The following is a 57,671-nucleotide window of genomic DNA, read 5'->3' as shown; positions in this document are numbered from 1 at the left end:
CTCAGACGTGTCTGTCGGTGACAGTGCACTTTCCCCAGAAGACACGGTGAAATCAATGGCGACGAGACCATCGCCTTCAATGCCATCTTCCGGCACCGTGGTGGTTACCACACCCGTATCGGCATCATATTGCCATTGACCGGGATCAGTACCTTCGTTTTCCACCTCAAATACTGGCGTATCTGCCACACCAGCAATGTTGACGTTAAATGATTGAACAGGAAGTATTCGTTCATCGTCCGGTGAATTAGTCGCGGAATCAACAACAATACCTTCAACCTTCAGCGTGAAGTTTTCATTGCTGTGAAGCGGTGGTATCAATTCTAGTTTTGCTAAGTCATCAATAGCAACGCGATCGGTTTCTGTGACGGGAGTGATCACTCCGCCATCGTTAAGCTGCAATGTCGCACCATCTGGAAGGTCAAAAATCCGCACATAGAAGACTTCCGAACCATCGGTATCGTTACCTAGGCTGGTAATGGATATGGCATTCGCAAGCGAAATAGCATTGCCTTCGGCAATGTCTGAATTTGGGTTCCCCGCGTCTTCATTGCCAACGACAGGGCGAACCACAACCCTTGCCTCATCAGAGACAGGCTCTACACGCAAAATAATGGACGATGTTGTTTCCGCGGTTTTTTCTGCAACTAGGTCAACAGGATCAGATTCCGTTGAAATCGCTTTAATGCCTAACGTGACATCGCCACTAAATCCTTCGTCTGGAATGAAACGTACTTTGTCGAGTCGTGAAGGGTCTTCTAACACCCAAACGCCATTGACCAAGTTGATTCCACCCCCTCTCAACTCACCCATATCTGGGCTTAAAGTAAACTCAAGCTGCAATGTTTCCGAGCCATCAGTATCTTGCAGATCAGAAGAAAGTAGATCGCCTAACGTAAAGTTGAGTGGGTCAGATACATTGATAGCATAAGGGTCAAAATCTTCTTTCATTTCAAACACGCCATCAGCCGCATCGCCAATTAAGGTGATTGTCGGCGTGTCTGCTATGGCCGACACTTTTATTTCAACAGGTGACGATGTCATGACAGGGTCATGACCCGTGACTTCCAGCTCAACATCAAACTGAATCAGATCCGTGTCGTCATAGGAGGAATAGTCGGCATCAGGAATAAAGGTCACGCCTGACAAATCAAAGAGAATTGGCGCTGTTGTTCCTGACGCTTGAAACATGTTACCGGAAAAAACAATGTTTCCATCGCCGTCTGGCAAAATCTCGGTACCGTTGAAATAGAATTTCCCGCCAATATCACCGGAAGGGTCTTTGGTCATGAGCGTGACTTCACCGTCAAGTACCAATATACCGTTGTCTTCGTAGGCTTCACCGACGTCATTGTCTCCAATATTCACACGAACATTGATGGCTATGCCTTCAGAAGCATCGATGCCCGCATTTTCGGTATTGGTATCAATTTGCCCCTGATCTTCTTTACCTTCGATTACGCCGCCTTTGGCTGGCGCGATCGTAATAATTGGCGTCTGGTCGTTAAGCGTCAGGGAAATTTCACCCTCCGCTTTGTCACCATCATTGTCAGTGACTTCATATTGAATGGCTTGGTTGAGTACCGCTGACGGATTAACAACGTTTGCGGCAAATGTGAAGGTAATTTCCCCTACAGGCTCATTTCGTGGGTCAATACGCATTGTGCCAATTTCTCCGTTAGGAGAAACCGCTGAATACAAGGTGATCGTAGACGGCCTTGTTGTGGAAACATCCACCCACTCAACACCGTTGTGAATACGCGTAATATGAGCGCCATCCGCGCCTTGCAAGCTTTCATTATCCGCAGGGTGAGAAGGGTCCGTGATATCAAACACATCCACTGTGACTGTGGTGTCTTCAGTCGATGAGTCATCAACCGCTAACGTAATGCTTCCTTGTGTGGTCGGCACATCATCTTGCACCGTGATCGGAACGCGAATGTTATTCGACTCATCGCCATCAGCATCAACGGTGAACGCATTAATGCTAAACGTCAGAGAGTTTTGTCCATCACCTGGCTCGTGATCTAACGCTGATAACAGTTCGAACGTAAACGTACCATCAGCATTCAGCACCACATGCATTACATCTCGGTTATTGCCAGAGCCATCATCCGCGACACCGTAATAATGTTTTGGGTATGCGGCAGTTTCCGGACGTTGCTCCAAGAACACGTCATAGCCACTCGCCAATACGGGTTGGCCGTTGTCATAAACAACGTAATCACTTTTGAAAAAGAAATTGCTAACATCATCGCCAAGATCGCTATCAGCATCGAGTGTATTAGGATCACCACTGTCGTTGGTCGCATCAATGTTCAACGTACCGCTTGATTTCGAGCCCTGACTAATTCCGGTTCCATCATCTATGCTGCTTTCTTCAACATAGATAGGATCAGTCGTGACCAAACCAAAGGTTGTAGAATCATCATCATTTACCGTAAAGGTCACTAAAAGTGGCGCTTCGACATTGGTATCAGTTGGGTCAACCAATTTGTCTCCATCGGTATCTTCAACTTGAATAGGCAGTTTGATATTGATTTTTTCGCCGTCAGCACTGACAAAACTCCCATCAATCTGATCAGCCGTTTCAGTGGGATGTATCAGCGCTTGGAATTGGGTAAACGCTGCATCGACATCCATGCCTAAGCCATCCGCCGCTTGCTCTGATGTCAGCACGATTCTGATAGCAGGCTCGCCATTAATCGACGCCAAAATGGTCAATACTGCGTTGCCTGCCCCATCAGTACTCGGTGTGATCGTGACGCTATCAACGAATTCATTCTGATTGTTAGAAAGAAGCTTCAGCTCACTGATCAAGGTGGCGTTGTTATTACCATCATCAATTGAGAAGGTATCTGGCACCAAGCGATCAGATGCGGCACCAACGTTAATGGTTCCTGTTTGGGTGTTTTCAGGTGCCGATGCGTCGTACTGATTTTGTGTTTGATTTTCTTCCAGTTCAATCACATCAGTTGGAGCCCCAAAAGCATCTAACCTTTCTCCCCCAAGGGCGGGCGTACCATCAATGATGTTAAACGTGACTGACGAAATATTACTGACGTCTCCATCGGCATCGGTGGCGGTATAGGGAAGTGTGAAGCTAGATTTCTCGTCATCACTATCGCCATCGCTGGCTTGATGTTGGTCTATCGGTTGATATTGGGTAACGGTGAACGTTGGATCGTCAGATGCGCCTGATGGCGAGAACGTAATTTCTAGCACCTTCTCTGGTACACCGTTGTTATCTGAGTAGACGGTGATCACACCCTCGACGGATGTATCAACGGTGGTCGGCATGCCATGGCTAGTTATACCTGCAAAAGCGCTCTCTGCGGCCATCACATCGAATGAGATGCTACCTATCTCATCACTGCCTAAGTCTATACCGTCTGATGTATTGCCAACTTTTGTTTCACTGGGATCCGTTTGAGGCTCAACAACATCAAGGCTGCCTTCTTTCAGTACCGTATCTTGGCCATCATTACTGACCAAGGTAACGACAGCAGGACTCTGCATGAGGTCACCGCCGGTGTCAGCAACTTGCAATGGCATATTAATGGAGATGCTATCACCATTCACTGCCACGTAACTGCCCGTGCTCTCTAAGTGATCAAGCGGACCGGATTGCGTCAGCGTTGCCGTTACAGAAAGCCCATTTCCATCTTGCGTGGCAGTGATCGTCAAGGTCACCACAACGTCACCATTAACCGTTCCCACCAGTGTAAACGTTCCAACACCATTACTATCAACACTGGTTTGGCGAGTAAATGAGACCGCTTCTCCGTTCGATGTCAGTGTGGCTAATTCAGCTTCAAATGCCGCCAAATCACTCGGTGCGATTTGGAGCGAGCCGGGCAATAGACGCTCACTACCTCCTGCAATGGAAAGAGATTCAGTCTGCGACACCCCGTATGTATCAGGATCTAAGTCACCTTCTGTCACCTCAAGAGAGAGACGTTGCCCACCCAACGCATCGACATCAACAACAGGTGGTACTACTGGTGTTGTTCCATCTGTATTTGAACCAGAGTTTTGATCGTTGTCACCGCCAAGAAAATTGACCTCGTCAGTGTCGCTTGCCAATGGACCTGTGGTGTCAAAGCCCGCTTCGGTTAGCGAAGAGGCATACAGATAATCCACAACAACAAAACCCGCATTTGATGAACCAACGCTCTCCCCCGCAGCGGGCTCTTCGAAAAGGTCGGTGGGGTCGACGCCATCTAGGATCAATTGCTGCAAATCAGCGATATCGAGGTTCAGGTTGTCGCCAATGGTCAATTCATCGGGGTTAAAACGTACACCAATTGGAGAAGTTGCAAGTTGTGCATCACTGTCGGAAAGAGGGATGAGGCAAGAAGCACAGCGACTGTCTACATAATATTTCTGCCCATTGAAGCTAGCAACAACACTGCTGCTATCATTGGTCAGTAGAACTTGATTGGGCGCTATGAGCATACCGGGTTGGGCTGGAACGATCCCTGAAGCGTTAGAAACCAAAAATGCTTGCCCTTTGACGCTGTCAATATTTAACGCTGTGTCAAACTCATGACCAATCATACTTTCTTCCCCAACTTATCCATCGCTTTTTTACCTGCGAATCCGCGTGCTTAGAATCTACACACATAGTGTAACCAGCAGCTATATCCAAGTCTTACCCCGTACCTGGCTAGTTTCTCTGCGTACTCAACATTGAGACAATTTGATACAAGTTCGCTCGTGGTTTAACGCTTGTCGCTCCGTTTTTGACACGGTCAACACTTATAAGATTAGGAAAATCAGCGCTACTCGTATCAAAATTTATGCAGTATCGGCTTTTCACGAATGGATTCCACACAGCAGGTACGGATTAAAATCACTAAGTACTTGAATAATCCATATCTAGCCCTGATATTAACTCCAAGAATAAATAAAGATGGGTGAGCAGGTAGTCTGTTCGTATACCCAAACAACATGAAGTTACTCGATTTCATAGGCACCTTCAGGTTGTTTGGGTATATACACCTACACGGAGTAAATATGGCTATTCATGTCGGTATTATTGACCAAGACCCGGTTCGGTTGGTTACTGCTTTGCTGCATCAAGAATTCAAAGCCGAAAAAGTGATTTTCATTGGTGTTGAGTGTCAGCTTCCTCAGTTCGAGCAGCTGAGTAAGGTATTGAACCCAAAGGGCATTGTTACGGAATTCTTCCAGATCCCGTCAGACATCAATATTCCTTTGATCAAAAGTAAAATCGTTGAACTCGCGGAACGATTGAAGCGAGAAGGCGCAGAGGTGTGTTTTAACGCAAGCTGTGGTTTGCGTCACCGCCTATTGACCGCCTACGAAATTTTCCGCACTTATCACTGGCCCATTTATGTTATCGAACCTTTCAGTGATGAGCTGTGTTGGCTCTACCCTTACGGCCTCGAGCAACAGCAGGTCGAAGACCACATCAACATCAGCGACTACCTAACAATTTTTGGTGCGCGTTGTGAACTGCAAGACGAAGACATTCGCAGTGTTCTTGATACCTCAATTAAAACCTTAGGCCATAAGTGGGCAAGCAACGCCTATGAGCTTGGTCCGGGCCTCGCGACCTTGAACTACTTGGCGACCACTTGCCGCAAAGAGCAAAAGCTAAATGTCGAACTAAGTGAAAAGCAGCAAGGCTATCGTGAACTCAGCATGTTGATCGACGATCTCACTGACGCTGGACTGTCGAGTTACGACAAAGGAATACTGACGTTTGAAAACGAAGCCGCTCGACGTTTTGCGAATGGCGAATGGCTAGAATGGTATGTGCACCACATAGTTGAGGAGATTAAGCATGATCTTCTGACTATCCAAGACTTATCACTGGGTGTTCAGGTTTACCGAAAAATCGGCGAAAGAGAAGTACGTAACGAATTGGACGTCGCCACTGTGGTCAACAATAAGCTGCACATCATTGAATGTAAAACCAAAGGCATGTCGAGTGATGGTGATGACACACTTTACAAGCTTGAATCCATTCGCGACTTGCTAGGTGGGTTACAAGCAAGAGCAATGTTAGTGAGCTTCCGCCCATTGAGACACCACGATATTACGCGTGCAACCGACCTGGGACTTGCGCTCATTGGCCCAGACCAACTAGGTGATCTTAAAAAGTATCTCCATGAATGGTTTTTAGCTGCCGGTGGTACGGAAAAATCGTCTTTTGCGTAATTAGTAAAACTGCAGCATATAAAAAGCCGACGTTATATAACGTCGGCTTTTTGTTTTATATCACTTTTCCAGCTTAAGAAATCAACATCTTACGTGCTGATTCAACAACGACTTTTATCGAACGTGCTTCTGTTTCTGCCATGGTCGCTTGATCAGGGATTTCTTTTTGTGTGCGGTTGATGATCACGCCCGCCACACATCCTGCTTTCAATCCAGAGCTTGCACACATGGTCAACAAAGTGGCAGATTCCATCTCAAAGTTCAGTACGCCCATGTCTTGCCATTCTTTCATTGAGCCTTGGAAGCGTTTAACCACGCGCCCACTGAACGTATCGTAACGTTCTTGACCCGGATAGAAGGTATCGCTTGATGCCGTAACGCCCGTATGCACTTCTGCACCAGACGCATCTGCGGCAGACTTCATTGCTGTCGCCACATCAAAATCAGCAACGGCAGGAAATTCTAACGGCGCGAAATGGGTACTTGCGCCATCAAGACGTACTGAACCCGTGGTGACAATCATATCGCCAACGTTAATGTGCGGCTGAATTGCGCCCGTAGTACCGACACGCAAAAATGTACGAACACCCAGTTGAGCGAGTTCTTCAACCGCAATAGACGTCGATGGGCCACCAATACCCGTTGAACAAACCACCACTGACTGGCCTTCAAGTTTTCCCAAGAAAAGCGTGTACTCACGGTGACTTGCCAAAAATTTCGGTGAATCCATTAAAGCAGCAATTTTTTCGACACGCGCCGGATCGCCCGGGATAATAGCCAGAGTTGCGCCTTCAAGATCAGATGCATTGACGCCCAAATGGAATACGGTTTGCTCAGTCATGATGTTCTCCTCACTGTATCGTGTCCCTCAGCGTCATATCATTCGAAAAGTGCTGAGTACGATGACCACGAATTATAGGGTGGTGATGAATTTAGCCATCACCTTACCGTTTAGGACAAAAAATAAAGTGACAAACTTCAACTTTGCATCAATTTCATTTCATTTCATTGCAACTTTGAGTGACATAGATCACTTTAAAGAAGCATCACCCCACATCTAGCACTTGCCTATTTCGAGCTATTTGGCCCGTGTCGTAACAAACGTAAAGCATTGACCGTAACAATGGCTGTCGCACCACTGTCTGCAAGTACCGCCACCCAAAGTCCTGTAAAACCAAGCACGGTGGTGACCAAAAAGATCGCTTTCAAACCAATAGCAAGCGCCACATTTTGTCTGACATTAGCCATCGTAGCGCGGGCCAATGTAATCACGTCCGGAATCGTTTCTATACGGTTATGGCTGAGTGCAATATCCGCGGTTTCAAGGGCGACATCCGTCCCACTCCCCATTGCAATCCCAATCGTCGCGGCTTTCATTGCGGGCGCATCGTTAATGCCATCCCCCACCATAGCGACGCGAGATCGCGTTGCTAGCTCATTGATTGCATTGACTTTCCCTTCAGGCATTAAGCCCGCTTGGTACTCCATGTTCAGTGCGTTCGCTAACCCTGCCGCAGCGTTGGGGTTATCTCCTGTCAACATCAATGACTGGATACCTATCCCGTTCAAGCGGTCAACTGTCATTGCTGCCGTTTGGCGAAGTTCATCACGCCAAGCAACCACGCCTATTGCTTCACTTTCAACAAATATTACCGCCACGGTTTTGCCGCTTTCGGCTAATTGCTGCGCTGACGCCGCGTTGTCAGGTTGGATAAATTGATTGGCATTGAGCTTATCCAAGGCAACAACCGTGATCTCCTCACCATGAACGACACCAGAAACACCTCGTCCTGACTGAGTGTGGACGTTTTGAGCGCTTGGGATAACCACATGCAGGCGCTGCGCCTCTTCAACCAACGCCTTTGCTAGCGGGTGATGCGACCCAATTTCTATTGCCGCGGCTTGAGCAAGCATGTGATGCGTTTCTCCTTGCCAGCAGAGAACATCCGTTACAACGGGTTTACCTTGCGTCAGCGTGCCTGTTTTATCGAATGCTACCCATTCCACTCGGCTTAGTGCCTCAAGCGCAGCACCACCTTTAATTAGTGCGCCATATTTTGCGGCTGCAGCTAGCCCTGATGTCATTGCCGCAGGTGTAGAAATCACTAAGGCACAAGGACAAGCGATAAGAAGCAGCGCTAACCCACGATAAATCCAAACATCCCAGCTTTCGCCAAATAGCAGCGGCGGAATAACCACAATCAGCGCTGCAATCAAAATCATGAGCGGCGTATACCAACGGCTAAATCGATCGATAAATCGCTCCACTGGCGCACGGCGAGATTCCGCATCTTCAATCAGCGTCAAAATACGGTCAATCGCACTTTCACCTTGCTTTGAAAACACAATCAATTCGACACGCTGATCCACCGCAAGCGCCCCTGCCGGTATCTTTTCACCCACCCGTTTTTCTACGGGGATAGATTCACCTGTCAGTGCGCTTAAATCAAAGCTCGCACTTTGTGCAAGCAACGTCGCATCAGCGGGTAGTCTGCCACCTGGAGAGATTTCAATCGTGTCCCCCGGTTGAAGAGAAGATACGGGGACGTCTTCTCTCGTGCCATCAGTGGCAACTTTCACTACAACATCGGGCACTAAAGCCATCAAAGATTTAATTCCCGCACGCGCTTTCGCAGACGCATAACCTTCTAGTCTTTCGCCGATGAGAAACAGAACCAGCACCATGGCAGCTTCTACGGTTTCACCAAGATAGAGAGCACCCAGCGCTGCTATGGACATCAACATCTCAATCGAAAATGGTGAGCCGCTTCGCGCTAATATCACCGCTTTTTTGACGATAGGTATCAAGCCAATCACTGTCGCAGCGCTAAACAACCATGGTGATAGATCTGGTCGCCAGAGAGACAGTAAGCCGGATAGCGCCATAATCGCTATCAATGAAAGGAGAATACCCTCCTCTTTGATGCGCATGGCAACACTTTTGGTTTCTGTTATCGAAGAGGGAGCAGAAAGTTCAACCAGCGGAAAGCCGGTTTTCTTCGCACGATTAGCAACCTGCTCGCGTTGAGCATCAGTCGGCAAGGCATTAAAAATGACGACGAGCTTTTCGGTGGCAAATCGAACGTTTACCTGCGTGACATCATCGAGCCCATTGATTGCGGCTTCGAGTTTTCCCGCACAACTTGGGCAATCCATGTTTGTCACACGCCAGGTGTATGTGTTGCTCTCGTTGACGCTAAGTTCTTGATGATCATTTGAAGCTGTTGGCGCTTGGCTGCTGTGTGAGTGGTCACAACAGCCATGCCCCTCTGGATCGTCACTATCCTCGACGGTGGTCGCGTGACAGCCTTGCGCTGTATCCACGGAAGCATCGCTCTTGGGGTTGCAACATCCACCGCCTGCGCCAGAGCTCGTAACTTCCGCAGTTTGATGTTTCTCGTGATGATGGTTAGCTTGTTGGCAATGTCCCGATTTACATGAATGGCTCATAAGGATTCTCCCTTCTTAAACTTACATTCAGTGTAAACCTTGGAGTCATCTCCAAGGTCAAGCATCTATACCTCAGTAACTTGAAGAAACATCATTTTTTGCCAATGAGTTACTTTAGGCGGTCAAAAATCACCTGAGTATCAAGACATTCTTGATAGTCGCGGTAATCGAGACCTGCATCAAACACAAAATGGGTAACAAGCTTTTTCGCCGCTTCTTGTAGAGACGCAGCTTGCCATGGTTTCTCAAAATAGCGCTCTATACGAGCATTGTTGATCGCTTCAATGGTATCTGCATGGGTGGCTTGACCTGTTAGTAGCACTTTTCTTGTGGCACGAAACCTTGGGTCTAACGACACTTCCGTTAACAACTCAACGCCCGTTTTTTCTGGCATGACATGGTCAGAAATGATCAGCGCAATGTGCTCGCCGTCCGCATCGAGATCATCAATCAAAGCCAATGCTTCGTCCGCAGATTCACAATCTTCGATGTGAAACACCGCGGAAAGAGGAGCAAGATCTTTAAGCACAGCGTCTAACACTTCACGTTGATCATCAACGCAGATGATATTTACTTTTTCCATCTTTATCCCCTTATTAAAGTTACCCACGCCACCAGAGTCACTGTCATGTCTGAAGACGTGGAAACATTGCTATAAAAAGTTAACCAGTCGAAGAATCCATACCATGACAAAACTCAATGCCACGCCCACCACACCAAGTATCACACCCACTTTCGCCATTTGATGGCTGTTCACGTGGCCTGTCGCATGGGCCAAAGCATTTGGAGGTGTACTAATAGGGAGAGACATGCCCAAAGATGCTGCAAAGGTAACTACCAAGATCAGTGTCGTTTCGCCCCCCAGTGAAGAGAGTGACGTCATTGACATACCTAGCGCGGCCATAATTGGCATCAGCAAGTTAGCCGTAGCAGTATGAGACATGAAGTTTGCCATCAACAAACAAAGAGCAGCTGCACCCACCAACACCAATTCTGGCGCAAAGTGTTCAAACGGAATGCTATGCACCACGAGCTGCGCAAGGCCTGTTTTGTCCAATGCCAAACCCAGAGCGAAACCGCCGGAGACTAACCAAAGTACATCCCACGACACTTTCTTTAAATCTTCTTTATTGATGATCCCTGTCATCGAAAATACCGCGACAGGAATCAATGCTACGGTGTAGGAATTCATACCGTGACTAGAGCCCATCAACCACAACAATACGGTGACTGCAAAGGTAACGTAGACAGTGATGGCTTTAGGTGTTTTAAGAAACTTACCCTTAATGCTTAAAGAAATTGACGATTCATCTGATGGAAACAGCTTGCTGAGTAACACCCAAGCCAGCACCAACATGATGATGACAAATGGCACGCCGAATGACATCCATTCACCAAAGGTGATCAAGTTTTCACCCGACAAATACTTCAATGCAATCGCATTGGGCGGTGTGCCAATTGGAGTACCGATTCCACCAATATTCGCCGCCACCGGAATGGACAGGGCAAAGGCAATTTTCCCAGGATCATTCGGCTTAAATAACATCAAAATCGGTGTCAAAATCGCAAGCATCATTGCCGTGGTTGCTGTGTTGGACATAAACATGGAAAACACGGCGGTGATCAGCATCAATCCTGCCATAACCATTTGTGGTTTATGACCAAATGGTTTTAACAACACGCGGGCAAGGTTGATATCTAATCGGTATTTGGTCGCCGCCATTGCCAGAAAGAAACCACCCAGAAAAAGCATAATGATTGGGCTAGCAAAGGTTGCCATGATGTCGCTGTAATGGAGTAACCCACCAAATTCTGGCGTTCCCGCTTCAGTTCGAAACCAGATGAGTCCTTTGTCTGATAAGAAGAGTAATTCGAGAACGATCACCAATACCGAGGTAGCATAAATGGGGATAGGCTCTAACACCCAGCAGAGCGCCGCCAACAGAAACAACGCGATGGCGCGTTGTTGCATCACGGTTAATGTTTCAAAAGGAAACGCGGAAGCCGGTAGTAGCATGACCACCAGCGGAATAAGAATTGGAAGAATGTATTTCGCATGAATGCGCATGATCGCCTGTAATCCCTTAAAGCAAACGCCCACATTCCGTGGGCAACACGCTCATTCTGCGCTACTTGCTTGAAAGGAGTACTGAATTAGATCAATAAATTGGAACGATTTCTGTGCAAAAACACCTAGGGTATGTTGACCTTTGGTGATGATTTTTGCAGCAGTTTGTGGCGGCTTTATACAAGGCAGAGACTTCGATGTGTAGCTGGCCTACATGAGAAGTCGATAACGCAGAAGAAAGGCGGCACACGCCTCTCCTAGAACACTTTTAGCCAGAACAAAATTTAGCCACCAAAGGTAAACAGACCCTAACGAAGAGGGGCATTTTTCTCGGTGGTATTATCAAATGCTTCTTCACTTTCTTCAGCCATCACTTCTCGACAGCTGGTGAACGCTGTGACAGGCACGCTAGGTTCAATCGCGATAACGTCTTCTTCTTTTTCCTCATGGTCTTGCGCAAGTTGGACGATCAGTTTCTTAACCAGTACATAGCCAGCAATACCAAAAATGATCGAACCCACAGCTTGACCAATCAACACGCCTTGCGCTCCGCCCAAATAACCACCCGCGTACACAAACGGAATGGTACCCAGCGTTGCCTTACCTACATTAAGGAGCGTTGACCATGTTGGTCGGTTGAGGTTATTGAAGGCCGCATTGGAAACAAACAATGTGCCATTGAAAAGGAAAGTAATGGCGATATAGGTACAAAACAGCGAAACCATGGAAGACGCGTCACCATCAAGGCTAAACGCATCAATAATGAGCCCTTGAGCAAAGAACAAAATGAGTGCCACACCAACACAATACGCTGTCACAAACTTCACTGAATCGGTCAGTGTCTGCTGTACCCTATCAAACTTTTGAGCACCGTAGTTCTGACCAAGGATTGGCCCAACCGCGCCAGAAAGCGAAAAAATCAATGCGAATGATACAGGTAACAGCCGCCCCATCACGGCATACCCTGCAACAAAATCCGCGCCATATTTTGCAATTTGTGCCGTTACGATAGCATTGCCAATAGGCGTTGCTGTGTTGGTAACGATTGCCGGACCGGCAATATGAAAAATAGCGCGAAAGTGTTGAGATAAATCCGTCAAGCTTGGGCGAGCAACCAGATCATGTTTACGATGAACGGCATGATATGACACACCAAACAGCACAAAGCGCGAGATTAAAGACGCCGTTGCTGCACCTTCAATTCCCATCGACAACGCAAAGATAAAGATGGGATCAAGTACCGCATTCACGGCCCCACTCACCAAAGTTGCTGCCATTGAACGTTTAGCATCACCGACGGCTCGTAATGCTGCCCCGCCTGCCATGCCCATCGCCATCAATGGCGAACCCGGCAAAAGTATCACGAGAAAATCTTTTGCCTTATCAGCGGCTTCACCGTTGGCGCCAATCATCGCTAAGATAGGATCAACAAACAGCAAAATGACACCCACAGTGACCGTACTTACGATGGCAGAGAACACCATAATACTTCCGGTTAGCTTTCTCGCTTCCTCTCGGTCACCCGCCCCTAACGCACGACTCACTAATGCGCCCATCGCAATAGAAGTACCGATCGAGACTGATGTGGAGAAAAACAGGATAGTGCCTGCAAATCCAATGGCGGCCGCTAACTCAACTTGCCCAAGTAGACTGATAAAAAACATATCGGCCAAATCGACCAAAAATAGCGCCATGAGTCCAACCGCACCTGACGTAGACATCACAGTGATATGGCGCATGATTGAGCCGTTAACAAACTTGGCTTGTTGCTGATTAGGCATACTTGGTATCCGTATCGAGTAAAACGAAATTGTCAGCCATCCTAGCTGCTTGAAAAAACGAAGGACTGTCAGAATGACAAGGTGAAGATCCTTGATCATCCTCTTACAAACAATTGGGTATAGATAGATTTAGAAAGTAATATTGTGCCATGAAAAAGAGGTGCTTCAAGCACCTCTTTTGATACGACTTATTCGAATAAATTGTTTAACTACACTGGATGCAGGAAGCAATCATCGATTTGCGCCGCTATTGCCTTCAAAATATCTCTTCGCGAAATAATGCCGATGAGTCGTTCATGCTCGTCGACAACAGGATAAACTTTGGGTTTGGCAGGCAACATCTCTTCTGCCAGCTTAATGATGCTCTCCTCCGGCGATACAGAAGACACTTCTTTGTGCATACAGTCTTCAACCGTATTGGAGTCTTGACAGTAGTAACCCGCTTTGAGCAGTTTGTGAATCATATCCTGTTCAGACAAGAATCCCACAACATGGTTGTGTTCATCCAATACAGGGCCCCCCGTTTGGTGAGCATTCAGCATTTTTTCGAGCGCAACAGACAGAGACATGGAAGCCTTGAAAGTCACGGGTCTTTTGTTCATGTAATCTTTTACTTTTATGGATTCCATGTATTCCCCTTTTAATGATTGGTCTACACGCAGTGATAGGGAAAATCTCTATTCTTATCTAACAGTGTTGACCAACCTGAGGAAATTACTAGCACTCTCGAGACTATTTTTATCCTTTGTCACAAATGAAAGAGATCAATGCGCCAAATTTCTTTTATTTAAGCAAACTTTATTCATAAAAAACCAGCACCTAATAAGGTGCTGGTTTCATTGCATATGAATCGATAACGGTTAAACGACTACATGAAAAGCATCATGAGCAAACCAAGAGGAATTTTCTCCCCATTTGGCGAGACCAGCTGATCGCCTTCAATTTTCGCTGTCAATGTCACGCCGTTTTCAGCTTGAGAAACGAAACCGTAAGATTCAATATTTGCTAATGATGCTTCCACCTCAGGAATACCTTGAACGTAAGCAGTAGGGACATTCACAAAAATGTTGCCCTTGAGCTTAGACATTAACGCACCCATATTTTGCGTTACACTGCCAAGGCCAGGTTCAATAGAAAGATCAAACTTCGCGTTGATGTTCCCCTCAGGGGTATCAAGCTCAAGTGGAGTGATCTCAAACGTCATCCCTTTTTCTACCAAGCCATCAAACACTGTCTGCAACTTCATCATGTCTTCAGGAGCCGGTTCCGCCCCCATAGAATCAGCAGTGTTCGCCAACGCAATCATGGAGTTGTAGTCAAGTGCGTTAAAGTTAACGCCGACTTTAAAATTGTCGATAACTAAAGTATCTGGTACATCAAGTTTATTAAACGAAATGACCGTCGAGTTATCAAAACGAAGCGCATCAGGCAAGGCGGTTTTCACGTCACCATTGTCAATTGCTGACAGTGCATTCGATACGCTTAACCCGAGTTGACTGATTGTCGCAGCCGAACCAAATGCATCATTGAAGGCGCTCGTTCCGATGTTAAGGCTTTGGGCTCCCACCCAAACATCATCAACCAATTCACCATTACCGCTACCGGTAATTTCCGTCAAGTTGAACGTCTCACCTTCTGGGCTAGACAATTCAAGAGAAGGCATTTCCATCTGGAAAAGCATCACACCATTTTTATCCACCGTACCCGAAATGTTAGCCGGTGAACTCGTGATCTTTATTTCTTCATTGCCCCCATTCATAGCGCGAACGGTGACGTCATACTGGGTGTCTCCGAAAACAGAGGTCTCAGTGACAACCGTCACAGGCGATTCCCCTGACGGCCACAGCAAATCGGTAATCACTTTCATGTCAGGTGTCATGTCTAAGGTAGACGTTGTGCTGACCCCCATGAAACCGTGACTGACATGGCTGGTGACCGAGTACGACGTTGGCAAGCCTTCCTCTTCGTAAACCTCTTTCATCCCACCAACAAGAGAGACGCGCGTCACCACCTCTGACGATAGATATCCTCTATCATAAGATTCATTTTCGACTGAAATATAGCGGGATTGAACTTCCTCTATCTCTCTGTCATAGACAGACTGACCGATTTGACCCGTCGCGAAAGGCCACAAAACAGCAACCGCTACAGCGCCTGCAATTGCCGTGTATTTTCCAAATATCATTTTTACTCCATGTACTCCTTCATGAGTTTTACCGAGTGTAAACCATCGCGATCTATAACCCTATGGCCTTTCGAGGTTTTCTTTATCTATGTGTCAGTTTGCTGCGCTCTTCTCAGCTTGAAGACGTTTTAAACGATACACTCACAGAAAATAGTGATATTAGATAACCGTATGAATCTACAAGTCATATTGTGTCTTGATGATGACCCAAACATCTTGACGCAAATCGCATCTGAATTGTCAGCGTTTAGTGGGCTATTCGACATACTCTGTGCCGATAACGTCCACACTGCCGGAAATATTCTTGAAGAGTTGAAGCGTAACGACCAACATGTTGCGTTGTTTATCTGTGATCATACGCTTGGCGAAGATCAGGGTGTGAATCTCCTTATCAACATTGATAATCACCCTGCTTCAAAAGGTGCCAGAACCATATTGCTTAATGATCAGCCCAATCTAGATGTCATTATGCAAGCAGTAAACGAAGGTCGACTCAACTACTGCATGACCAAGCCTTGGGCGCCACAAGAAATGTTTGAGACGGCCCAAAAAGAGTTAACCCAGTATGTGCTTCAGCACAACAGTGACGATTTACTGCGGTACTGCAGCGTTCTCGATCAGAAATGCCTACTAGAAGCGCACATCGACAATAAGCTTGCCTCATACAGAAATGGATTTATTGAGTCGGCGTTAGGCGTCAGCGACGAAGCACTCGCCCAAGAGCTTATTCAAGGGTTGCACGAATACTTTGCACTAAACAGCGAACATAACGTCACACGTATCTACAGTGAAGATCATATTCTCACGCATGAAGACAAACCCAACTCTTTCCTTTGGTTTGTGGAAGAAGGCGAAGTTGCCCTATTAAAAAGAGATGAATCTGGCGCCTCTCATGAAGTCGCACGGCTTGGGCAAGGCAGCTTGATAGGGGGCATGTCATTTGTAACTGGGGATGTCTCATTTTCTACGGGGATAACCTTAAAGCCCACCAAAGTGATCAAGCTCAACCGGACGCTGTTCTCTCAAGTGATGCAGGCGAGAAACGATCTACTTCCCTTGTTCTCCAGCTACCTACTTCGTCACTTTAACCGCAGGCTAAAACGCAGCATTTCTACCGAAGTAAAACTCCAACAAACGCTTCAGTCTCTTGAGTTAGCCCATAAACAGCTTATTGAAAAAGAGAAGATGGCCATGCTAGGCCAGCTTGTTGCGGGCGTTGCGCATGAACTGAACAACCCTGTTTCCGCCATACTCAGAAACAGTGACACACTCAGAGACAATATTGGGCTTCTCATCAATGTAGAGATGAGCGATGTTGCTCGGGACAAAGCCAATCAAATCATGGCAGATGCCCTGCTCTCTCGCCCAATGTCAACGGCGGATGCAAGGAAAAAAGCCAAGGTCATCGAACCCATTATTGGCGATCGCAACCTTGCGCGCAAAGCTGTAAATATGGGGTTAGATGATACAGATGAACTTCAGACTTGGCAGAAAAAACTACACCCCGAATTTGACGAAACGCTTAGCCAATGGGACATGTTTTACCAAGCAGGTAGCTTATTAAGATCAACCAATGTCTGTGCACAGCGTATTGCCGACATGGTGAAAAGCCTAAAAACCTACGCCCGACAAGACGACGAAACCATGCATGAAGTTGATATTCATGAAGGGATTGAAGACACCTTGGTGATGTTTGAAAATCAGCTCAAACGGGTTCAATTGGTGAAAGATTACGGTGAGCTTCGAGCCATTCGTTGCATGCCGATAGCACTTCAGCAAGTTTGGACCAACCTAATATCAAACGCTCTCGACGCGATTAGTACAGACGGTGAAATTCAAGTGACAACCCGCGAGACAGTATTTCGCAGCCGTAAAGCGGTAAAAGTCACGATACGAGACAATGGCATGGGTATTCCTACCCCCATCAAAAACAAAATTTTCGAACTCAACTATACCACCAAACGTGAAGGGCATTTTGGTCTAGGCATTGGCCTGTCTGTGTGTCGCCAAATTGTCGAACATCATGGGGGACTTATTGATGTGCACTCCTCCGCAGGGGAGTTTACCGCAATGATGGTGACCCTTCCCTATTCACCTTTGACTACACCCTCTAAGGAGAATATATGAGTAAGTATCTAATATTGTGTGTTGATGATGAACGTGATGTTCTCGACAGTGTCACGAACGATCTCGCTTCATTAGAAGAGCACTTCATTATTGAAGCGGCTGAATCCGTCGCAGAGGCAAAAGAGATTCTTGCTGACGCGAACGCCGATGATATCCAATTGGCATTAATACTCTGCGATCATATTATGCCCGACGATCTTGGGGTTGATTTCTTGATAGAGCTCAGTCAGTTAGATATGACAGCCAACGCGAAGAAGTTACTCCTAACAGGACAAGCAGGTTTGAATGAGACCGTGCAAGCCGTCAATCACGCTAGTCTTAACTATTTTATTGCCAAACCTTGGCAGGGAAAAACCCTTAAGCAGATCGTTATCGATCAATTAACAAGCTTCATGATCGAGCATGAAGCCAATTTGATGCCATGGATACAAGTGCTAGATGCAGAACGAATCATGGAAGCAATCAGCAATAATCGACTCAATTACTCAGATATGTAGAATTGAATACCCGATCAAACTGAAAATGCGTTGGTATATAAGCGCAAATAGGCAGACGATATCTGGCAAAATAGTCTGTCTACGTCATCTTTTTGATGTTTTTTGGTTAAAAGTCACTCAGCAATCTCTTAAATACGTGCCATGCTGTTGTTTCGCAAAAGCGACTTCTATTAAACTACCCACATACTCATTTTTCATCACGAGACCTTTCATGCGCAAAACCAAGATTGCTAGTATTTTACTGGCTGCTGCTTCTTCAGTTGCATTCTCTGCCGCAAGTGTTGCCAACGACGGCACCATGAGCAACTTTAGCTATGACTACTTTGAAGCACGCGTTGGTATTAGCCCAGTGACATACGGCGTCGGCTTTAGCACGTCAATTCACCCTAATGCTCACATTCGTGCAGAAATCGACAGCGAATTCGAATCTGACTATGACTCAACCGCAGCAATTGGTTTTCATGCGCCAGTGAACAACTGGGCAGATGTATACGGCGAGTTGGGTTTACGTACAATGAAACAACGTGGTCGTTTCAACCATGACACCGAATTTGGCGTTGAAGTTAACCTAGGTATTCGCCAATGGTTAGGCCCACAACTTGAAGTAGGTGGCGAGTTGGGTCACATATCTATCGCTGATGACGACGATATTTTCGGCTCAGTATATGGCCGTTTCCACGCAACAGAACTTTTCTCTTTGGGTGCGCAACTGCGTATCAATGAAGCATACGGTGATCAATTCATGCTCACCACGCGATTTAAGTTCTAAACTGCGTTTAAAATAGAATTCAAAAAAGGCCTCACATTGAGGCCTTTTCTATTCACAAGGAACAATATCGAACTCTTGCTTATCGCCAGTTTCTTGTGTCGAATCAACCAACGAGTAGCCCATCATTTCGGCCAGTCTAATGTCTTTAGCTTCTATCGAATGAATCACGACATCCGATGTTTCAGCACCGCACACACTGATAAACGACACACCAGACAATTGACCACATTGCGACGTTTTTACGCCGACACCCTTTGAAGATAGCTGCTCTCGACTGTCAGCGGCCGTTATCCCTGCACTTTCACACTGAATAACGCCACGAGACTGGTAAACCGTCACGTATTCAGGCGATTTAATGGCACAGCCTGAAATCAGAAGAAACGAGGTAATTGAAAGTGTTAACGCGATAGACTTCAAACGTGGCCTCCTAGCCTTGTATCCCTAAGTGTCATCTAGATGCTCAGTGAATCCGTAACCGTTTAAATGACTGGTTATATACCCAACCCATGAGTGTTACTTTCATTTTAAGCCGACTGGCTCCCATCCCAAACGACATCCACATCAAGTAAGTGCGCAACCGACAACCCTAATAATTCAACAGTAATTTGTTGACCAAGCATATCCATCAACCGCTGCAAACCCAGTGTCGCTTTTTGTTTACCTCCCGAATGCTCGTTAATAGCATTGATAAGGTATTTAATACAATGCACAAACTTCGGCTCGTTCAAGGCGGCTTGCCAACTCAATTTAATGGTGTGGTGAGAGGAATCATCAATCAAACCGACGACGTAGTTAAATACTTGCCCTTGAAATGCATCAGTCATTGCTTCCTTTGTCGGAACAACTCGCTGAATACCACTTCGACTCAACCCTGTGCGTTTTGCGATACTGCCGTATGTCACGGCATCCCAACCTTGCTCCATGAAGATATCGATAATCGTTTGATAGATCATGACTTCCGTTTGTTGCGCACCTTCCCTAGTGTTTTTTGCCATCTGTCCATTGATTCTTAGTTAAGATACTTCGTATCTTATATTTTCTTCACAAAAACTTACAGCTTTACACTAGGTTATTTAACACCCCACACACATTCATGAATTTCCGAGTTGATTGAGGAGCCACTGTCTGAATGCCACAATTTTCGCGTTACCTTGATGCTCCTCTCGATACACCAGAAAAAAGCTATATGGCGACTTAACAGGCTGGTCGATTGGCATTACGAGGCGACCTGAGGCCAGGTGATCTTGAATGTAAGTGACGCGTCCGATTGCGACCCCCATTCCCGATGCCGCCGCCTCAAGTGCAAGATCAGCGCGATCAAAACTGTGGTTTGTTCCATTTAGTTCTATGCCATTGCTGTTCGCCCAATAAAGCCATTCATCACTCAAGCTTGCACTAGCCCAAGGTGCTGCATCGTGTAAAAGTTGGCATTGAGCGAGCTTGTGAGGGTTATCATAAAGCCCATGCAGGATAGCATATTCAGGGCTACAAACTGGCACGATTGCGTCATCCATTAAACGGTGGCTTTCCAAACCACTGTACCGCCCATGACCAAAATAAATAGCACAATCAAATGCTTCAGCCTTGAAGTCCACGAGGTCATTTCGCGTTCTCAAGTGCAACGTCACATCAGGAAAAGTATTAGCAAACTGAGAAAGACGCGGCACTAGCCATCTTTGTGCAAATGTTGGCGGTGCCGATATAATAAAATCACCAAATGGCTTTGCACGATTGAGCTCAAGTAGCTTCACACTGATGGCCGAAAACTGTTCGGTCACAACTTGCTTCAACTGCTCTCCCTCATTCGTTAATGCCAAATGACGGGGGCGTCTTAAGAAAAGAGACACATCTAAACGCTGTTCTAGCTTTTTTATTCGATGACTCACCGCGCTTTGTGTTAGGTGCAACTGTTCAGCCGCACGCGTGAAACTCATGGTTTCTGCAACAATCGAAAAGCAGTGTAACCCTGCAAGTAATGACGCAGACAACTCTGGTAATTTCATAACAATGCTACTGTTTTTGGTACTGAATAGTAGAACTGTAACAATTATGTCTAAACACGTATAGCACGTGTTTTTCTAAGCTTCAGATAGACAAAAAGCCGCACAATGCGGCTTTTGTTGGGTGAGAATGAGATGAGATCACACAGCGCGAAGAAGGTTCTGTTTTGTCTCTTCACTCAGCAATGTGTAGTGAACACCCGTTTGAGCGCCAGCAAACATCCACAATAGTTTAATATCGACATCGTATCCGTGTGCTTCCTGCACTTTTCGGAACAATTCTTCAGGACTCATAGAGAAGAAAGTATCAACATCGGCAATACCCGCTTTCTTCAACATTCTTTCGATAGTCAAGCGTAGGTTTGGCAAATCACGAAGACGCTTGTTTAACTTGGAATCGCGGTATTCCTTCTCGGCGACAGAGTTCACTACGGACTTTTTTACCATCGCATCTAAACCTTCGTCCTCTGCATCATAGAGATCGGTGATATCGTAGTAATTTACAATCGCAGTGGAGCTCTTCTTAACATGAACGAACTTTTTGCATTCTTTCGCAAGCAGTGCATCGGTTAAATCTGCACCACCACGCAAATAAATGCGCTCTTCTTTGACTAGCGAAAACATCGCTCCGCTAACGAAAAATCCTGTTCCGCCAAACATCGAACGTTTTTCCGTTTCGCCGAACTGAGATAAGTACTCAACAAAGCCACTTTTAACTTCAAGCACAGGTGCCTCCTTTCTCCCCAAGAGCCAATTCCTCGGCCAAAATCTGTAATTTCTCAACGCGAATTAATGATGCCGCATAAAGGCATAGAAAACCATGCACTAGATCACCGATAGTAGATACATGTAGTAAAAGTGCAACACCCATCACGAATATGAAGTGTAATAATTATGTTTAATCAATGTTAAATGCACCATGACGCTCGCAACTTGACACGATTTGTTACATCAACATTTGCTAACAAACGTTAATTCACTTCAAATTATGGAGGGTAATATCACGTAAACTTGCGAATCCTTAATTATTAGTATTGTCAATTAGTGGAATGGCAGGATTTCTAGACAGACGATCCACCTTTAGTGGCGTTCGTTCAATTTTAGTGACTTATGTATTCCATTTAATACGCAGTACAACTACTATTCGACCAGCGTTTTTTCGAGTCTAAAAAGATGGATCATCTATCGTTATTCTGGGTTAATCCCAACCGTGATAAGTACCTAAAAGCCATTGAATCGGATTTTTTCCACCGTGTTTATCGCTCAATAAAAGACAACACGCTGGAACTCCCCCCCATTCCAGATGTTGTTCTCAAGCTTCAACAGGTTTGTCATTCGCCGAATACAAGGGTGAGAGACGTTTCTGCACTGCTGCTTGACGACGCAACACTTGCAGCGGCTGTTATTCGATCGGCTAACTCGGCGGTATTTAGCCCGCGAACTAATCGTCCATGTCATGACATTAATATGGCGGTCTCTCGGCTTGGCATTCAGCGTGTTTTGGGGCTCGCGACGGCACACGCAATTCAATCATTGAAGAATAATTCGCATTTCAGTAAAGAATGCAACGCACTCTTAAAGCAAAGTGCCCTCGCGTCACGTGAGTTTGCCTCTACCATGGCGCTGCTATGTCAAAAAGTAAAAAGCTACGATGATGACATGATTGCTCTCGAAGTCGAAAAAGCACTATTGATTGGATTGCTCGCTGACATCGGCATATACAGCGCTATTAAGGCTTATCAGGAGTATTCTGATGAAGGTAACTATCTGGATTTTGAAATCGCTAGCCACGTTTTCTATTCGGTGAGCAAAGAAGCGAGTCGGTTCATCCTTAAAAACTGGGGGTTTGATGCCGACTTCATTGAAGTATCATTGAATCGACGGATCCGGAAGTCTACTGAAGATGTCACCTACCTTGATGTGGCAAAGATGGCCAATCACCTGCTCATGTTTCGTGCCAAAGATGAAGATATCGACGAACACGAAGTTGAAATCACACTGGCGGGAGCCGAGGCACTTTATGAACTGTCTAACCTCAACGAACGTGAATTTCGTCATCAGATAAACAACATAGTCAACAACTGCGGGTTTTAACCCCCCTCTCTCGGGACAAAGATTGACCTAATTAGAAGACCGCTGATACTCTCATCTCGGTTTTCTATTTATCAATAAGGTCTTACTCGATGCTTCCCGGCATGCTATACATTTTTATTCCACTCGTAGTGGGTTACTTCATCACCATTAAGAGTACATCTCTTCTTGAAACCATTAATCGCTCAACGTCGCGATTAGTCTTTGTCATTTTAGGATTAATGGGGCTTAGTCTTGCTGGGTTAGACAACCTTAGTAGTAACCTGAATCAAATTCTTTTGCTCAGCGTAACGTTCTTTTTCTGCATTGGTGTTGCCAATCTACTCGCTTTACCCATCCTTGATCTCTTACTAAAAACCAAAACAGAACAGCATAAACAAACCGTCCCGCTTTCAAGTATGGTGATGGAATCCGTCAAATTGGTGTTTGTTGTAGGAGGAGGCCTAGTACTCGGGCTCCTACTTCCTATTCCACTAGACTGGGTTGATCCAGCCAGTGAAGGAATATTGCTCATTCTGCTATTTTTGATTGGTATTCAACTTCGCAATAGCGGCATGACCCTCAAACAAATTATTCTGAATAAGAAAGGGCTGAGTGTTGCACTGGTTGTTATTGTTACGTCACTTTTAGGTGGATTACTTGCAGCATGGCTTCTCGACCTTCCCTACAATCACGGTCTTGCGATGGCATCGGGCTTTGGATGGTATTCTCTAGCGGGAATTCTGATGGGTGATGCACTTGGGCCTGTCTATGGCGGTGCGTCTTTCTTGCTTGAGCTCACGCGTGAACTCGTAGCGATTATCCTTATTCCCATTTTTATTGCTCGCTATCCATTAACAGCGATTGGATATGGTGGCGCAACATCTATGGATTTCACATTACCCATCATTCAAACCACTGGTGGCGTGAAGTGTGTTCCCATCGCCATTGTTAGTGGGTTTATATTAAGCTTGCTCGTTCCTATTCTCATGCTCTTTTTCGTGGCACTGTAGCCAGAAAAGATCACGTCAAATGCGCAAGCAGACAAAGCAATAAGCAATAAGCAATCAACAATATATGAACAAAAAAAAGGAGAGCATATGCTCTCCTTTTTAACGATTAACTGTTGGGGGAATAACAGTCGATCTTAGTGATTGCGAATCCACTCATCCATATCAGACTTTAAGTTGTCTGACTTAGTACCGAAGATAGCTTGTACGCCACCACCAGCAACAACCACACCCGCAGCACCTAGCTTCTTCAGTCTGTCTTGGTCTACAGCATCAACACTTGCTACAGCCACGCGAAGACGTGTGATACACGCATCTAGGTTTGTGATGTTCTCTTTACCGCCGAATGCCATCACCAACTCTTTCGCCATGTCAGACGTTTCGCCAGTAACTACTGTTTCTTTCTCATCATCTTCACGACCAGGCGTTTTAAGGTCCATCACTCGGATTACTACGCGGAATACTACATAGTAAATAGCCGCATAGATAAGACCCATGACGACCAGCAAACCCATGTTTTGCGCGTTTGGCGACTGAACGATGAAGTCAATGAACCCGTTTGAGAAAGTGTGACCGTGTACGATACCCAGTGAGTTAGTGATAACGTAAGCCAAACCAGCGAGAACAGCGTGAATAACATAAAGAACAGGAGCAACGAACAGGAAGGCGAATTCGATAGGTTCGGTGATACCTGTTAGGAATGACGTCAGTGCAGCTGAAATCATGATACCTGCAACTTTCGCACGGTTTTCAGGCTTTGCTGAATGCCAGATTGCAAGTGCAGCCGCTGGCAGACCGAACATCTTGAACAGGTAACCACCTGCAAGTTGACCAAAACCATTACCTGCAGCGCGAGATGCATCATCAGCAGTCAGAAAGCATGTCATGATGCCATTTGCTGTTTCACCCACTTTGTTTACACAAGAACCTGCTTCGTAGAAGAATGGTACGTTCCAGATGTGGTGCAGGCCGAATGGGATAAGCGAGCGTTCAATAACACCGTAAATGCCAAATGCAGCGACTGGATTTTGGTTTGCGGCCCAATCAGAAAACGTCGCTATGGCAGCACCAATTGGTGGCCAAATCAGAGACAGAACTAGACCTAGCGCAATTGAGCACAAGCCAGTCATTATTGGTACGAAACGCTTGCCAGCAAAGAAGCCCAGGTATTCAGGTAACTGAATACGGAAGAAGCGGTTAAACGCCCAACCCGCAACTGCACCCACCAAGATGCCGCCCAGCACACCCGTATCAATACTATCAACGCCGTGTACGCTCGCCATAACATTAAGCGTCGCGACCATGATGCCGTAACCGACGGTTGCAGAAAGTGCTGCTACACCATCGTTGTTTGTAAAGCCAAGCGCTACACCTATTGCAAATAGCAGTGGCATTTGACCAAATACAGATCCACCTGCTTGTTCCATCAAATGAGAAACAACATCTGGCATCCAGCTAAAGTTCGCAGCACCTACCCCAAGAAGGATACCCGCTACTGGCAAAACCGATACTGGCAGCATAAGTGCCTTACCGACTTTTTGCGCATTGGCAAACAGGTTCTTAAACATAATTTTGCTCCTGAAAATGATGAGTTGAAGTAGAGCTCAATGACATTACGAACTCTCGACAACCCGGAAACAATGTTATTCGCTGAGTAATATAGGCCTGCTTTTTGTAGGACTCTACGTAACGTCACTTGAGGGTTCAGAAACTAAATATAGATCACATGACCAAGGTCGATAACAACCACCTCAATAAACAGCAACCAGTTGATTTTAAACAGTTAAAAATCATTTAGCCCATCAATTAAACAATCCAAAGCGTGAAGTAAAATAGAGTCACTCAAGTTATTTTATGTAACGAATTAAGATTAATATCTATACCGCTAGTTACATAAAACGGTTCAATTTACTGGTTTACATAGTGTTGCATGTTTATTAAGGCCATCATGTCGCATTTTCAAGTCAGCAATACTGTCCATTTAATCTTCGATATGTAAATTACGTTAAAATGAGGACATGTAGGACAAATAGAGCCATGAAACAATTACTTACTTTGCTACTGGCGATTTCAGTTACTGGCTGCAACAGCACACTGATACCGGATCCGATTCAAGCAGATACTTCTTGGCAACACACAACATTAGACAATGGTTTAAATCTGCATATTCAAAAGCAGCAAGGCGCGTCAGTCTCAGTGCGCCTCCTCGTTCACACAGGATCCATTGATGAAGAGGCAGATCAGAGTGGCTACGCGCACTTTCTCGAGCACATGGCATTTAACGGTAGTGAAAACTTCCAAAAAAACGACGTCATCAAACTGTTTGGTGATGCCGGGCTGAACTTCGGTCAGCATTTAAACGCATACACCTATTATGATTGGACGTACTACAAACTCGATTTACCCAATAATAGTCATTTGCCACAAGCACTAAACTGGTTCAAAGACATATCAACAGGCTTAATGCTCTCTCCTGATGCGGTGGACGCAGAAAAAGGCGTCGTACTTGGCGAACTCCGTCGTCAAGAAGCCTCACAAAACTCAATCTACTTCAAAGCACATATGGCACTGGCAGACGAAGCCTATGAAGGTAACATCAACGTGCTTGGCACACGTGAATCCATAACCAACCTTTCCCTCCAAAGGTTACGAGACTACTATCAGACGAACTACACGCCAGATCGCGCAGAGCTGATCATCAGTGGGGATATAGATAAAACCGATGTGGACACACTCATTCGTTCAACATTTGGTGATTGGCCCCGCCAAGAAAGACCCACAGAAAGACAGACGAAGGCAACGCAATTTAATGCACAGCCAATAACACTTACCGTAGCTGACAACGAATTCCCTTCTTTCTCGCTCATATTCAAACCTGAAAATAATGCGTTAACTGAAGGTGTCCATTTTGAAAAATATGCGAACCATCTGATCCTGGCCAACGCTATCAGCACACGCTTGAACGACAGAGCATCGGACACCCAAGCCCCCATTCAGTCTATATCAAGTAGTGTTGATTACTTATTTGACTCGCCACAACTCATCGTGGGAATGGATTTTGAAAGCAATAATCGCGAAGCAGCAATGACGTTTCTAGCAAAAGAACTTGCTACCCTCAGAGATCATGGGCTCAGCTCACTGGAAATTGAAGCGCAATTGACCGTCTTTGCGGATGACGAGAAAAATCTCAAAACCAACTGGACCGCGACAGAATTTGCTGACGAAAAGTTGACTGACCTCCTCAACGGCACTCAAACATTGTCACAGGCTCAGCGCACCGCTCTATCTAGTCGCTATGCCACCCTTGCTGACAACGAGTATCTCAACAAACAGTTACGCCAACTGCTCAGTGACGATGGCATTAAGCCCATTACTGGTCTCGCCCACAATCAGATCATCGACAAAAACACCGACAAACTCGTTACCGCAAGTCTTGCCGCTTTCGATAACACCTTCAACAAAAAAGGACAGAAGCTGATTCTGCCTGAAGCCATAGACGACTTCCCACAGCCAAAAACAACAGGAGAGATTGCTTCAGTCATCGCTGTCACACCTGACACAACCAAGTTCAAACTCAGTAATAACGTCAATGTATACCTCAGGCACATGCCAGATACTGGCGACAGAATATACATTTATGCGGGCGCTCAAGGCGGTATTTCATCGTTGTCTACTCAGCTAAGACCAGCGGCGTATATGGCGCCGGGCGCTTACGCACTGACAGGACTCGGTGGAATGTCATCAACCGACTTCAATCGATTTATGGTGAAGAATAGCAGTTACTTGGAGCCAATGATTGATGAGAACCGCCAGGGGTTTTATGGTGAAACAACCCGCTCTTCTCTCCCTGCATTGCTCGCGGTTATTAACCAAGCCTATCAGTATGCAGCGGTGGATGAGAGTAAGTTCGAACAACACAAATCGAACTTTGTCACCAACGAAAAGCAATTCCACGACTCACTCAATGGTAAATCGTTTAGTGCATTCAATGCGGGTATCTATACGCCATCATCTCCCCGATATGGCTTCAAACCAGAGGACTATGACGCCGTTAACGTCAAACAAGTCAGAGATGCTTACCAGCAGCTTTTCAACGTTAACCGAGGGCTCACTTTTGTCATCGCCGGAAACATCTCGGAAGAAGAACTCAAACCTTTTCTCCGTACCTATATCGCAGGTATGACATTTGAAGAAGAAACATCAAATTGGCAGTACAGCCTCAATATAAACAGTGAGAAAACTAACATTGTGTACGCCTATGGCCCCCGAGGTAACAATGTCGAGTTTGTAACGGGGTTAGTGCATTCTGGCGAAGAAAAAACCACACGTGATCGCTTTCTGGCCGATATAGCAGGCCGCATCATGACCCAACGACTGCTTGAGAATATCCGTGAGGACGCAAGTCTCGATTACTCGCCCTATTCCTTTGTCATGTGGCCTGACGGTGCCGATAAGCAGATATTTATGTTTGTTTCTAATGTGTCATTGCTCAAGCGAGAACAAGCCAAAGAACGAATTGCTAACGTTGTTGATTCATTGGGGGATGGGATTACAGATCAGGAGTATTCAAGCAACCTGACACAGCTCGGGCAAGCGTTGAAAGAAGGGCTAAATCTACCCAAAGAGCAGGCGAGAATGATGTTTAACTATGTGCTCTATGACGCAGATCCCTTAGCAGTTATAAACCCTAACTCAGTACTGGAGACCATTACCAAAGAAGAGTTAGAAACTTACATGGCAGGCTTTGTAAGTAAAAATGCTATTCGGTATGAGATAACCAATTTGCCGTCAGCCAACTAGACAGAACCAATGCTAAAAAGCAGGGGTTACAAATAAATCCCGGGCGTGTTGCCCGGCTTTATTTTTCAACAACAGTCAAACTCGCTGAATCATGCATCTTCAGGTCGCTTGGGTATATCATTGAAATACATCGCTCAAGTTCACGGTTTTATTCTTCCAAAAATCCAAATTCAGACTCAGTTCAATATCTTTGAGGTGGGATGCCATCAAGGAAATAGCCGCTAGCTCATCTTTTTGCTCAATTGCAGTCACTAGCGCTTGATGATCAGTACATCCGCACCGCATTTGCTGCTCTCTTTGATATATGGCGATAATCAAAGAGCTTCGCGTAATCAAATCTCGCAATATCTCACTCAATACTTGGTTTCCGTTAAGGGTTGCCAGCAAGGTATGGAATTCTCCGGATCGCTTGATGATTGCAAGCCTGTCTCCGCGCGCCATGGCTTGGGACTCCAACGCCAAATGCCGTTCCAACTTGAGCAAATCTTTGTCAGTGACTTTCGTCACCAATTGCTCGATAACGCCCTTTTCAATCAGCGCCCTTGCAGCCAGCACATCTTGCGCTTCATCTAACTGAGGAGCGGAAACGCTCGCACCCTTGTTCGGCGAAATAGTTACGATTCTCCGCAGCGCCAATCGCTGAATAGCAGCCCTGACATGGTTTCGGTTTGCATCGAAAGTATTCACAAGTTGGCTCTCTATCAAGCGCGTACCAGGGGGCAAGCGCTGGTCGCACACGGCCAAATTAATTGCATCCATGATACGGAAAATTTCTCGCTCTTTTTGAGATACCCCAAGTACTGACATGTCGCCTCCATTGTTAACAATTTAAGTGTACACCTTTTCAGTCCCTTGCCAACAAGCGCAAAGTCTTTGTTTTTAACTGCACTCTTTTAGTCTGCTTCAGCCCCATTCAAGGGCATTCGAATGTGCCATTAGTGTGGCACTTCACATATAACATTGAAATTAGTCGCAATTTTATTTTGGCGCGGTTCATGCATCCAACAAGAAGTAAATTGTTAGCAATCTATATTTGGAGTATCACATGAAGGGAAGTGTTCAACTCCTCGATATCAGTAAACGTTATGGCACAAGTCTCGCTGTAGATAACGTTTCGCTAAACATTGAGTCAGGTAGTTATTGCTGCCTGCTTGGCCCGAGTGGTTGCGGTAAAAGCACAACGCTCCGCATGATTGCAGGACACGAAAGTGTTTCAACAGGCGTCGTTTCGCTGAGTGATAGAAACGTCACCAACCTTTCTCCGCGTCAACGTGGCACCGCCATGATGTTTCAGAACTACGCATTGTTTCCACACATGTCGTGCATTGAAAATGCAGCCTACGGATTAAAAGTCAGTGGTGTGGCTAAGTCTGACCGATTGAAGCGTGCTGAGGACATGCTCGCACTTGTCGATATGCACGCTCACTTACACAAGTTGCCCGCGCACCTCTCGGGAGGCCAGCAACAACGCGTCGCGCTAGCGAGGGCGCTCATTTGCAAACCCGATGTCATATTACTCGATGAGCCCTTGTCAGCACTCGACCCCTTTCTTCGCATAAAAATGCGCAAAGAACTCAAACGATTGCAGCGACAGCTCGGGTTAACCTTTATTCACGTCACCCACTCTCAGGAAGAGGCATTCGCCCTTGCCGATTTAGCCGTCGTGATGAAAGACGGAAAGATAGAGCAACAAGGTACGCCAAAGTCGATTTTTGAAAAGCCAGCATCGGCTTTTGTTGCGGATTTTATTGGGGGCCACAATGTGATTGACCCCACTGACATTGCCATTGACGCGTCATCCCCTTTTTCCGTCCGATCCGACCATATACGCATTACCTCTATAAGCAACGCTACGACCGAGAACACCGTTCACTTATCAGCAGAAATTGTGGACGTGGAATTTCAAGCACAGTTCTACTTCGTGGAAGCGGAAATCAGCAACGGTCAACGCTGTATGTGTTTTATTCCTGAAGATGACCTAGACCCAACTTTGATCTCGTCGGGCAGCAGCGTGCAGCTGAACTGGCGCATAGACGACATGAATACACTCTCTCACACTCAATAATCAAAGGACTGGACGATGAAAGACGTAAAATCTCAGCTCAACGAGACAGTTAACACGGTGACAGAAGATAACGCGCCCACAAACAAAACAAGGCGCAAAGTACTAAAAGGTGCCGCTGTCGCTACCGCCGCCGCCGCAAGCAGTGGCTTGGTCACGGGTTTCCCTATGATTTGGGCGCAGAACATCAAGAACATCACTTTGCGCCAGTTCGGCACAGGTGTTTCTAACCTCAACGCCATTGCTGACCAATGTAAAGAAGATCTCGGTTTCAACCTGCAACTAACCTCCCTTGATTCTGACAGCGTAACGCAGCGAGCCGTCACACAGCCAAATTCTTACGACATTGCTGATATTGAGTATTGGATCTGTAAGAAGGTCTTTCCGTCTAAGGTGCTACAACCGCTGGATATCACTCGACTGAAAAATTTCGACAAGATTTCCCCCCTCTTTATTAATGGACAGCTCACGCCAGATACGCCCATTGCGCAGGGTACAGCACCGCACAAAGTCGGTTTTGTATCATCAAAAGATGACACTCAATTCGCGGCCGAACCAACCAACTGGATGACCTTGATTCCAACCATCTATAACGCCGATACCTTAGGCATTCGACCTGATCTAACGGGGCGTGAGATCACGAGCTGGGCAGACATCATGGACCCTGCTTTCAAAGGTAAAGCATCGATTCTGAACATCCCTTCTATCGGCATCATGGATGCTGCCATGATTTGCGAAGCGATGGGAGTAGTCACATACGCTGACAAAGGAAACATGACCCGAGACGAGATCGACAAAACCATGGCGGTGTTGATTGAAGCGAAAAATCAGGGGCAGTTCAGAGCGTTTTGGAAATCCTTCGATGAGTCAGTCAATCTTATGGCATCGGGCGAAGTCATCATACAGAGCATGTGGTCTCCTGCTGTTGCTGCCGTCAGAAGCCGCGGAATTCCTTGCACCTACCAACCGTTGAAAGAAGGTTATCGTGCTTGGGGCGGTGGCTTAGGTTTGGCTTCTCACCTGTCCGGCCTAGAGCTTGATGCCGCTTACGAATACATCGATTGGTATTTGTCTGGCTGGGTTGGCGCATACCTGAATCGTCAAGGTTATTACAGTGCAGCTCCCGAAACATCCAAAGCCTACATGACACAAAATGAATGGGACTTCTGGATTGAAGGTAAGCCTTCGGCAGCCAACATCATGAGCCCGACCGGACAGCTGATGGAGAAAGCGGGAGCAGTACGTGATGGCGGCTCATATTGGGATCGTATGGGCAAGGTGGCTTGTTGGAACTCAGTCATGAACGAAAACAAATACATGATCCGCAAGTGGAACGAATTCATCGTTTCCTAGTGCTTAGGCTTGTGGGCTGGCACACCGTGCCAGCCTCGCTTTGGCGTAGCCACAGTTGAACTTAGTAGCATCACCTCTTTGATGGAGTCAGCGATTTAATGAATTCTCCAACACTTTTTACTGTCGACAAACAAATCAACAGCTACTGGCAAGCGACGCCATTGGCGATTGTTTTGCTGAGCTTTCTCGTCATTCCTATGATAGTGATCGTGACAGTAAGCTTCTGGGACTATAACGAGTTCTCGATCATTCCTGACTTTATTTTTGAGAACTACGAATTTCTTCTTACCTCGAAAGTGACCTGGCTAGCCTACCTACAAACGTTTAAATATGCGTTTCTCACTTGGGCAATTACCCTGCTGATCGGCTTTTTTGTTTCATACTATTTGGCATTCCATATCAAAAGTAACGGGATGCAAACAGTGCTATTTCTCATCTGCACTGTCCCGTTTCTGACGTCCAATATCATTCGCATGATTTCATGGATCCCATTACTTGGCCGAAATGGGCTTATCAATACTGGGTTAACGTCCGCCGACATTATCAGTTCCCCCATTGAATGGCTCCTGTATAGCGACTTTGCCATTGTGCTGGCATACGTCCATCTCTACACCATGTTTATGGTTGTCCCGATTTTCAATAGCATGATGCGTATCGACCGAAGCCAAATTGAAGCCGCAATAGACGCTGGTGCAACGCCTTTTCGAATCCTCGTCGATATCATTATTCCTTTGTGCAAATCCGGTATTACGATCGGTAGCATCTTTATATTCACACTCGTGATGGGCGATTTTATTACCGTAAAAGTCATGGGCGGTGGGATCAAAGCCAATGTCGCCGTGCTCATTTACAACGAAATTTCCTTGCTGCAATACCCTGCAGCGGCTGCCAGCGCCGTGATTCTTCTGATCAGCGTGATCATGATGCTGATCATGCTTTTCCGGCTCGTCGACATACGAAAGGAGGTGTGACATGAAAAACAACGCATTGACGTTTTACCTGCTCAGTTTCCTATTTGGCCTTTTTGTTTTATTCCTTTACGGGCCAACGTTCACCATTGCGGTGCTGTCATTTCAAGGCCCAGAAGGCGGACTCACCTTCCCAATGAGAGGTTTCTCATTCAATTGGTACGAACAGCTCTTTCAACGCCAAGCTGTAGGCGATTTTGCATCAGCGTTAGTACGCTCATTAGGGTTGGGCTTAACGGTCATGATATCCACGGTCGTGATATCGCTTTTGGCAGGCATGGCATTCAGAAAACACTTCAAAGGTAGCTCAATCATTTTTTATCTGACACTGGCTAGTTTAATTATTCCTTCCATTTTGATTAGCCTGGGGATTGGTTTGATGTTTGATCGATTTGGATGGCAATCTCACTGGTATAGCTCGGGTTTCGGCGCGCATCTCACATGGACGCTGCCGTTTGGCCTTCTGATCATGTTCGCGGTATTTAATCGCTTCAACCCGCACTATGAGATGGCCTCCGACGATTTGGGCGCGACGCCATGGCAAACATTTCGTTTCATACTACTCCCTTTACTGGCACCGAGCCTGATTGGAGTCGGTCTATTTGGCTTTACACTGAGCTATGACGAGTTTGCCAGAACACTGATGACGTCAGGCAGTTTCAATACGCTTCCGCTTGAGTTATTTGCCATGACAACCAACGTGACGTCTCCAGTTCTGTATGCCCTAGGAACACTAACAACGCTAATTTCACTGACTTTTATTGGATTGACGCTTTTGGCGGTTCGCGTCACTCGCGCCAAAACCGAGCCTCGCTAACACATGCAGGATGGACACATGACAATCACAGTGATTAACCCAAACGGCTCTGCATCCATGACCAAGCACTTGGAGCAAGGTTGCAATGACATGGTGCTTTCTCACCACACGCTCGAATTTCAGTACTGCGCTAACTCCCCGCTGAGTATTGAAGGGTTTAGCGATGGCGCTGCGGCCGCTCACCATCTTGCAGATTACGTCAAACACAGAGAACAAAGTGGTATGTATACTGCGGGTTATGTCGTGGCTTGCTTTGATGACACAGGCGTCGATGCAGCCCGGGAATACGTGCAATGCCCTGTCGTCGGTATCGGCGAAGCCGCTATGCAGTTCGCGAGCTTGCTAGGAAGTTCATTCGTTGTCATGACTACCCTTCAGCGCTCCGTGCCCATTATCGAAAGAAACATCGAACGGTATGGATTGCGCCATCGTTGCGCAGGCGTATTCGCCTCCAACATCCCCGTGTTAGCGCTGGAAGGCAAGCCTAACAATTACGACAAAATGCTCACTGTATCTCGTGAAGCGTTATCCAATAGGTTTGGAGAAGTGCTGGTTTTAGGCTGTGCTGGCATGAGCCAATGGCAAGAAAAGTTACAAGAAGACTTGGGTGTGCCCGTGATTGATGGGGTTAAATCGGCGATAAAAATCGTGGCTGCATTGTCAGACCTCGGGTTAAACACCAGCAAAGCACTGAGCTATGCCTACCCGGAGCAGAAACACGAATCAATGCCCTAGTAAGGAGAATACAAGGCGTAACTGAACAACCAGCTGGATTAAAAAAAAGACTGCATCGGCAGCCTTTTGTTCAGTGTGTGTTCTCTTGCTATCGCTTAAGACTCGCGCTTTGCGTGAGAGAACAATTTGAAGAAGTTCTCAGTGGTGACTTTCGCCACCTCCTCACCAGATACGCCTTTCAGCAAGCCTACGTAGTCAGCGACTTCTTTAACGTAAGCTGGTTGGTTTTCTTTTCCGCGATACGGAATCGGTGCCAAATACGGAGAGTCGGTTTCAACCAGCAATTTCTCTAATGGCAAACGGCGAACAACATCTTTCAGCTCAGAAGCTTTGTTGAACGTCACAATGCCAGATATTGAGATATAGAAACCGAGCTCAATTGCCGCTTCTGCCATCTCATAACTTTCCGTAAAGCAGTGCAAAACGCCACCCACTTTCTGCGCGTTTTCTTCACGCAGAATTTGCAAGGTATCTTCACGTGCCATACGAGTATGAATGATCAATGGCTTGTTCAGCTCGACAGCAAGGCGCACATGCTGACGAAACGCATCTTTCTGTTTGTCCGCAAGCTCTGGTTGATAATGGTAATCCAACCCCGTTTCACCGATCGCGACCACGCGATCATTAGACGCAAGCTGCTTTAACGTATCGTAATCAAAGCCTTCTTCGATATCGAGTGGGTGAACGCCACAAGAAGCGAATACGTTATCAAACGGGCGAATCAACTCCATCATGCTTGGAAAGCTTTTTAGGGTCACACCGACAGACAATAGATAATCCACACCACGTTGTTTGGCCTTTTCGACCACGTCAGCAACGTCTGTATGTAATTCGTCGTAATTTAGTTTATCGAGGTGGCAATGCGAGTCGACTAGCACGTCACTTTCTCCGGTTAGCAAAATGATGAAAGCGCAGGATTATACGGTAATCTTCGCGCTTTTTTAATTTATTCATTGAAGCCTGATAGCCAGCGACTCAGTAACAGCTCGCCATTTAGACCCGTGTGTTTAACAAGTTCCGCTTTCAGTTTGTTCAGTGCCATCAACTGCGACATCACTTTCGCCAACGGCACTGCCTTGGCTATCTGTTGTAGCGCATCCATCGCATCACAGTGGACGATAGCTTCTTGAGACCCTTGTTGTGTCTTCATCACATCAAGCAGTAAAAAGCTAAGCCAGTTTAGACCCTCTCGCTGCCCTTTGGTCAGCATATCGGTCAACGTAAATAGACCTTGGCGGGTAGACACAAACGCAACAAAAGCCTCAACCAACGCTTTATGTTTCGCCATGCTGGCATCTTCAATAAACGCTTTCGCCGCCAGCGGGGCTCCTCGATTAATTCGAATGACTTGTAAAGGCACTGAATCAAACAGCTCCCCTTCCACCCAACGTTTTACCACGCTTTCTTCGGGCAGTTTAGGCTTCCACTTATTACAGCGGCTAACAACCGTTGGCAGCATGCTGTCGATAGACTCGGAAAGCAGGATAAAGTGACAATGTGACGGTGGCTCTTCCAACGTTTTCAATAACGCATTGGCGGCAGCTTCGCCCATCCGATCGGCGTTTTGAACCAAAATGACTCGCTCGCCACCGAGTTGGGAGGTTTCCCACGCATACTGATTACCGGCACGAACCGCATCCACACCCAGTTGTTTACCTTCAGATTCAGGCCTTAACCAGTGAAAGTCTGGATGTGTATCTGCATCAAACAGCTTACAGCTATGGCATACGCTGCAAGGTTCAACAACGCCATTCTTACATAGCACCGTTTTGGCAAGCATGGCGGCAAGCGCTAGTTTTCCGCTGCCTTTCGGTGCGCTGAGCAAAACGGCATGGTGCAAGCGATCTTGCCCTAACAACTGTTGCCAGTTCTGCCAGAGTTCGCCGTGCCAAGGGTAGACATTAGCCTGCATGATTCAGCCAAGTTTGTAGTGCTGTACGAATATCAGCGGTCACGCTCTCAATCGACTGTGAGGCATCAATAATCACAATACTGTCATCAGCGTTCGCTAATTCTAAATAACGCGCACGCGAGCGATGGAAGAAGTCTAACTTCATCTTTTCAATTCTATCTAGCTCTCCACGCGCTTTAGCGCGAGCTAGGCCAATCGCTGGGTCAAGATCCATATACAACGTAAAGTGAGGGCGGAAATCGCCTAGAACCGTATCGCGTAAGTTCTGCATTAGGGCTTTATCAAACCCGCGACCACCACCTTGATAAGCCTGAGATGACATATCATGACGATCGCCAACCACATATGCACCACGCGCTAGCGCTGGCTTGATGACATTATCAACCAGTTGAATTCGCGCGGCATAAAGGAGCAGTAGTTCAGCCATGTCCGTCAATGGCTCATCGGGATGCCCCTCTTTGACAAGAGCACGCATTTGTTCTGCAAGCGGTGTACCGCCCGGTTCGCGTGTCGTTTCAATATCTGAAACCCCGGTCGCTTTTAGAGTTTCGATTACGTTTTGGATAGCTGTGGTTTTACCCGCACCTTCCAAGCCTTCTACGACGATAAATTTTCCGCTATTCATTGGGCTCTTAATACTTTTAGATACTGTCTTACTGCGCGGTTATGTTCCGCGAGCGTCTTAGAAAAATTGTGTCCACCGAGTCCATCGGCAACAAAATAAAAGTAGGGTGTATCTGATGGGTTGGCTGCAGCGAATATCGACGCTTTGCCCGACATGGCTATCGGCGTTGGAGGCAAACCCTTAATGGTATAGGTATTGTAAGGTGTTGGCGTGCGTAAATCTTTCTTACGAATATTACCATCGTACTTATCTCCCATACCGTAAATCACGGTTGGGTCTGTTTGTAATCGCATCCCTTTATTTAATCGGTTAACGAATACAGACGCGACCTTACCACGCTCTTTATCCACGGCCGTTTCTTTTTCGATAATGGACGCCAACGTAAGAAGGTCATACTCAGATTTGATTGGTAAGCTTGCTTCACGCTGCTCCCATGCCTGCTTCAGGGTGTTTTCCAACTGGTCTGATGCGCGCTTGAGAATCGCTATGTCACTCTCGCCTGACACATAATGATAGGTCTCAGGAAGTAGCAGCCCTTCCAGTTTATTAACACTCAAACCCAAGCTCTTTGCAATGTCAGCCTCAGACATATCTTCGGTATCATGAGTAATATGCTCTGTGGTCGCCAATTGAGCACGCCATTCTTTGAATGTGCTCCCCTCAACAAACGTGATAGCAAATTGATGTTCTTTACCGGAACGCGCAACCAGAAAAACATCAGAAAGTGTCATTCCCGGTTTGATTTGATAAGTGCCAGCTTTCAATCTTGTTAATTCAGGGTGCGTTTTCGCAGCCCAACGCGCCCATTGAGAACCATCAACAATATCTTGTGACACCAAGTTTCGGGTAAATGAATGGTAGTTGGCTCCGTCTGGAACCGTCACCAGTTGGCTGGCATCGATCTTGATGGGGCCATTCACATAGCCTTCGATTTGACCATGAACCCAATATGCGCCGCCCAGTGCAGCTACTACTAAAAACAATAAAATCAGGGCGATTTTCTTAATCACGCATTCAACCTCAATGTAAGAGCTCTACACGCCGCATCACTGCGGTAACGTGTTTGTTCTATGCAACGAACAGGAACCAATCCCATCACTGCATTGGTTATAAATACTTCATCCGCGCTGAAAATCGTGTCGGCGTCTACTGTCACAATATTCACGTCGAATCCTTCCAATGGTGCTGCATGGATCACTTCAGCACGCATTGTACCTTCTACACCAGACAACGATAGGTCCGGCGTGAAAAGGGCATTGCCTTTTCGCCAAAACAAATTTGATGCCGACGCTTCCACCAACTTGCCGTTGAGATCACACACCACACCATCATCAATGTCTTGAGTATCCAATTCTTGCTTTATTAATACTTGCTCAAGACGATTGAGGTGCTTTAATCCAGCAAGCGAAGACAAACCTAATCGTTGATTGAGCATCACCATTTGTATGCCCTGCTCTTTCCATTGCTGATAGTGCGAAGGATAAGCGTGTGATGACACAACAACATTCGGCGTGTGACAACCTTTTGGGCTATAACCTCGACCACCACTTCCTCGCGTCACGATAATCTTCACGATGCTTTTGCTTTCATGCTTCTGAGAAAAAGCAACGCTTTCAGCTGACGTAGCGACCTGTTGCCAATCAACGCCATCAATACCTAGCTTTGCCGTGTTGGCTTTCAAACGCGCTAAGTGACGTGACCAAGAACGAACTACACCATCATTGACCAGCATGGTGGTATAGCATCCGTCTCCGTATTGCAGTCCCCTGTCAGCAATCGGCAGGAAATCAGCAAGCTGTCCATTAAGCAGGATCATGGTTCATCCTTGAAAAGCAGAAAAAAAAACGGCCCGATATCAACTATCGAGCCGTTCTATTCTATCAAAAAACTTACATTTTTTTGAAGATTAACGAGCCATTCGTGCCGCCGAAGCCGAAAGAGTTACACAGAGCGTACTCCATGCTCACTTGACGCGCTTCGTGAGGAACGTAATCAAGGTCACAACCTTCATCAACGTTATCAAGGTTAATTGTTGGCGGTACCGCTTGATCAACCAATGACATGATGGTGAAGATAGATTCAGCAGAACCTGCAGCACCCAACAAGTGACCAGTCATCGACTTGGTCGAAGACACCATGGTTTTGTCAGCAGCAGCACCCATAGCCAAACGAATGCCTTTGGTTTCAGCAACGTCACCAGCCGGCGTCGAAGTGCCGTGTGCGTTAACATAACCAATATCTTCAGGTGTAATGCCAGCATCGCGGATTGCCGCTTTCATTGCCAATGCACCACCAGAACCGTCTGCACTTGGCGAGGTCATGTGGTAGGCGTCGCCACTCATACCGAAGCCAACTAGCTCACAGTAGATTTTCGCGCCGCGCGCTTTAGCAAACTCGTATTCTTCAAGAACCATGACGCCTGCACCATCACCCAGAACAAAACCGTCACGGTCTTTATCCCAAGGGCGCGAAGCAGCTTGTGGGTCATCGTTACGAGTTGACAGTGCTTTTGCTGCTGCAAAACCACCGATACCAAGCTCAGTTGATGCTTTTTCTGCACCACCTGCCACCATAGCGTCCGCATCGCCGTATGCAATCATACGTGCCGCGTGACCGATGTTATGAAGGCCAGTCGTACAAGCAGTCGAAATCGCGATGTTTGGACCGCGAAGACCGTAGTTAATTGAAACATGACCGGCGATCATATTCACGATGGTCGACGGTACAAAAAATGGGCTAATTTTGCGTGGGCCTTTTTCGACATACGCACGGTGGTTTGACTCAATAAGTCCGAGGCCACCAATACCAGAGCCAATAGCTACACCAATACGCTCTGCATTCTCTTCTGTGACTTCCAAACCAGAATCTTCAAATGCTTGCACACTTGCAGCGATACCATATTGGATAAATAAATCCATTTTCTTGGCATCTTTCTTAGAGATGTAATCTTCACAGTTGAAATCATTCACCATCCCAGCAAATTGGGTTGCGAAACCAGTGGTATCGAAATGTTGGATGGTTTGAATTCCGCTTTGGCCTGCCAGCAAGGCTTTCCAAGAAGATTCAACGGTGTTACCTACAGGTGATAACATCCCCATGCCAGTGACAACAACACGACGCTTAGACACGATGATATTCTCCGGAGAAAAGGTGTAATTTGAAATTTTCGGGGTCTTAGAAAAAACTCAGGCGGTCATAGTGACCGCCTGGAAGGATCTTGTTCTGATTACTCAGACGCGCCTACAACGTAGTCAATCGCTGCTTGGACGGTAGTGATCTTCTCTGCTTCTTCGTCTGGGATCTCTGTATCGAATTCTTCTTCCAGAGCCATTACCAACTCAACAGTGTCAAGTGAATCTGCACCCAGATCGTCAACGAAAGATGCTTCGTTTTTAACTTCAGCTTCGTCTACGCCTAGTTGCTCAACGATGATTTTTTTAACGCGTTCTTCGATGTTGCTCATATTAATACTATTCCTTACAAGATTCGCAGATGCGATATGTGCAGTAGTTTATTCAATAATGTGGAAGTTGCAACACCCTATATGCTGGTCAAACCACGATATGCTCGATAAACAGCCGGAGTTTGACCTGTATCATTTCGTGTTGCAACTTTAATGTTTAAATCATGTACATGCCGCCGTTAACATGAAGTGTCTCACCTGTGATATATGCTGCATCGCCTGACGCTAAGAAAGCGACGGTCGCAGCAATTTCACGTGGATCACCCAATCGTCCAGCAGGTACTTGAGAAAGTGTTGCTGCACGCTGATCATCGTTCAGCGCTTTTGTCATATCGGTTTCGATGAAACCTGGAGCAACAGTATTTACGGTAATTCCGCGTGATGCAACTTCTCGTGCCAGAGATTTGGTGAAGCCCACAACTCCAGCTTTTGCTGCTGCGTAATTCGCCTGTCCTGCATTGCCCATTGTGCCAACAACAGAGCCCACGTTGATAATACGGCCATGACGTTTTTTCATCATTGCACGCATTACTGCTTTCGACATGCGGAAGATAGACGTTAAGTTGGTGTCCATAATGTCCTGCCACTCGTCATCTTTCATTCGCATCAGAAGGTTATCACGCGTAATACCTGCGTTATTTACCAGGATATCAATGTCGCCAAACTCTTCTTTAATCGATTTCAGTACAGCATCAACAGACTCTGCTGATGTCACGTTCAGTGCGAAACCTTTGCCATTTTCACCCAGATAATCACTGATTGCTGCGGCACCGCTCTCAGAAGTGGCAGTGCCTACTACTGTCGCACCTCGTTCAACAAGAAGTTCTGCGATAGCACGGCCAATACCGCGGCTTGCGCCGGTTACAAGAGCAATTTTTCCGTTCAGGTTCATGAGTTTTCGTTCCTTTATAACAGCTGCCAGCTTTTATTGCTGTCCGCAATTCCCAGAAATTATTTCGCCGCTTCCAGCGATGCTGAATCGTTTACTGCCGCTGCACTCAAGTTGCGGTCAATACGTTTTGCTAGGCCTGTCAATACTTTACCTGGGCCCATTTCCAATAGCAGCTCAACACCTTCGCTTGCCATCTTCTCTACACTTTCTGTCCAACGAACAGGGCCATAAAGCTGGCGAACCAATGCGCTCTTAATTGCAGCAGAATCAGTCTCAGTTGCCACATCCGCGTTATTAATCACAGGAATAGATGGCGCAGAAAACACGATATTCTCAAGTGCAATTGCCAATTTATCTGCTGCTGGTTTCATCAATGCGCAGTGAGAAGGCACAGAAACAGGTAAAGGAAGAGCACGTTTTGCACCCGCTTCTTTACACAATACGTTTGCACGCTCTACTGCTTCTTTATTACCCGCAATCACAACTTGGCCTGGTGAATTGAAGTTAACTGGAGAAACGACTTCTCCCTGAGCAGCTTCTTCACACGCTTTTGCAATCGCATCATTATCAAGGCCAATAATGGCTGACATCGCGCCGACACCAGCAGGCACAGCTTCTTGCATTAATTGACCACGAAGCTCAACCAATTTGACTGCTTCTTTGAAATCGATAACGCCCGCACATACAAGCGCCGAATACTCACCCAAGCTATGACCAGCCATAACTGATGGCTGAGCACCACCTTGTTCTTGCCAAACACGCCAGATAGCAACAGACGCACTCAATAGTGCAGGTTGCGTACGATGTGTTTGATTAAGGTCAGTGTCTGGACCATTTTGAACAAGTGCCCAAAGATCGTAACCCAACACGTCAGATGCTTCTGAAAACGTTTGTTTTACTACATCAAATTGTTCACCCAGTTCTGCCAACATGCCCACAGTTTGTGAACCTTGACCTGGGAAAACCACAGCAAAGTTAGACATAGATATATTCCTTTTTAAAACTTAATCAGAGCAGAGCCCCAGGCGAAACCACCACCAAAGGCCTCCAGCAAAATCGTTTGACCGCGTTGAATGCGTCCATCTCTCACTGCCTCATCGAGCGCAGTAGGGACAGAGGCGGCAGACGTATTGCCGTGTCTATCTAGGGTAATCACTACCTGATCCATCGACATCGCGAGTTTCTTAGCAGTAGCTTTAATAATGCGGAAGTTAGCTTGATGTGGAACTAACCAATCAATCTCTGACTTATCCATATGATTCGCATCAAGTGTTTCCGACACGATGTTAGCAAGTTGGGTAACAGCAACTTTAAACACATCATTGCCAGCCATTTCTAGCCATGCATCTTGCGCGACAGGACTATTGGCGCCAGCACGCTCAGGAAATTTAAGTTTCAGCAACTCGCCAAACTTACCGTCAGCGCGAAGGTGCGTTGAAATAATTCCAGGTTCTTCACTGGCACTCACCACTGCCGCACCCGCACCGTCACCAAACAGAATGATGGTCGAACGATCTTCTGGATCACATTTATGCGATAGACGATCTGCACCAATCACGAGTGCGTTACGCGCCATGCCAGATTTCACGTATTGATCTGCCACGCTGAGGGCATAAACAAACCCTGAACATGCCGCAGCAATATCAAACGCAGGGCAACCGCTAATCTCCAACATAGCTTGTACATCACAAGCCGCTGCAGGAAATGCGTTTTCGCCACTGGTGGTCGCAAAGATAATTAAGTCAATGTCTTGCTTGTCAATCTGTGCCATTTCAATGGCTCGACAAGCAGCGTGATAACCCATCGTCGCCACTGTTTCGTCTTCAGCAGCGATACGACGTTCTTTAATACCAGTGCGAGCCATGATCCACTCATCACTGGTATCAACCATTTTTTCGAGATCCGCATTTGAGCGGATTTGCGCAGGCAAATAACTGCCTGTGCCTAAAATCTTACTGAACATGAAGACTAATAATGCCTCTCGAGTAGTACGGCTTCCAAACGGTCACATATCTTTTTAGGGATTTGCCGTTCGACTTCGTGTACCGCTTCTCCGATAGCGTGTTGGAAAGCGGATGTATCAGCACGTCCGTGGCTTTTCACTACAATGCCGCGCAATCCTAACAGACTTGCACCATTGTACTGGTCGGGGTTCAGGTTATTTAGCGATTTAAATAGACTGCCAAATAGCCATTTAGCCACCAGTTTCTTAAACGGGTTCTCGAGTATATGCATTTTTAGACTTTCTAAAAATAATCTCGCGACACCTTCACTGGTTTTGAGGCTGACATTACCGACGAATCCATCGCAGACAATCACGTCGGCTTTTCCTGTATAGAGTTGGTCACCCTCTACATAGCCGATGTAATTAACCGCAGAACACTGTTGCAGCATTTCTGAACAGCGTTTAACCAAATCGTTCCCTTTAATTTCTTCCTCACCGATGTTCAGCAATGCCACTGATGGTTGGCGACCTAACTCTTCTTCAGCGAGTACGGCACCCATCACAGCAAACTGAAATAACGTATCAGCATCTACTGATACATTCGCGCCTAAATCGAGTAACCAACTTTTATGGTCTCCTAGCGTCGGAAGCTCAGAGATCAAAGCAGGCCTGTCGATACCAGGAAGCAGTTTTAGTAGCATTCGGGAGAGTGCCATCAAGGCACCAGTGTTACCAGCACTGACACAAGCATCAGCTTTGCCTTCGGCAACAAGTTCAAGGGCCACACGCATAGAAGAACCTTTGCTTGACCGAAGCGCTTGCGAAGGACGTGTGTCATTGGCGATAGAAGATTCCGCATGAACAATTGATATGCGGGAGGCGTTATTATGACCCAGCAATACGAGCTGGCGGGTGATCTCAGCATGATCACCGACGAGTACGACTTTTAACGAAGGGAAATGCAACAATGCCTGCACGGAGGCAGGCACTGTTATCTGGGGACCGAAGTCCCCACCCATCGCATCAAGTGCAATGGTTAGACCAGACAAGGCTCAACCTTACTTGTTGATTACCTTGCGGCCACGGTAGAAACCGTCAGCAGTCACGTTGTGACGCAGGTGAGTTTCACCAGAAGTTGCATCTACAGACAATGCACTAGTAGTTAGCGCATCGTGTGAACGACGCATACCACGCATTGAACGTGATTTCTTGCTCTTTTGTACGGCCATGGACCCTACTCCTCGTTACTTTGCTTTAAGTTTTTCAAAACGGCAAATGGATTCGGACGCTCATCAGCAAGCGGGATTTCCCCGAAGACCATGCCATCAGCGTTGACTTCGCAGTCAACCTCATCGTGCATGGCAACCTGTGGCAAAGCCACCATCAACTCATCTTCGATGATTTGAAGCAGGTTTATCTCACCATTTTCGTCGACTAATGCCGGCTCATAAGCTTCCGGTAAATTGCCAACCTGATCTTCATTGAAAACCGGGCTGTAAATAAATTCGATATCACAGTGATATGGGAAAGACTTCCAACAACGCTGACATTCAAGATTAACATCGACCTTAGCGTGACCGCTTACAATCTTTAAACCTTGAGCATCAATGTCGAACGAAAGCTTCACATCAGCATCACCGATTACACCTTCAGTTGCCTCAGAAAGACGCTCCATCTGCTTAACTGCGATGATGCCATCGTAGTCCAGCCTCTTTTGCGCACTTTTAAACGGATCAACCGTCAGTGGTAGCTTTACCTTCTGCATAGGGCGCGAATTCTAGCCTCCAAAGCATCCTGAGTCAAAGAAATTTATGCCTTAACTTCCAGATCGTTGGCTCTAAAGCTACAACCTTTCAGATATAGGTTAATTTCTGAACAACAGGTACTTAGCGAAATTAAATACAGAATGGGCATAAACACTCAAGCCCACTCGCCTACGCAAGTGTAAAACATTACACTAACCCCCGTATACGAATAATCTGACTATGGTGCATCGATAGATGAATAATCAAACAGTCGTACTGGCATCTGGGTCTAAATACCGCCAGATGTTGCTACAAAAACTCGATTTCCCTTTCAAATCTCATTCTCCTGACATTGACGAAACACCATTTGATGATGAATCCCCCACCGAATTGGTCAAACGACTATCGCGGGAAAAAGCTCAAGCCTGTCGAAATGCACATCCTGATGCCTTGATCATAGGATCCGATCAAGTTTGTGTGATCAACGGAAGGATCCTCGGTAAGCCACACACACATGAACGTGCTATCGAGCAACTATCGCTAGCATCAGGTCAGCATGTCACCTTTTATACGGGACTAACACTACTCAACGCTGCAACCAATAACGTTCAAACGGATGTTGAACCGTTTCATGTACACTTTCGCCAATTAACGCTTGCCGAAATTGAACGCTATATCACTCGCGAGCAGCCCTTAGATTGCGCGGGAAGCTTTAAATGTGAGAGTTTGGGGATAGCACTGTTTGAAAAACTAGAAGGCAGAGATCCCAATACGTTGGTGGGCTTACCTTTAATACGACTGTGTGAAATGTTACGCGCAGAAGGAAAGGCTGTTCTATAAAAGCAAAAGGGCGTTTGAACGCCCTTTTGTTATCTGTATTTTATTATCTATATAAAGAAGATAACGATTCAGACAAGCGCATCTAAAGATGCAATCACGGCTACCGGTGCATAATCAGATAGCACACCCTCATCGTGAACCCCCCAAGTGACGCCAATCGCATCAACACCTGCATTTTTAGCGAGCAGCATGTCATGTGACGTATCCCCCACCATTACCGCTTCATGTGGCGCAATGTTTAGCTCATCTAATATAGAAAGGATCATGAGAGGATCCGGTTTAGAGGCCGTTTGATCTGCGGTTCGAGTAGCAACAAAAAGGTGGTCAGTCTTCGTTTCTTGAATGGCACGATCAAGACCAGGGCGAGATTTTCCTGTCGCAACACTCAATAGATGCCCGCGCGCTTTCAAAGCCGTTAGTGCCTCCATCACACCATCATATAACCTATGAGGTGTGGTATTGAGTTCTCGAAACTGTTCGCCGTAGTGCTTTTTCCAAACATCACGCTTTTCAAGCGGCGCATCTGGATACAGATAGGTGTAGCCCTTATCCAAGCTAAGCCCAATCATTTGCTTAAGTTCGTCAAATGACAACTCTGGTAAGCCGCCCGTTAAACGGGCAGCCTCATCCAAGCTGGAAACAATACGTGCAATGGAGTCCATCACCGTACCGTCCCAATCAAATATCACTAACTTGTAGTTAGTTAACACGTGGCAGTTTCCTTAAACCTTCCAAGGTTCGCTCTAATTGTTTATCCAAAGGGGCTGAAATATCCATCACCTCTTCAGTACCTGGATGCGTGAATTTGATATTCGCGGCATGAAGGAACAAACGGTTCAACCCAAACTTCTTCGTGTAAGCATCAAAGCGCGGATCACCATAGCGGTCATCCCAAGCAAGTGGATGCCCCACGTATTGAGCGTGAACCCTAATTTGATGAGTGCGTCCTGTTATCGGGCTCGCTTGCACTAAGGTTGCCTGATCGAACTGTTCCAGAATCTTAAAGCGGGTTTCAGACGCTTTGCCATTCGGGTTAACACGAACGATGCTGTTCACTTCATTTTTCAGCAAAGGAGCAGTCACCTTGCGCATGCTTGGTTTCCACTTGCCCATGCCCAACGCAAAGTAATATTTTTGTACCGTCTTCTCGCGAAACTGCGCTTGAAGATGACGCAAAGCCGAGCGTTTTTTGGCGATCAGCAAGATACCAGACGTGTCCCGGTCAATTCGATGTACCAATTCAAGAAAGCGCGCATCAGGACGAAGCGCACGCATGGCCTCGATTGCACCGAAATGCAGCCCACTTCCACCGTGAACCGCAGTTCCAGATGGTTTATTCAGAACAAGCATGTGATCGTCTTCATAAATCACACATTTTTCTAGCTCTGCCACGCGATCCAGCTTGGTATTAGGTGCCGCAGCCTGCGCCACCTCTGGGATCTTGATCGGAGGAAGACGAATCACATCACCCGCCTGGAGCTTATATTCCGGTTTTATGCGTTTTTTGTTAACTCGCACCTCTCCCTTGCGAAGAACGCGATAAATCATACTTTTAGGGACGTTTTTAAGCCAATTTCGGAGAAAGTTATCGATCCGTTGGCCAGCAATGTCATCTGAAATGTCGATGAATTGCACTTTTGGTTTATCTGTATTCATAGGGGTTCGATTCTACATTGCATCAAAGTAGTTTGCTGCAAAAAAGTGACCCTGTTATAGTTGCGCCGTAATGCAGGAAAGTTAGCAGCTTTTTTGCACGCCACGACTAAAAAGTCGACAAATAGAGTAAATTTTTACCGCTTTTTCCAAGACGAATGACTATTCACGGCACTATCTCAAAGTAGTAACAGATTCGCTGAGAGTTCAGTACGTCTTAATCATGCAGCAATTGGCGTAAGACATGAGGAATAAAGCACCCGTTAGTTTGTTGGCACGACGGGATAAATAACCAGTGTCAAAGAGACTATCGCCATTTGTGGCGAAGAGCCGACTGGATAAGGCGGAGTGATTTCTGATTTCCGCGTCAGTGGGTCGATGAGTAGTGCCCTAGAGCGTCCCTGATTTTCCAGCCGTGAGGTTGCATTAATGTCAGACTTGGGACCTGGCAGCATTGCGTTTTTTGTCTCGTATCCGACAACTAATAACAACAAATAATCGAGAAAAATTTGATATGAAAAGAATGTTGATCAACGCAACTCAAAAAGAAGAGTTGCGCGTCGCATTGGTTGACGGTCAGCGCTTATACGATCTAGATATCGAAAGCTCTGGTCATGAATCGAAGAAAGCAAACATCTATAAAGGTCGTATTACCCGCATTGAACCCAGTCTTGAAGCAGCATTTGTAGACTACGGTTCAGAGCGTCACGGCTTCCTTCCTCTTAAAGAAATTGCTCGCGAATATTTCCCAGACAACTACAGCTATCAAGGCCGTCCCAACATTAAAGAAGTGTTGAAAGAAGGCCAAGAAGTGATTGTCCAGGTTGATAAAGAAGAACGTGGTAACAAAGGCGCAGCCCTGACCACTTTCATTTCTCTTGCGGGTAGCTACTTGGTTCTTATGCCTAATAACCCTCGTGCTGGCGGTATTTCTCGTCGCATCGAAGGTGAAGAGCGCAGCCAACTTAAAGAAGCAATGTCTGGTCTAACTCTGCCACAAGGCATGGGTCTGATCGTTCGCACTGCTGGCGTAGGTAAATCTGCAGAAGAACTCGAGTGGGACTTGAAGTACCTGTTAAACAACTGGGAACGTATCCAGGGTGCAGCAGAAACGAAAGTTTCACCATTCCTGATCTACCAAGAAAGTGATGTTATCGCTCGCGCATTCCGCGATTACCTTCGCCGTGATATTGGTGAAGTGCTGATCGATAGCGAAAAAGTATATAACCAAGCTCGTGAGCGTATTCAGGCGACACGTCCTGATTTCCTGCAGCGTGTTAAATACTATGAAGGCGAAGTACCGCTTTTCAGCCACTACCAAATCGAGAGCCAGATTGAATCTGCGTTCCAACGTGAAGTTCGTTTGCCATCAGGCGGTTCAATTGTTATTGACCCAACGGAAGCACTAACCTCTATCGACATCAACTCTGCTCGTGCAACAAAGGGTTCAGATATCGAAGAAACCGCGCTGCAAACCAACCTTGAAGCAGCAGATGAGATTGCACGTCAATTGCGTCTACGTGACCTTGGTGGCCTCGTTGTTATCGACTTCATCGATATGACGCCAGTTCGTCACCAACGTGAAGTTGAAAACCGTCTTCGTGAAGCGGTTCGTATGGATCGTGCACGCGTCCAGATCGGTCGTATTTCTCGCTTTGGTCTGCTAGAAATGTCTCGCCAACGCTTGAGCCCATCTTTGGCTGAAGCAAGCCACCATATCTGTCCTCGTTGTACAGGTACGGGTGTTGTGCGTGATAACGAATCACTGTCGCTGTCTATCCTTCGTTTAATTGAAGAAGAAGCACTGAAAGAGAACACGTCGCAAGTCATGGCGATTGTTCCTGTTCCTGTTGCCTCTTACCTTCTGAATGAAAAGCGTCGTTCTGTTCAGCACGTAGAGAAGTACCATAACGTACGCGTTATCGTGGTTCCTAACGCCAACATGGAAACGCCGCACTTTGAAGTAGTACGTGTTCGTGGTGGTGATGAAAACACAACGCTGTCTTACGAGCTTCCACAGCAACTAGAAGCCATTCGTGAAGCAGAGAGCAAAGAAGATGCTCCCGCAGAACGTATCGTTAAGAAACGTGAAGAGCCTGCTCTTCAGAGCTTCACTGCACCAGCATCACCAATGCCTGCGCAACAAGCCAAGCCTGCTGCCAAACCAGCAGATGCGGCACCAGGGTTATTCTCACGCCTAGTTTCATTCGTCTCAGGCCTCTTTGCGGGCAAAACTGAAGAAGAAGTGAAACCGAAAGAGTCTGTGCGTGAAGATCGTAATCGTCGTGACCACAAGCGCTCACAAGATCGCACTCGTCGTGGTTCTCGCAATAATCAGCGTGACGAAAATGGTCGTAACAATGAGCGCGGCGAACGCAACGAGCGTAATGAACGCAACGACAACAGAAAACCACGTCGTAACAACCGTGATCGTCCTGAAAACACAGAGCGCAATGCCAACACAGAACGTCTAGAGAAGCCTGCGAAGAAACAAACACGCAAGCCTGTCGAGAAAGTAGAGAAGGCAGAACAGCGTCAGCCAGCGAAAGTGGCGAAACCTGTGAAAGAAGAAGCGGCACCGGTTGTTAAGCAAGAAAAAGTGGAAAAGACGGAGAAAGTGAAACAACGCCGTCAACGCCGTAAGCTTAACAAGAAAGTTCGTGTCTCAGATGCTGCGCAAGAAACCGAAGTTGTTTCTGCTAACCCGCTAGCTGAAATGGGCCATGCTGTTGCCACCGAAGCGAAAGCAGAAGTACAAGTACCAAAATTGGCAAAATCAGCAGAGGCATCGGACGATACTGAACAACGCGACGAGAAGCGTCGTAATCGCCGCTCACCTCGTCACCTGCGCGCTAGCGGTCAACGCCGTCGTCGTAGCAACCGTGAAGAGAACGAGAACACCTCAACTGAACACGCTCTTGACCAATTGGATATGATGGAAACTGTCGTTTCTGTTGTTGAAAAACGCAATCAAGTGGTATTGAAGTCAGGCGTTGCTTCTCCTGAAATGGCAATGGGTAAAGTATGGCCGTCTAAGACTGCTATCAAAGCTCCTGTTGTTGCTGAAGCGGTTGTTGAAACTGTTGTTGAAGCACCAAAAACTGAACACGTTGTGGCAGAAGACAAACCTTCACTCGGCGGTGTTGCTTTCCCTGAAATGGCAATGGGTAAAGTATTCCCTCGCCGTGCAGCACCAAGCGTGTTGGAAGAGAAAGCCAAATCAGAAGGTACTGATACCCTGAACGAAGAGTTGCCTGTTGCTGTTAACGCACCAATTGAAGCGCAACCAGAAGTTGTCGCTCAAGACGTTGTCGTTGAAGAAGTCGCAGCGACAGAGGTTGTAGACACTGTCGTCGAAACAACTGAAGCGCCTGTTGAGGCATCTGCCCCAGAAGCCGATGTAAAAGGTGTGATGGAAGCAAGTGAAATTCCAGCTGTTCAACCCGCTAAGGCAGTTGAAACGCCAGTAATTCGCTACCGTCAAGTTGCTGCGCCAATGGCAAAAGCTCCTGCACCAGAAAGCACAGCATCAGCGATGGAAGTGGCAATAGCAGATTTCCGCAACGAGCACGTGCAAACTAAACAAGCAGGCAGTGATGTCGCGACAAGTCGCGCAACCGCACCTGCAACCAAACCTAGCTACTAAGCACAAGGTTTGAAGAGAAAGAGCCATGCATGTCATGGCTCTTTTTTTATTTCTACGATTTGGCTTGCCGAACAAAGGTCGCTGTTTCGTTAGTGATTGCCTTGTATGTACAGACTACACAGACAGGGTATTTTACCAGCCATAAATCGCGTTATTCATACTGTGACAACAACAACGCCAACGTATTGTTCATTCAATGAAGTTATCGTCATGCATATTTACAAATTAGCTACTAACATTGAACAAAATCACACTTTTAGGTAGTATCCGCAAGCGCTTTTTGTCTGCGGCATGTGATGGCACAGATTCCCTTTTTGGCGACAGCCTTTTAACTAATATTTAAGAAGTAATCCGACACGATGTTTGAATTTCCTAAATTCCCCCAACACTCAATCAAGAACGACGTACTGTCGGGACTGACAGTTGCACTCGCCTTAGTGCCAGAAGCAGTCGCCTTTGCATTTGTCGCTGGTGTCGACCCTATGGTTGGTCTTTATGCCGCCTTTATTATGGGTCTACTCACTTCCATTCTTGGTGGTCGTCCTGGCATGATCTCCGGGGCTACAGGTGCAATGGCAGTGGTTATGGTCAGCCTAGTCGCTCAGCACGGTATCCAATACCTCTTTGCCGCAGTGATGCTTGCCGGTCTCATTCAGGTCTCTGCAGGTGTATTCAAGCTAGGTAAATTTATCCGCATGGTTCCGCACCCTGTGATGATTGGCTTTGTTAACGGTCTTGCTATCGTTATCTTCCTTGCACAGCTAGGGCAGTTCAGAGCACCAAACGAGTTTGGTGAGATGGTATGGTTACCGGGTATGGAAGGTTTGGTTTCGCTACTTTCTATTGTTGCAGTTATTGCTGCAGCTGTTTTTTCTTTCAAACAACACGACAACATCATGAGGACACTACCAGTCCCGATCGTTGTCTTTGCGATTTATTTACTAGTCAAATATTCACCAGGACTACTAGGTCAAACCGTGTCTTTCGACTCCATTGTGAATTTTTGGGGTAGTGAGATGATGATAATGTCAGGGTTGGTGATAGCAACCATGGCAATTATTCACTTCCTGCCGAAACTGACCACGTCAGTCCCTTCATCGTTGGTTGCGATTGTTGGTGTAACGGTCGCTGTTGTGATGTTGGACTTGGATACACGTAACGTAGTCGACTTCCTCCGCGCAATGAGTGGTGATGAGAACGCAACATTAGCGGGTACGCTACCAACGTTTTCATTCCCTTCGGTGCCGTTTAACCTAGAAACCATTTACATCATCCTGCCTTATGCGCTGATTCTTGCTGCTGTCGGTCTCATCGAGTCACTACTAACACTGACCGTTATTGATGAGATGACTGGTACACGTGGTCGCGGTAACCGCGAATGTGTAGGTCAAGGTGTTGCAAACGTTACCTGTTCTGTGTTCGGTGCAATGGGTGGCTGTGCCATGATTGGTCAATCAATGATCAATGTAAACTCAGGTGGTCGTGGCCGCTTATCAGGTATTGTTGCTGCCATTGCCCTACTTTGCTTCATCTTGTTCACGTCATCACTCATTGAGATGATCCCACTAGCAGCATTGGTTGGTGTGATGTTCATGGTCGTTATTGGTACGTTTGAGTGGGCAACCTTCAAGCTTGCACGCCGTGTTCCAAAACAAGATTTCTTCGTCATTGTCCTCGTGACTGTCGTAACGGTTATGACTGACTTGGCTATCGCTGTGATTGTGGGTGTGATTGTTTCTGCACTCATCTTTGCTTGGGAACACGCTAAGCATATCTACGCATCAAGCCACACCAACGAAGAAGGCTCCAAAGTCTATGAAGTGAATGGCCCACTGTTCTTTGGTTCAGTCGCCAACTTCCTTGAATTGTTTGACGCACAAAACGACCCAGATGACGTTATCGTTGATTTTGGTAAGTCGCGAGTCGCTGACCATTCAGCCATTGAAGCCATTGATACCTTGGCAGACCGCTACAACAAGGCAGGAAAAACACTGCACCTTCGCCATTTGTCACATGACTGTAGAGCGCTGCTAACGAAGGCAGGCAGCTTGGTTGAAATCAACCACATTGAAGATCCAAGCTACAAAGTTGCAGATGATTTGTTGGGATAAAACTTTGTAGCCTCCTTGTTATAAACGAAAAAAGCGAGCTAGTTAGCTCGCTTTTTTGTTTAATTCATAAGGGCTTTCCTCACACTCTCATCCCGAAACACTTCTTCAAATCTTGCTTTGTAAATCAATTGCATTTCATTGACGATAGCATCATCGAAGTCTGGAATATCATTTTCGCCTTTAAACTGCTTAGCAAGTTTCTTATTACCAAGCGCATCAACAATTACCACCTCAATATCATACCAAGAGTTATCGCTGAATGAGTGATAGTCATACTTCCATTCATTAAGTACGACAAGTATGCCTTTCTTTCCTATTTCAGCACTGGCCGCCAGAATATCTTTTTCTTCGGTATTGATATCAGTTTGAATAATGTTGACATCAATACCACTATTCTTAAACCCTGCTTGTAAGCGTTTTGCAATAAAATCAGCCATTGGCTCTTTCGTTGCAGTGTTTTGACTGTACGGAATACCAAGTGCTGAGCGCGTCAAGCCTTCAAAGCTTGCAGGCTTATCGCCGTCCAAGACATACGGGCGAGCATCCTTGACAGCGATATTGAAAGCTTCTGCCGAAACATTGCTAATTTCAGGAGCTGCTTCGTCTGGAGATAGCACACGGACACATCCAGATAGCGTAAGTGATCCCAACACAGCAGCGACAACTAACCATTTTTTATACATGATTCCTCTCTTTTATATTTTTCTAACCAAAGGTGAAAAAACAGATAAGAAAAGAGTGTGGATAAATTAGGTAGTTAATAACACCCGAGACTGCACAAAAAAACAATCAGTGGAGACTAAATAATCATACATGTGATGCGGAACTATAACTTAATAAGTGTATGACATTCTGTTGCTGAAATTTTGTTTGATCTATCAATTTCACAACAGGTTTAAAAATAGCACTCATCAATAAATTACAAAGATAAATTGATATCATCGATAGAATCAATAATACAGTTCGAGGCTTTAATAATAGAGTAACAGTACCAGTAGATATTACCTTTCGTAGCCATTGCGACAAGTCGGCATTGAAATTTAAAACGTTGTTTATCTAACAACACAAAGACATGAAGTGCTGAAAATTCTTCGTGGGTGAGACATCAAAGCCCTCGTCCAATACATGCACCGTTTTAATACGATCAAGACGAAAATTTCGATACGCGTCTCGCAATTCGCACCATGTCACCAGCGTCCAAACTTTACCCCAGTAAACCTGGCCTAGAGGATGGATAATCCGCTCACTCACTACCCCTTCCCCCGTTTCGTACTCGATACGCACTTTCACTTTATTGGATGCAGCAGAACGTAACACATCGCCCCGCGCGGCATCTTCGCTTTCAACATGAAAAGCGGGCACAGCAAGGAGGCAATTTTCAATTTGCGCTTTTAAGTGTTCAGGTAAGATAGACTGAATTTTGCGGGAAGCGGATTCAGAGGCGGATGCAAGGCGTTTGTCCGACCACGCCCTTACCATTCTCATACCAAGTTCGACAGCCAACATTTCTTCTTCGGTGAACATCAATGGCGGGAGATGAGATCCCTTACCAATCAAATACCCAACCCCTGCTTCACCCTCAATAGGGACACCTGATAACAGCAGAGATTGGACATCTCGGTAAATCGTGCGTTCGCTGACACCTAGCTCTTCTGACAGTGCTTTCGCTGTCACCGCGTAACGCTTTGAGCGCAACAGGGTCAACAGCTCAAACAAACGCTCCGACTTACTCATTCACTCTTCCTATCAATCAGATTTACATCGTAGAACTGCATACACTCATTTTGACGTAATCGTGCGCCATGACAAGCGACGTAGGGTCAATAAATGCCACCAGCTGTTGTGCAGCTTCAAACGACATAAACTGCTCTGAAGCGGCAACAGCATTTTCCATGGATGCCCAATACACAATGTCCGTCCAAAGTTGTGAATCAGCATTGTAGCTCAACGAACGATACTGAAATCCTTCAAAATCACGAATGAACGACTCTGTCTTTTCTGCAGCCACAACAAATGCCTGAATGTCTGTGCCTTCTACCAATTTAAAGCGAACGGTTTCAACAACGTTTTCCATGGTACTCTCTCCTTTTGTTTGGGTTGAGAGAAGCTTACTGCCACCTACTGACAGAACATGTCAGGAGTGTTTGTCACACATCTCATCACTTGTATAATCAAGACCTTCAAAGGATAACAAGACCCGACCCATGTCATTAAACCAAGAACTAGAAAGCCTTCTTGAGCCCGTTCGTGGCTTCTTACATTGCGATACCCCACAAGCTTGGGTCGATGAGGCTATAAAGCCAGAAAATGAAACCATCCTGCTTCGCGACCATGCAAACTGCGAGCTGAAAGCCAGCCAAACGGCGATGTGGTTAATCCGTAAATACGCCATTGATAGTGACAGCGGCTCGCTCTTACTCGCTTGGTCAAAGCCATATGAAGACTTTGTATACAAGCGTCAGCGAAATGGCCTGTTCAACGGCAAAAAAAATGGCCTAAGCGCCCCGCTAACCCCAAAAGCTGGCTTTGAACACGGGCAAGAACTGATCGACAAAATGGTTCGCTTGATTAAAGAAGAGTTTCACCACTTTGAACAAGTTATTGAGATCATGGATAAGCGCGACATGCCGTATTTATCTCTGCCCGCAGGCCGCTATGCCAAAGGGCTCATGTCATCTGTTCGTACGCATGAGCCTGCAACCTTGATTGATAAGTTGATTGTTGGTGCCTATATCGAAGCGCGTTCTTGTGAGCGATTCGCTAAGGTGGCGCCGTATTTGGATGAGGAATTGCGAAAGTTTTATATCTCGTTACTACGCTCAGAAGCGCGCCATTATCAAGACTACCTTCGATTGGCAGCCAGCATAGCCGGTGAAGACATCAGTGATCGCATTCGTCATATTGGCGAACGAGAGGCTGAACTCATTCAAGCACCCGATGACCTATTTCGTTTTCATAGCGGCACACCAACCAAGGCTGCCTAGCTACATTCAAAGATCCAGCAGGAAAAATCAAAATCATCGGCGATCTCTCGGAATTTTGCGCAAACCGATACCTGTATCAAGGTTGTTGCTTGCGAAAACCCAGATGGTTGTGTAAACAGAAACATAGGTTTGACACATAACAAGGATTAACATGTTCAAGAAACTCAAAGCGTCGCTGGGCATTGGCGCTGCCACCGTAGACACACTTTTGCACAATGAGTCTGTCTATCAAGGAGAGACGCTCAAGGGCGTCGTTCTCATTAAAGGTGGAGACATTGAACAGCAGGTAGACGCTATCACGCTAAAGCTTTGCACAGAAGTAAAGGTAGAATCGGACTCTGGTGTTAGCTATCAAACATTCGTGCTTGGTTCACTACAAGCCAACGATCAGTTCGTTATCCAACCAGGGGAAGAAAAGGTTCTTCCTTTTGAATTGGTTCCTCACCAAGAAACGCCAATCACTGCAGTGAATGCGCGTTCAAATAAGTGCCATGTCTGGGTAGAGACCACTCTAGACATTGAATTTGCCATAGACCCAAGTGATCGAGATTATCTTGAAATTCGCCCACTTCCAGCCGTTCAACGTGCGCTGGATGTGTTGGAGCGTGAAGGTTTTAGCATGGTGAAAGCCGATGTAGAAAAAGGTCATCTGCGTGGCGATGGGTTTTCTTCGCAATCAGGTTGTTATCAGGAACTAGAATTCCAAAACAGTGGCCTGTTTAACCGTCGTGAAATCGAACTTTCATTCATCCTTGATGGTAGTCGAATCCACTGCTTGGCAGAAATTGACCGCGCCCTAGGCCGTGGCGACATGTTCCGTTCATTCACAATTTCACGTGATGCGTCACAAGGTGAAGTTGAGCAAGCATTGGCTGCAACGCTAAGAGCTTAAGCTCTACACCACAAACGACCAAATTGAAAAGCCTGCGTTTGAACTGCCCCCCAATAGTTGGACAACCAATTATTGGGGGTCT

Annotated in this window: 49 protein-coding genes (1 of these 49 running past the window's edge); 17 read left to right on the top strand and 32 right to left on the bottom strand. The window is 46.4% G+C overall.

From position 1 onward, the window contains the following. Positions 1–4,560 carry the 5' portion of a retention module-containing protein gene (locus tag LRP50_RS21625; protein ID WP_274166511.1) on the bottom strand. The gene continues 4,629 nt to the left of window position 1, outside the view, so only the first 4,560 of its 9,189 coding nucleotides appear in the window; its start codon is at positions 4,558–4,560; the stop codon falls past the left edge of the window. 459 nt (positions 4,561–5,019) lie between these two features. On the opposite strand from LRP50_RS21625, the gene LRP50_RS21620 reads away from it, so the two are divergent. Then, the gene (locus tag LRP50_RS21620) at positions 5,020–6,189 is read left to right on the top strand and encodes a Card1-like endonuclease domain-containing protein (protein ID WP_274166510.1); all 1,170 of its coding nucleotides are present in this window, start codon (positions 5,020–5,022) and stop codon (positions 6,187–6,189) included. 73 nt (positions 6,190–6,262) lie between these two features. On the opposite strand, the gene udp is transcribed toward LRP50_RS21620, so the two are convergent. The 7 genes from udp to LRP50_RS21585 form a co-directional block, all read right to left on the bottom strand. Then, a complete protein-coding gene (gene udp / locus LRP50_RS21615; protein ID WP_274166509.1) occupies positions 6,263–7,030 on the bottom strand; it encodes a uridine phosphorylase in 768 nt (255 codons plus the stop codon). Positions 7,031–7,257: 227 nt separating this feature from the next. Next, positions 7,258–9,639 (bottom strand): zinc/cadmium/mercury/lead-transporting ATPase, encoded by a 2,382-nt coding sequence (locus LRP50_RS21610; protein ID WP_274166508.1) that lies wholly within the window; start codon positions 9,637–9,639, stop codon positions 7,258–7,260. A 109-nt stretch (positions 9,640–9,748) separates the two neighbouring features. Continuing rightward, positions 9,749–10,222, bottom strand: coding sequence for a response regulator (locus LRP50_RS21605; protein WP_274166507.1), 474 nt, complete (start codon positions 10,220–10,222; stop codon positions 9,749–9,751). Positions 10,223–10,291: 69 nt separating this feature from the next. Continuing rightward, entirely contained in the window at positions 10,292–11,707 is a 1,416-nt protein-coding gene (locus LRP50_RS21600; RefSeq protein WP_274166506.1) for an SLC13 family permease, read from the bottom strand. A gap of 308 nt (positions 11,708–12,015) precedes the next feature. Then, the gene (locus LRP50_RS21595) at positions 12,016–13,488 is read right to left on the bottom strand and encodes an MATE family efflux transporter (RefSeq protein ID WP_274166505.1); all 1,473 of its coding nucleotides are present in this window, start codon (positions 13,486–13,488) and stop codon (positions 12,016–12,018) included. Positions 13,489–13,697: 209 nt separating this feature from the next. Continuing rightward, entirely contained in the window at positions 13,698–14,117 is a 420-nt protein-coding gene (locus LRP50_RS21590) for a CBS domain-containing protein (protein ID WP_274166504.1), read from the bottom strand. A 239-nt stretch (positions 14,118–14,356) separates the two neighbouring features. Further along, positions 14,357–15,673 (bottom strand): DUF945 family protein, encoded by a 1,317-nt coding sequence (locus LRP50_RS21585; protein WP_274166503.1) that lies wholly within the window; start codon positions 15,671–15,673, stop codon positions 14,357–14,359. A gap of 171 nt (positions 15,674–15,844) precedes the next feature. Here LRP50_RS21585 and LRP50_RS21580 point away from each other — a divergent pair, with 171 nt between their 5' ends. From LRP50_RS21580 to LRP50_RS21570, 3 genes are all read left to right on the top strand, one after another. Further along, on the top strand, positions 15,845–17,800 hold the full coding sequence (locus tag LRP50_RS21580; protein ID WP_274166502.1) for an ATP-binding protein: 1,956 nt from the start codon (positions 15,845–15,847) through the stop codon (positions 17,798–17,800). Then, positions 17,797–18,297 carry a response regulator gene (locus tag LRP50_RS21575; RefSeq protein WP_274166501.1) on the top strand — a complete coding sequence of 167 codons (501 nt, stop codon included), beginning with the start codon at positions 17,797–17,799 and terminating at the stop codon, positions 18,295–18,297. The genes LRP50_RS21580 and LRP50_RS21575 overlap by 4 nt, the downstream gene beginning before the upstream one ends. A 211-nt stretch (positions 18,298–18,508) precedes the next feature. Next, a complete protein-coding gene (locus LRP50_RS21570; RefSeq protein WP_274166500.1) occupies positions 18,509–19,066 on the top strand; it encodes an outer membrane beta-barrel protein in 558 nt (185 codons plus the stop codon). A 48-nt stretch (positions 19,067–19,114) separates the two neighbouring features. Here LRP50_RS21570 and LRP50_RS21565 read toward each other — a convergent pair whose 3' ends face one another. The 4 genes from LRP50_RS21565 to LRP50_RS21550 all read right to left on the bottom strand — a co-directional run bounded on the left by LRP50_RS21565 (position 19,115) and on the right by LRP50_RS21550 (position 21,792). After that, positions 19,115–19,483 (bottom strand): hypothetical protein, encoded by a 369-nt coding sequence (locus LRP50_RS21565; protein WP_274166499.1) that lies wholly within the window; start codon positions 19,481–19,483, stop codon positions 19,115–19,117. 107 nt (positions 19,484–19,590) lie between these two features. Beyond that, entirely contained in the window at positions 19,591–20,061 is a 471-nt protein-coding gene (locus LRP50_RS21560; RefSeq protein ID WP_274166498.1) for a TetR/AcrR family transcriptional regulator, read from the bottom strand. Positions 20,062–20,157: 96 nt separating this feature from the next. Beyond that, positions 20,158–21,069, bottom strand: coding sequence for a DNA-binding transcriptional regulator DsdC (gene dsdC / locus LRP50_RS21555; RefSeq protein ID WP_274166497.1), 912 nt, complete (start codon positions 21,067–21,069; stop codon positions 20,158–20,160). A gap of 138 nt (positions 21,070–21,207) precedes the next feature. Continuing rightward, positions 21,208–21,792, bottom strand: a complete 585-nt coding sequence (locus LRP50_RS21550) for a TfoX/Sxy family DNA transformation protein (protein WP_274166496.1) — start codon at positions 21,790–21,792, stop codon at positions 21,208–21,210. Positions 21,793–22,239: 447 nt separating this feature from the next. Here LRP50_RS21550 and LRP50_RS21545 point away from each other — a divergent pair, with 447 nt between their 5' ends. Together LRP50_RS21545 and LRP50_RS21540 are read left to right on the top strand one after the other, a co-directional pair. Beyond that, entirely contained in the window at positions 22,240–23,160 is a 921-nt protein-coding gene (locus tag LRP50_RS21545; RefSeq protein WP_274166495.1) for an HDOD domain-containing protein, read from the top strand. Between the two features lie 89 nt (positions 23,161–23,249). Beyond that, positions 23,250–24,149, top strand: a complete 900-nt coding sequence (locus LRP50_RS21540; RefSeq protein WP_274166494.1) for a LysO family transporter — start codon at positions 23,250–23,252, stop codon at positions 24,147–24,149. Positions 24,150–24,283: 134 nt separating this feature from the next. Here LRP50_RS21540 and ptsG read toward each other — a convergent pair whose 3' ends face one another. Then, positions 24,284–25,714, bottom strand: a complete 1,431-nt coding sequence (gene ptsG / locus LRP50_RS21535) for a PTS glucose transporter subunit IIBC (RefSeq protein WP_274166493.1) — start codon at positions 25,712–25,714, stop codon at positions 24,284–24,286. A gap of 469 nt (positions 25,715–26,183) precedes the next feature. Between ptsG and LRP50_RS21530 the strand changes: the two genes are divergently transcribed. Beyond that, positions 26,184–28,946, top strand: a complete 2,763-nt coding sequence (locus LRP50_RS21530) for a M16 family metallopeptidase (protein WP_274166492.1) — start codon at positions 26,184–26,186, stop codon at positions 28,944–28,946. A 117-nt stretch (positions 28,947–29,063) separates the two neighbouring features. Here LRP50_RS21530 and LRP50_RS21525 read toward each other — a convergent pair whose 3' ends face one another. Beyond that, positions 29,064–29,753 (bottom strand): GntR family transcriptional regulator, encoded by a 690-nt coding sequence (locus LRP50_RS21525; protein WP_274166491.1) that lies wholly within the window; start codon positions 29,751–29,753, stop codon positions 29,064–29,066. Between the two features lie 238 nt (positions 29,754–29,991). Here LRP50_RS21525 and LRP50_RS21520 point away from each other — a divergent pair, with 238 nt between their 5' ends. The 5 genes from LRP50_RS21520 (at position 29,992) to LRP50_RS21500 (ending at position 34,881) form a co-directional block, all read left to right on the top strand. Next, on the top strand, positions 29,992–31,011 hold the full coding sequence (locus tag LRP50_RS21520; protein WP_274166490.1) for an ABC transporter ATP-binding protein: 1,020 nt from the start codon (positions 29,992–29,994) through the stop codon (positions 31,009–31,011). Positions 31,012–31,026: 15 nt separating this feature from the next. Then, positions 31,027–32,361: an ABC transporter substrate-binding protein gene (locus LRP50_RS21515; RefSeq protein WP_274166489.1), complete on the top strand. Its 1,335-nt coding sequence runs from the start codon at positions 31,027–31,029 to the stop codon at positions 32,359–32,361. Positions 32,362–32,459: 98 nt separating this feature from the next. Further along, complete coding sequence (locus LRP50_RS21510) at positions 32,460–33,332, top strand: ABC transporter permease (protein ID WP_274166488.1); 873 nt, start codon at positions 32,460–32,462, stop codon at positions 33,330–33,332. A 1-nt stretch (position 33,333) separates the two neighbouring features. Beyond that, positions 33,334–34,146 (top strand): ABC transporter permease, encoded by an 813-nt coding sequence (locus tag LRP50_RS21505; RefSeq protein WP_274166487.1) that lies wholly within the window; start codon positions 33,334–33,336, stop codon positions 34,144–34,146. An 18-nt stretch (positions 34,147–34,164) separates the two neighbouring features. Continuing rightward, positions 34,165–34,881: an aspartate/glutamate racemase family protein gene (locus LRP50_RS21500; RefSeq protein ID WP_274166486.1), complete on the top strand. Its 717-nt coding sequence runs from the start codon at positions 34,165–34,167 to the stop codon at positions 34,879–34,881. A gap of 95 nt (positions 34,882–34,976) precedes the next feature. On the opposite strand, the gene LRP50_RS21495 is transcribed toward LRP50_RS21500, so the two are convergent. The 13 genes from LRP50_RS21495 to yceD all read right to left on the bottom strand — a co-directional run bounded on the left by LRP50_RS21495 (position 34,977) and on the right by yceD (position 45,483). Continuing rightward, positions 34,977–35,759, bottom strand: a complete 783-nt coding sequence (locus tag LRP50_RS21495; protein WP_274166485.1) for a TatD family hydrolase — start codon at positions 35,757–35,759, stop codon at positions 34,977–34,979. A 68-nt stretch (positions 35,760–35,827) separates the two neighbouring features. Beyond that, entirely contained in the window at positions 35,828–36,793 is a 966-nt protein-coding gene (gene holB / locus LRP50_RS21490; RefSeq protein WP_274166484.1) for a DNA polymerase III subunit delta', read from the bottom strand. Then, positions 36,783–37,418 carry a dTMP kinase gene (tmk, locus tag LRP50_RS21485; RefSeq protein ID WP_274166483.1) on the bottom strand — a complete coding sequence of 212 codons (636 nt, stop codon included), beginning with the start codon at positions 37,416–37,418 and terminating at the stop codon, positions 36,783–36,785. The genes holB and tmk overlap by 11 nt, the downstream gene beginning before the upstream one ends. Beyond that, a complete protein-coding gene (gene mltG / locus LRP50_RS21480; RefSeq protein ID WP_274166482.1) occupies positions 37,415–38,428 on the bottom strand; it encodes an endolytic transglycosylase MltG in 1,014 nt (337 codons plus the stop codon). Before mltG ends, tmk begins: the two co-directional genes overlap by 4 nt. Beyond that, positions 38,425–39,234 carry an aminodeoxychorismate lyase gene (gene pabC / locus LRP50_RS21475; protein WP_274166481.1) on the bottom strand — a complete coding sequence of 270 codons (810 nt, stop codon included), beginning with the start codon at positions 39,232–39,234 and terminating at the stop codon, positions 38,425–38,427. Before pabC ends, mltG begins: the two co-directional genes overlap by 4 nt. 73 nt (positions 39,235–39,307) lie before the next feature. After that, the gene (fabF, locus tag LRP50_RS21470; RefSeq protein WP_274166480.1) at positions 39,308–40,546 is read right to left on the bottom strand and encodes a beta-ketoacyl-ACP synthase II; all 1,239 of its coding nucleotides are present in this window, start codon (positions 40,544–40,546) and stop codon (positions 39,308–39,310) included. Positions 40,547–40,644: 98 nt separating this feature from the next. Continuing rightward, positions 40,645–40,881, bottom strand: coding sequence for an acyl carrier protein (gene acpP, locus LRP50_RS21465; RefSeq protein ID WP_007467184.1), 237 nt, complete (start codon positions 40,879–40,881; stop codon positions 40,645–40,647). A gap of 157 nt (positions 40,882–41,038) precedes the next feature. Next, positions 41,039–41,773 carry a 3-oxoacyl-ACP reductase FabG gene (gene fabG / locus LRP50_RS21460; RefSeq protein ID WP_274166479.1) on the bottom strand — a complete coding sequence of 245 codons (735 nt, stop codon included), beginning with the start codon at positions 41,771–41,773 and terminating at the stop codon, positions 41,039–41,041. A 59-nt stretch (positions 41,774–41,832) separates the two neighbouring features. After that, positions 41,833–42,756: an ACP S-malonyltransferase gene (fabD, locus tag LRP50_RS21455; RefSeq protein WP_274166478.1), complete on the bottom strand. Its 924-nt coding sequence runs from the start codon at positions 42,754–42,756 to the stop codon at positions 41,833–41,835. Positions 42,757–42,770: 14 nt separating this feature from the next. Beyond that, on the bottom strand, positions 42,771–43,736 hold the full coding sequence (locus tag LRP50_RS21450) for a beta-ketoacyl-ACP synthase III (RefSeq protein WP_274166477.1): 966 nt from the start codon (positions 43,734–43,736) through the stop codon (positions 42,771–42,773). 5 nt (positions 43,737–43,741) lie between these two features. Continuing rightward, positions 43,742–44,767: a phosphate acyltransferase PlsX gene (gene plsX, locus LRP50_RS21445; protein WP_274166476.1), complete on the bottom strand. Its 1,026-nt coding sequence runs from the start codon at positions 44,765–44,767 to the stop codon at positions 43,742–43,744. Between the two features lie 9 nt (positions 44,768–44,776). Continuing rightward, a complete protein-coding gene (gene rpmF, locus LRP50_RS21440) occupies positions 44,777–44,947 on the bottom strand; it encodes a 50S ribosomal protein L32 (protein ID WP_016961383.1) in 171 nt (56 codons plus the stop codon). Between the two features lie 5 nt (positions 44,948–44,952). Then, positions 44,953–45,483, bottom strand: coding sequence for a 23S rRNA accumulation protein YceD (gene yceD / locus LRP50_RS21435; RefSeq protein WP_274166475.1), 531 nt, complete (start codon positions 45,481–45,483; stop codon positions 44,953–44,955). Positions 45,484–45,718: 235 nt separating this feature from the next. Between yceD and LRP50_RS21430 the strand changes: the two genes are divergently transcribed. Continuing rightward, the gene (locus LRP50_RS21430; RefSeq protein WP_274166474.1) at positions 45,719–46,303 is read left to right on the top strand and encodes a Maf family protein; all 585 of its coding nucleotides are present in this window, start codon (positions 45,719–45,721) and stop codon (positions 46,301–46,303) included. A 68-nt stretch (positions 46,304–46,371) separates the two neighbouring features. Here the strand turns inward: LRP50_RS21430 and LRP50_RS21425 are convergent, their stop codons facing one another. Together LRP50_RS21425 and rluC are read right to left on the bottom strand one after the other, a co-directional pair. Further along, positions 46,372–47,013, bottom strand: coding sequence for an HAD family hydrolase (locus tag LRP50_RS21425; RefSeq protein ID WP_274166473.1), 642 nt, complete (start codon positions 47,011–47,013; stop codon positions 46,372–46,374). Next, positions 47,003–47,959 carry a 23S rRNA pseudouridine(955/2504/2580) synthase RluC gene (gene rluC / locus LRP50_RS21420; protein WP_274166472.1) on the bottom strand — a complete coding sequence of 319 codons (957 nt, stop codon included), beginning with the start codon at positions 47,957–47,959 and terminating at the stop codon, positions 47,003–47,005. The genes LRP50_RS21425 and rluC overlap by 11 nt, the downstream gene beginning before the upstream one ends. A 520-nt stretch (positions 47,960–48,479) precedes the next feature. Between rluC and rne the strand changes: the two genes are divergently transcribed. Beyond that, positions 48,480–51,602 (top strand): ribonuclease E, encoded by a 3,123-nt coding sequence (gene rne, locus LRP50_RS21415; RefSeq protein WP_274166515.1) that lies wholly within the window; start codon positions 48,480–48,482, stop codon positions 51,600–51,602. A gap of 359 nt (positions 51,603–51,961) precedes the next feature. Further along, positions 51,962–53,713 (top strand): SulP family inorganic anion transporter, encoded by a 1,752-nt coding sequence (locus tag LRP50_RS21410; RefSeq protein ID WP_274166471.1) that lies wholly within the window; start codon positions 51,962–51,964, stop codon positions 53,711–53,713. 59 nt (positions 53,714–53,772) lie between these two features. Here the strand turns inward: LRP50_RS21410 and LRP50_RS21405 are convergent, their stop codons facing one another. From LRP50_RS21405 to LRP50_RS21395, 3 genes are all read right to left on the bottom strand, one after another. After that, a complete protein-coding gene (locus LRP50_RS21405) occupies positions 53,773–54,396 on the bottom strand; it encodes a hypothetical protein (protein WP_274166470.1) in 624 nt (207 codons plus the stop codon). A 373-nt stretch (positions 54,397–54,769) separates the two neighbouring features. Beyond that, positions 54,770–55,447 (bottom strand): helix-turn-helix transcriptional regulator, encoded by a 678-nt coding sequence (locus LRP50_RS21400; protein ID WP_274166469.1) that lies wholly within the window; start codon positions 55,445–55,447, stop codon positions 54,770–54,772. 22 nt (positions 55,448–55,469) lie between these two features. Then, a complete protein-coding gene (locus LRP50_RS21395) occupies positions 55,470–55,787 on the bottom strand; it encodes a hypothetical protein (RefSeq protein ID WP_274166468.1) in 318 nt (105 codons plus the stop codon). 130 nt (positions 55,788–55,917) lie between these two features. On the opposite strand from LRP50_RS21395, the gene miaE reads away from it, so the two are divergent. Together miaE and LRP50_RS21385 are read left to right on the top strand one after the other, a co-directional pair. Beyond that, complete coding sequence (miaE, locus tag LRP50_RS21390) at positions 55,918–56,697, top strand: tRNA isopentenyl-2-thiomethyl-A-37 hydroxylase MiaE (protein ID WP_274166467.1); 780 nt, start codon at positions 55,918–55,920, stop codon at positions 56,695–56,697. 151 nt (positions 56,698–56,848) lie between these two features. Then, complete coding sequence (locus LRP50_RS21385) at positions 56,849–57,589, top strand: sporulation protein (protein WP_274166466.1); 741 nt, start codon at positions 56,849–56,851, stop codon at positions 57,587–57,589. Positions 57,590–57,671 lie beyond the last annotated feature (82 nt).

The sequence above is a fragment of the Enterovibrio gelatinilyticus genome (assembly GCF_028683095.1).
GTDB lineage: Bacteria > Pseudomonadota > Gammaproteobacteria > Enterobacterales > Vibrionaceae > Enterovibrio > Enterovibrio gelatinilyticus.
Note: the sequence above shows the minus strand (reverse complement) of the source record. Positions and strands in the feature narration are given on the sequence as shown.

What these genes read in the sequence shown, in the direction of transcription:
- LRP50_RS21620 (WP_274166510.1), top strand. Translation starts at nt 5,020, where the DNA reads ATGGCTATTCATGTCGGTATTATTGACCAAGACCCGGTTCGGTTGGTT.
- udp (WP_274166509.1), bottom strand. Translation starts at nt 7,030, where the DNA reads ATGACTGAGCAAACCGTATTCCATTTGGGCGTCAATGCATCTGATCTT.
- LRP50_RS21610 (WP_274166508.1), bottom strand. Translation starts at nt 9,639, where the DNA reads ATGAGCCATTCATGTAAATCGGGACATTGCCAACAAGCTAACCATCAT.
- LRP50_RS21605 (WP_274166507.1), bottom strand. Translation starts at nt 10,222, where the DNA reads ATGGAAAAAGTAAATATCATCTGCGTTGATGATCAACGTGAAGTGTTA.
- LRP50_RS21600 (WP_274166506.1), bottom strand. Translation starts at nt 11,707, where the DNA reads ATGCGCATTCATGCGAAATACATTCTTCCAATTCTTATTCCGCTGGTG.
- LRP50_RS21595 (WP_274166505.1), bottom strand. Translation starts at nt 13,488, where the DNA reads ATGCCTAATCAGCAACAAGCCAAGTTTGTTAACGGCTCAATCATGCGC.
- LRP50_RS21590 (WP_274166504.1), bottom strand. Translation starts at nt 14,117, where the DNA reads ATGGAATCCATAAAAGTAAAAGATTACATGAACAAAAGACCCGTGACT.
- LRP50_RS21585 (WP_274166503.1), bottom strand. Translation starts at nt 15,673, where the DNA reads ATGATATTTGGAAAATACACGGCAATTGCAGGCGCTGTAGCGGTTGCT.
- LRP50_RS21580 (WP_274166502.1), top strand. Translation starts at nt 15,845, where the DNA reads ATGAATCTACAAGTCATATTGTGTCTTGATGATGACCCAAACATCTTG.
- LRP50_RS21575 (WP_274166501.1), top strand. Translation starts at nt 17,797, where the DNA reads ATGAGTAAGTATCTAATATTGTGTGTTGATGATGAACGTGATGTTCTC.
- LRP50_RS21570 (WP_274166500.1), top strand. Translation starts at nt 18,509, where the DNA reads ATGCGCAAAACCAAGATTGCTAGTATTTTACTGGCTGCTGCTTCTTCA.
- LRP50_RS21560 (WP_274166498.1), bottom strand. Translation starts at nt 20,061, where the DNA reads ATGGCAAAAAACACTAGGGAAGGTGCGCAACAAACGGAAGTCATGATC.
- dsdC (WP_274166497.1), bottom strand. Translation starts at nt 21,069, where the DNA reads ATGAAATTACCAGAGTTGTCTGCGTCATTACTTGCAGGGTTACACTGC.
- LRP50_RS21545 (WP_274166495.1), top strand. Translation starts at nt 22,240, where the DNA reads ATGGATCATCTATCGTTATTCTGGGTTAATCCCAACCGTGATAAGTAC.
- LRP50_RS21540 (WP_274166494.1), top strand. Translation starts at nt 23,250, where the DNA reads ATGCTTCCCGGCATGCTATACATTTTTATTCCACTCGTAGTGGGTTAC.
- ptsG (WP_274166493.1), bottom strand. Translation starts at nt 25,714, where the DNA reads ATGTTTAAGAACCTGTTTGCCAATGCGCAAAAAGTCGGTAAGGCACTT.
- LRP50_RS21530 (WP_274166492.1), top strand. Translation starts at nt 26,184, where the DNA reads ATGAAACAATTACTTACTTTGCTACTGGCGATTTCAGTTACTGGCTGC.
- LRP50_RS21525 (WP_274166491.1), bottom strand. Translation starts at nt 29,753, where the DNA reads ATGTCAGTACTTGGGGTATCTCAAAAAGAGCGAGAAATTTTCCGTATC.
- LRP50_RS21520 (WP_274166490.1), top strand. Translation starts at nt 29,992, where the DNA reads ATGAAGGGAAGTGTTCAACTCCTCGATATCAGTAAACGTTATGGCACA.
- LRP50_RS21515 (WP_274166489.1), top strand. Translation starts at nt 31,027, where the DNA reads ATGAAAGACGTAAAATCTCAGCTCAACGAGACAGTTAACACGGTGACA.
- LRP50_RS21510 (WP_274166488.1), top strand. Translation starts at nt 32,460, where the DNA reads ATGAATTCTCCAACACTTTTTACTGTCGACAAACAAATCAACAGCTAC.
- LRP50_RS21505 (WP_274166487.1), top strand. Translation starts at nt 33,334, where the DNA reads ATGAAAAACAACGCATTGACGTTTTACCTGCTCAGTTTCCTATTTGGC.
- LRP50_RS21500 (WP_274166486.1), top strand. Translation starts at nt 34,165, where the DNA reads ATGACAATCACAGTGATTAACCCAAACGGCTCTGCATCCATGACCAAG.
- holB (WP_274166484.1), bottom strand. Translation starts at nt 36,793, where the DNA reads ATGCAGGCTAATGTCTACCCTTGGCACGGCGAACTCTGGCAGAACTGG.
- tmk (WP_274166483.1), bottom strand. Translation starts at nt 37,418, where the DNA reads ATGAATAGCGGAAAATTTATCGTCGTAGAAGGCTTGGAAGGTGCGGGT.
- pabC (WP_274166481.1), bottom strand. Translation starts at nt 39,234, where the DNA reads ATGATCCTGCTTAATGGACAGCTTGCTGATTTCCTGCCGATTGCTGAC.
- acpP (WP_007467184.1), bottom strand. Translation starts at nt 40,881, where the DNA reads ATGAGCAACATCGAAGAACGCGTTAAAAAAATCATCGTTGAGCAACTA.
- fabG (WP_274166479.1), bottom strand. Translation starts at nt 41,773, where the DNA reads ATGAACCTGAACGGAAAAATTGCTCTTGTAACCGGCGCAAGCCGCGGT.
- fabD (WP_274166478.1), bottom strand. Translation starts at nt 42,756, where the DNA reads ATGTCTAACTTTGCTGTGGTTTTCCCAGGTCAAGGTTCACAAACTGTG.
- LRP50_RS21450 (WP_274166477.1), bottom strand. Translation starts at nt 43,736, where the DNA reads ATGTTCAGTAAGATTTTAGGCACAGGCAGTTATTTGCCTGCGCAAATC.
- rpmF (WP_016961383.1), bottom strand. Translation starts at nt 44,947, where the DNA reads ATGGCCGTACAAAAGAGCAAGAAATCACGTTCAATGCGTGGTATGCGT.
- yceD (WP_274166475.1), bottom strand. Translation starts at nt 45,483, where the DNA reads ATGCAGAAGGTAAAGCTACCACTGACGGTTGATCCGTTTAAAAGTGCG.
- LRP50_RS21430 (WP_274166474.1), top strand. Translation starts at nt 45,719, where the DNA reads ATGAATAATCAAACAGTCGTACTGGCATCTGGGTCTAAATACCGCCAG.
- rluC (WP_274166472.1), bottom strand. Translation starts at nt 47,959, where the DNA reads ATGAATACAGATAAACCAAAAGTGCAATTCATCGACATTTCAGATGAC.
- rne (WP_274166515.1), top strand. Translation starts at nt 48,480, where the DNA reads ATGTTGATCAACGCAACTCAAAAAGAAGAGTTGCGCGTCGCATTGGTT.
- LRP50_RS21410 (WP_274166471.1), top strand. Translation starts at nt 51,962, where the DNA reads ATGTTTGAATTTCCTAAATTCCCCCAACACTCAATCAAGAACGACGTA.
- LRP50_RS21405 (WP_274166470.1), bottom strand. Translation starts at nt 54,396, where the DNA reads ATGTATAAAAAATGGTTAGTTGTCGCTGCTGTGTTGGGATCACTTACG.
- LRP50_RS21400 (WP_274166469.1), bottom strand. Translation starts at nt 55,447, where the DNA reads ATGAGTAAGTCGGAGCGTTTGTTTGAGCTGTTGACCCTGTTGCGCTCA.
- LRP50_RS21395 (WP_274166468.1), bottom strand. Translation starts at nt 55,787, where the DNA reads ATGGAAAACGTTGTTGAAACCGTTCGCTTTAAATTGGTAGAAGGCACA.
- miaE (WP_274166467.1), top strand. Translation starts at nt 55,918, where the DNA reads ATGTCATTAAACCAAGAACTAGAAAGCCTTCTTGAGCCCGTTCGTGGC.
- LRP50_RS21385 (WP_274166466.1), top strand. Translation starts at nt 56,849, where the DNA reads ATGTTCAAGAAACTCAAAGCGTCGCTGGGCATTGGCGCTGCCACCGTA.